The organism is Xanthomonas sp. WHRI 10204, from assembly GCF_040202875.1.
Classification (GTDB): domain Bacteria; phylum Pseudomonadota; class Gammaproteobacteria; order Xanthomonadales; family Xanthomonadaceae; genus Xanthomonas.
The window spans coordinates 2,360,535-2,418,205 of the sequence record NZ_JBEGDW010000001.1; the positions used below are offsets into that span (position 1 = coordinate 2,360,535).

Below are 57,671 nucleotides of genomic sequence, written 5' to 3' on the forward strand. Positions count from 1 at the left end.
GGACTGACCGGCGATAGCGCGCTGCAGTTGCAGCGCGGCCCAAGTGGCACGTTTGGCGCCGATAGCCCGATCGCGCATCTGCAGCGCGGTGCCGATGGCGTGGAGCGCATCGCAGCGGTCACCAGCACCGAGGACATCCGCCAGGCGTTGCAGCAAGTGCAGGCGCGGCAATCGCCAATCCCACCGGGGCAGCCGTTCGCCACCAATGCACGCGCCTCCGATGGCGCGACAGACACGGATACGTCGGCATCGTCCCCTTCCAACCAGCACGCACTCGACGGACACGCGCAGGTCCAGGCGGCCAGCGCAGCGCAGGCGCGTCAGGAACAGCAACAGCAGGACCGCCAAGCGCAAGACCAGCAGCTGGCACAGGCACGCGCGCACGCCGTGCAGGAGCAGGTGTCGCACGAGGACCGGACGCAGGCCACCCAGTCACTGCAGGCGCATGCATTGCAGGAGCTTCGCCAGCAAGAGTCGCAACAGCTGGAGCAGCAAGAACGCCAGGTACAGGACGCGCAACAACGCGAACAAGTCCAGCAGCAGGCGCACGACACCCAACAGCGCGAACAAGCGCAGCAGCAAGCCCAGAAAACACAGCAGCGCGAGCAGGAAACACGCCAGGCACAGGACGCCCAGCAGAGCCAGCAAGAACGCCTGCACGCGCAGGATGCGCAACATGCTGAGCAACAGCCGCTGCACGCCCAAGCGGCTCTACAACGCGAGCAGGAGCCGGCACAGGAAGCCGTCTCGCGCGAGCAGTCGTCGCTCCACGCGCAAGACACATCGCCACGCCAGCCCGAGCAGCGGTCTATCCCGGATGACGTCGCCCAACGGCCCCAGGAGCAGCTGGCAGAGCCTGCGCAAGCACATGCATCCGACGTAGCGCAGCAGCGGACGCAAAGCCAACAAGCGCAAGAAGAGCGCACGCAGGAAGTCCAGCAGCAGACAGCGCAAAGCGCGGCGATCGCGCAGGCAGCACCGGCAGATCAGCAGCAGGCTGCGGACCTGCACAGCGGCCAGCAGTCGATGACGGCGCAAGCCTCGGAAGCGCAGCAAGATGCACCTGCACAGCAGCCCGAGCAGCCGGCGGACGCGCGCCTGGCCCAGGCGGCGACCGTGCCTTCCGCGCCATCGCTCGCCACGCCAGTGGCCGCAGAACAGCACGACGATCAACAGGCGCGTACGCCACAGGCTCAAGCACCGGAAACACCAGATCCCCCTGTAGCGTTGCCCTTGTCCGCACACCTCGCGCAAGCGACAGGGCCATCGCTGGACATGCCGACCGCTGGCCGCTCCGCCGACGCACCCGAGGGCGCAGCCGATGCGCGCGAGCCGTTTTCTGCGTCCCTGGCAGATAAGCACGGCCGTCCTGCCGCTGTGCCCGCCGATCCGGACTCATGGGAGGAAATAGAGCGCTCCATGCGTGAGCTGCGCATCCAGCTCGAACAGGATCTCGAAACAGAAAACCGCGTTGCAGAATCGCGGCAGGCGCGCGTGGACCGTGGTGAGCGGCCGTTTACCGAGTTGGAATTGCGTGATGGGTACGATCCGGATGGCCCCTCTGGACTGAGACCACCACGCGCCCCGCCGGCAGACACCGCACCACAGCCTCTTGCCGCTGGCGAGCAGGAAGATCGGCCGCAGCACCAGCGTAAAAACATCACCGGCGATCCGGATGTGGACGAGTTGCTGTACGCCATCGACTGCAAGGACGAACTGGCGATCGAACAGGCCTTGAAACGTGTCGCCAACAGCCCTTACAGCCAGGCCCTTGCCAAGCAAGGGCATGAATTTCTGGATGCCCAGGCGATGCAGGAAGCTCAGGAACAGGCGAGCACGCGCCAGGCACTGAACATAGACGTCTCGACAGAGGTGCAGACCAGCCGTGGCCCGGTGATGGTGATGACACTGCCGCAGTTCGCCAACGGACCGGCGATGCAAGGTCCGCAGGGTGACGGTGGTGGTGGTGGAGACGGCGGCGGCGGCGGCGGCGGCGGTGGAGGCGGCGGCGGTGGCGGATAACCGGAATGCGTTCGGCGCGTTGAACCCTCAAGAGAACACGATGGACATGCAGAATTCCCCAGCGCTGCCCGAAGACAACGGGTCAGAGCGCGCGATGAAAGAATCGATCCAAGCCATGTCAGCACTGATCGGGCAGCTGCAACGGCGAGAACACGCTCTGGAAGATCTGGTGCGCCAGCAATTGCAGCTTCTGCAGAGCGCGGCCAACAGCGCCGATCAGCGTGTCACTCGGGTCGTGGAGAACGCGTTGCCACGGCTGACGCAACTGAGTCAACAAGCACTGACGCAGACGCTGGAACCTGCGGCAGCGCGCTTCACCAAGCAGATGGCCGATGCGGACCAGACGCTGCAGCAGGCCACCCAACGCTATGCAAAAGCGCAGCACTCCCTCGAAACGACAACCACACGACGCATGTGGATCGCCTCGATCGCCCTGCTGGTGTCGGGCGCCTTGGGCCTGGGTGCAGTGGCGTACTCGGTTGGCATCATCAACGAGAAGCGCAACGAGCTTGTGCAGCTTCGCGCGTCGATCGATTATTGGGAGCGAGTCGCACGCGCTGACCTGGCCCCTTGCGGAGAGGATCGGCTCTGCGCCACGTTCGAGAAGAACGGGCCGCGTTACGGCAACCAGAGGCAATACAGGGCGATCAATTCGCGCACAGCAGCTGCTTCGCGATGATGGCCACTGATCGCACAACTAGTGAGTCGTAGATCCGATTGACGCGTGCTCTCGCCCTTGATCGACCAGCTGCATTCGTTAGAGCTTTGCGCTAACGCACAGCATTTTTCAGTGCGACCCTTCGCGCACCGTGGCTAGGACCTGATCGTCCCTAAAAATCGCTTGAAGTACCCATGCGATCAATGCATTCGCACGCGCAAATTTGCGCTTGGCCCAGCTTGCGCTCGATGTCCCGCACGGCATGCCCCACCTCAGCACCACGCATCGATACCGCAGCACGCGCTATCCGCGCTTGAACGGATGCGTATACGCACCGCGGCCAGCTTTAAGACGTAAGTCAGGGCCTTATCGCGACTGACCAACGGCCGCGCGTGCCGCACAGCTGCGCGCAACGGGTGGCAAGCGTCCACCGGTAAGCGCATAGCGCAAATCGCGCCGCCCTCAGTGTCACCGGACATGACAAGTCAGGCCAGAGACAAACGCGAGACATCGCAGACAGCCTATACAAATCAACGGTCTAGTTCGCTTACAGCATGGGACGCGGGCATTTATCACAGATAAAAATGTCTCTAATTGGATGAGACAGTCAAATAATGTCTCTTTTTTTCATCTACGTGACTGCGGTCATATTTTTTTTGCATAGCCGCCATTCAGACCTTAGATACCTGCGCCGTTATCTCGCATAGCGGCACGGGTATGGCGAGATCGTCATGGCTTGCGTCGCAAGCAACAACTCCCGCCACGCCTCGGAAACCCGTCAATGAACGCATTCTTGCAACGCTACAACGTCGGCCGCCGGTTGGGCGTGGCCTTTGGGATCCTGATTCTGCTGTCCGGCCTGCTGGTCGCCTCCGGCCTCAGCACGATGATCGAAGCACGCGCGCAACTAGATACAATCGTCAAGGAACGTCTGGTCAAGATTCAACTGAGCAACAACATGCGCTCGGCCAATGCCGACATCTTCATCGCCATGGGGACGCTGGCGATGGTCACCAGTCAGGAACTCAACGACCAAGCCGCAGAGACGGTCAAGCAGAAGCGCGTCCTGTATGCACACGAACGCAAGGCGCTGGAAGCTTTTCCAGCCTCCGTAGCCGGGCGCAAGTTGCGCGACGAGATTGACGCTGCGCGCGAAATTTCCAGGGCCCTGAACGACCAGGTCATGGCCCTGGCAATGCAAAACAAAAACGACGAAGCGCAGATGCTGATGAGCGAAAAAGCGCGCCCTGCCATGCTCGCTTGGCAGGCAAAGATCGACGACAACGTCGCACTGCAAGAAAAACAGACCCAACAGGGCTACGAGCAGGCCATCGCCGCGATGAGCCGCGGCAGGGCGCTTTTGATTGGCGGGGGCGTGGCGGTGCTGCTGATCAGCAGCCTGCTGGCGTTTACCATCACCCGCAGCCTGACCCAGCCGCTGAGCCGCGCCACTCGCGCCGCCGAATCCATCGCCGGCGGCAAGCTGGACAACGACGTCGATACACAGGCCAACGATGAGAGCGGCCGCTTGTTGAAGGCGATGAGCAAGATGCAGCAGCAGCTGCGCAACCTGATCGCCGCGCAGACCGACATGGCCAAGCGCCACGACGATGGGCAGATCAGCTTCCGTATCGATGCGACCGCATTCCCGGGCGACTACGGCCGCATGGCCAACGACACCAACCTGCTGGTGGCCTCGCACGTGGCCGTGCAGAACGATCTGGCGCGCATCATGGGGCGCTATGCCATCGGCGATCTCAGCGACGACATGAGCAGCCTGCCCGGGGAAAAGGCCGTGTTCACCGACACCATGTCGCAGGTCAAGGCCAACCTGGGCGCGATGAACGGCGAGATCAAACAGCTGGCGCAGTCCGCCGCCAATGGCGACTTCAGTGCCCGTGGCGACGCCGAGCGCTTCCAATACGACTTCCGTGTGATGGTGGACAGCCTCAACACCTTGATGTCCACTGCCGATGGCAACCTGCAATCACTGTCCGGCCTGCTGCAGTCGATTGCCGCCGGCGACCTCACCGCACGCATGAGTGGCGAGTTCCGCGGCGTGTTCGCGCAGATGCGCGACGACGCCAATGCCACCGCCACCCAGTTGGCCGAGATCGTCGGCAGCATCAAGACCTCGGCCATCTCGATCAAGGGCGCCGCCAGCGAAATCGCTGCCGGTAACCAGGATCTGTCGCAGCGTACCGAACAACAGGCCGCCAATCTGGAAGAAACCGCGGCCTCGATGGAAGAGCTCACCTCCACCGTCAAGCAGAACGCCGAGGGCGCGCGCCAGGCCAACCAGCTCGCCATCGGCGCCGCCAGCGTGGCGGTGCAAGGCGGCGAAGTGGTCGGCAAGGTGGTCCAGACCATGTCCGGCATCGAAGCCTCGTCCAAGAAGATCGCCGACATCATCAGTGTCATCGACGGCATCGCGTTCCAGACCAATATCCTGGCCTTGAATGCAGCGGTGGAAGCGGCACGTGCCGGTGAGCAGGGCCGCGGGTTTGCCGTGGTCGCCTCGGAAGTGCGCACGCTGGCCCAGCGTTCGTCGGGTGCGGCCAAGGAGATCAAGGACCTTATCGACGACTCCGTGCACCGCGTCGCCGAAGGCTCCGCGTTGGTGCACACCGCCGGCAAGACCATGAGCGAAGTGGTTGCCAGCGTGCAACGCGTCACCGACATCATGGGCGAAATCTCTGCGGCATCGCAGGAACAGTCGGCCGGCATCGAACAGGTCAACCAGACCATCACCCAGATGGACGAAACCACCCAGCAAAACGCCGCGCTGGTGGAAGAAGCCACTGCCGCCGCACGTGCACTGGAAGAACAGGCAGTCGGCCTGACAGAAGCGGTTGCCGTGTTCAAGACCGATGCGACCTACGCGGCCCCGGCCGTGCGTGCCGCGCCCTCACGGCCGGTGGTGAGTTCGGCGGTCAAGGCGAAGGTGGCTGCAGCCGGAAGGAATCCCGCCTCCAAGCCACGCGCGGTGGTCACCGCCTCCAGCAACGACACCAGCTGGCAGGAGTTCTAAGCCAGCGGCGGCAACGCTGGCAGCGTTGCCGCCCAGTCCGTCATGCAACCGCGCTCCTCAATGGGCGCGGCTTTTTTATGCCCGGCACTTCGCGGCCGGATCAAAACGTCTGGCTACGCAGTGTCCTGACGATACGTCGTAGAGCACATTCAATGATCGACAAGACAACTGCGAGCCATCCGCAGGACATCGCGCTTTTCAGCTGCATCAAGCATTCCGGCAGGGCTCGCTTGGTGATGACAGCCATCGGAGCTCGCCTGGATCCGTATCGGCGACTTGGCAAGACACGCATTGTCCTATCAGCTCACATTTGTGACCGTAGTTATGCTTTTTTCTGCATAGAGGCATTCAGCTCCGACGTTCCCGCGCCGCTACTGCCTTAGCAAGGTCATGGCAACTGTCACGGCCCGCTCTCGACGTAGCACCTTCGCTCACATTCCTGGGAATCGGTATGAACGCACTTCTGCAACGCTACAACGTCGGCCCACGCCTGGCGGCCGCATTCGCGGTGTTGATCGTGCTGTCCGGCATCATCGCCTTCATCGGCTATCGCGGCTTGAGTTCGGCGCAGACGTTGGTGGACGACATCGTGCACCAGAAGATGATCAAGATCCGATTATCGAACGATATGTTGAACGCCAACTACATCATCTCGATGCAGATGCGCAACCTGGTATTGCCTAACAGCGCCGAGCAGAGCAAGCGCTTTGCAGAGACCATCCTGCTCAACCGGGAGACCTACACAAAGGCCCGCGAGAAGCTGCGCGCAATGCATTCTTCGCCGCAGGAGCGCGCGCTTGGCAATGAAATCGATGCACGGCGTGGCGTAGCACGGCCAACTGTCGATCAGGTGATGCAGCTGCTCAAGGCCAATCAGATGCAGCAGGCGCAGGCACTGCTGCTCAGCAAGGCTGCACCACGCGTGCAGGCATGGCAGGACAAGATTACCGAGAACATCGCGCTGCAGGACAAACTTGCCACCGATGCCTCGGCGCTCGCGCTGCAGTCGATGGACGATTCGCGCAAGCTACTGGTGGCCGGCACCGTGTTGGTGGTGTTGCTCAGTGGCGCGCTGGGCCTGCTGATCACCCGTAGCTTGACCCAGCCGCTCAGCCGCGCCACTCGCGCCGCCGAATCGATTGCCGGCGGCAAGCTCGATAACGATGTGGACACGCAGGCCTCCGACGAAAGCGCTCGCCTGCTCAAGGCAATGAGCAAAATGCAACAGCAGCTGCGCAGCCTGATCGCCGCGCAAACCGACATGGCCAAGCGCCACGACGATGGGCAGATCAGCTTCCGCATCGATGCGTCCGCCTTCCCGGGCGACTACGGCCGCATGGCCAACGACACCAACACGCTGGTTGGCTCGCATATCGCGGTAAAGATGCGCCTGGCGCAGATCATGGGCCGCTACGCGATCGGCGATCTCAGCGACGACATGGACAAGCTGCCCGGCGAAAAAGCCGTGTTCACCGACGCCATGGCGCAGGTCAAGCTCAACCTGGGCGCGATGAACAGCGAGATCAAACAGCTGGCGCAGTCCGCCGCCAATGGCGACTTCAGTGCACGTGGCGACGCCGAGCGCTTCCAGTACGATTTCCGCGTGATGGTGGAGAGCCTCAACACCTTGATGTCCACCGCCGATGGCAACCTGCAATCGCTGTCCGGCCTGCTGCAGTCGATCGCCGCCGGCGACCTCACCGCACGCATGAGCGGCGAGTTCCGTGGCGTGTTCGCGCAGATGCGCGACGACGCCAATGCCACCGCTACGCAGTTGGCCGAAATCGTGGGCAGCATCAAGACCTCGGCGATCTCGATCAAGGGCGCCGCCAGCGAAATCGCCGCCGGCAACCAGGACTTGTCGCAGCGCACCGAACAACAGGCCGCCAATCTCGAAGAAACCGCCGCCTCGATGGAAGAGCTCACCTCCACCGTCAAGCAGAACGCCGAGGGCGCGCGCCAGGCCAACCAGCTCGCCATCGGCGCCGCCAGCGTGGCGGTGCAAGGTGGCGAAGTGGTCGGCAAGGTGGTCCAGACCATGTCTGGCATCGAAGCCTCGTCCAAGAAGATCGCCGACATCATCAGCGTCATCGACGGCATCGCCTTCCAGACCAATATCCTGGCGTTGAACGCAGCGGTGGAAGCGGCACGTGCCGGTGAGCAAGGCCGCGGGTTTGCGGTGGTGGCCTCGGAGGTGCGCACGCTGGCCCAGCGTTCCTCGGGTGCGGCCAAGGAGATCAAGGACCTCATCGACGACTCCGTGCACCGCGTCGCCGAAGGCTCCGCGCTGGTGCACACCGCCGGCAAGACCATGAGCGAAGTGGTTGCCAGCGTGCAACGCGTCACCGACATCATGGGCGAGATCTCCGCCGCCTCGCAGGAACAGTCGGCCGGCATCGAGCAGGTCAACCAGACCATCACCCAGATGGACGAAACCACCCAGCAAAACGCCGCGCTGGTGGAAGAAGCCACCGCTGCCGCACGTGCGCTGGAAGAACAGGCGATGGGCCTGACCGAAGCGGTTGCCGTGTTCAAGACCGATGCGACCTACGCGGCCCCGCCCGTGCGTGCCCTGCCCTCGCGGCCGGTGGTGAGTTCGGGGGTCAAGGCGAAGGTGGCTGCAGCCGGGCGGACTCCCGCCTCCAAGCCACGCGCAGTGGTCACCGCCTCCAGCAACGACACCAGCTGGCAGGAGTTCTGAGCCAGCGGCGGCAACGCTGCCAGCGTTGCCGCCCAGTCCGTCATGCAGCCGCGCCCCTCAAGGCGCGGCTTTTTTATGCCCGGCACTTCGCGGCCGGATCAAAACGTCTCGCCACGCAGAGCCCTGACGATGCGTCGTAAAGCACACTCAATGATCGACAAGACAACTGCGCGTCATCCGTAGGACATCGCGATTTCTCCGTCGCATCAGGTGCTCCGGCAGGGTCCGCTTGGTAATGATCAACATCGAAGCTTGCCCAGATCGGTATCGGCGACTTGGCAAGACACCTCCTGTCCTGTCAGCTCACATTCGTGACCGTAGTTATGCTTTTTCTATAAAGAGGTATTCAGCTTCGACGTCTCCGCGCCGCTACTGCGTTAGCAAGGTCATGGCAACTGACACGGCCGGTCTCGACGTAGCACCTTCGCTCACATTCCTGGGAATCGGTATGAACGCACTTCTGCAACGCTACAACGTCGGCCCTCGCCTGGCGGCCGCATTCGCGGTGCTGATCGTGCTGTCCGGCATCATCGCCTTCATCGGCTATCGCGGCCTGAGTTCGGCGCATGCGTTGGTGGACGACATCGTGCACCAGAACATGACCAAGATTCGCCTGTCCAACGACATGATGAACGCCAACTTCGTCATTGGCACGCAGGTGCGCAACCTGGCGCTTCCTTATGCCAATGAACGGAATAACGAGTTCGTCGCCGCAATCAAGTCGGCGCGCGTTGATTACAGCAAGGCCCGCGACGCCCTGTATGCCCTGCCCGCGTCGCCGCAGGACCAGGCAATACGTACGCAGATCGACAATCTCCGCATGGCGGCGAAGGCTCTGAATGAGCAGGTCATGCAATTATCGATTGCCGGAAAGGATAGCGATGCCATACCGCTTCTGTTCAACAAGGCGAGTCCAGCCACACAGCAATGGCAGAACAAGATTGCCGAAAACATCGCGCTGCAGGACAAGCTGGCCGCGGACGCTTCGACGATCGCGCTGAAATCGATGGACGATTCGCGCAAGATGCTGATCGGCGGCTCTCTGCTCGTCGTGTTGCTCAGCGGCGCGTTGGGCTTGCTGATCACCCGTAGCCTGACCCAGCCACTCAGCCGCGCCACTCGCGCCGCCGAGTCGATTGCCGGCGGCAAGCTGGATAACGACGTCGATACCCAGGCAAATGACGAAAGCGCTCGCCTGCTCAAGGCAATGAGCAAAATGCAACAGCAGTTGCGCAGCCTGATCGCCGCGCAAACCGACATGGCCAAGCGCCACGACGATGGCCAGATCAGCTTCCGCATCGATGCATCCGCCTTCCCGGGCGACTACGGCCGCATGGCACATGACACCAACACGTTGGTTGGCTCGCATATCGCGGTAAAGATGCGCCTGGCGCAGATCATGGGCCGCTACGCGATCGGCGATCTCAGCGACGACATGGACAAGCTGCCCGGCGAAAAAGCCGTGTTCACCGACGCCATGGCGCAGGTCAAGCTCAACCTGGGCGCAATGAACAGCGAGATCAAACAGCTGGCGCAGTCTGCCGCCAATGGCGACTTCAGTGCACGTGGCGACGCCGAGCGGTTCCAGTACGACTTCCGCGTGATGGTGGAAAGCCTCAACACCTTGATGTCCACCGCCGATGGCAACCTGCAATCGCTGTCCGGCCTGCTGCAGGCGATTGCCGCTGGCGACCTCACCGCACGCATGAGTGGCGAGTTCCGCGGCGTGTTCGCGCAGATGCGCGACGACGCCAATGCCACCGCTACGCAGTTGGCCGAAATCGTCGGCAGCATCAAGACCTCGGCCATCTCGATCAAGGGCGCCGCCAGCGAAATCGCCGCCGGCAACCAGGACCTGTCACAGCGTACCGAACAACAGGCCGCCAACCTGGAAGAAACCGCGGCCTCGATGGAAGAGCTCACCTCCACCGTCAAGCAAAACGCCGAGGGCGCACGCCAGGCCAACCAGCTCGCCATCGGTGCCGCCAGCGTGGCCGTGCAAGGTGGCGAAGTCGTCGGCAAGGTGGTCCAGACCATGTCCGGCATCGAAGCCTCGTCCAAGAAGATCGCCGACATCATCTCGGTCATCGACGGCATCGCCTTCCAGACCAATATTTTGGCGTTGAATGCAGCGGTGGAAGCGGCACGTGCCGGTGAGCAGGGCCGCGGATTTGCGGTGGTGGCCTCGGAAGTGCGCACGCTGGCCCAGCGTTCCTCGGGGGCGGCCAAGGAGATCAAGGACCTCATCGACGACTCCGTGCAGCGCGTCGCCGAAGGCTCCGCGTTGGTGCACACCGCCGGCAAGACCATGAGCGAAGTTGTCTCCAGCGTGCAACGCGTCACCGACATCATGGGAGAAATCTCCGCCGCCTCGCAGGAGCAGTCAGCCGGCATCGAGCAGGTCAACCAGACCATCACCCAGATGGACGAAACCACCCAGCAAAACGCAGCCCTGGTGGAAGAAGCCACCGCTGCCGCGCGTGCGCTGGAAGAACAGGCGGTGGGCCTGACCGAGGCGGTTGCGGTGTTCAAGACCGACGCGACCTACGCGGCCCCGCCCGTGCGTGCCGCGCCCTCGCGACCAGTGGTGAGTTCGGCGGTCAAGGCGAAAGTGGCTGCAGCCGGGCGGACTCCCGCCTCCAAGCCACGTGCGGTAGTCACCGCCTCCAGCAACGACAGTAGCTGGCAGGAGTTCTGAGCAAGCGGGCTGAACTGCCTGAACGGATCCGGTCGGCAGCGATGCCGGCCGGCTCAAGGCATAACAGGTATCGGCCGATAGCCTGCGTACGCCCATGAGACGCACCGATGACCACTGCTTCCGCGCTGTTGCCGCAGACCACTTCACCCGCCCCGCGTCGCTGGACCAGCCGCTGGGACGACTTGGCCATTGCCAAAAAACTCGGTGCGATCGGTGTGCTGGCATTGGTCGGCCTGGTGATCCCGGTGCTGCTCTATAGCGGCAAGCTCAATGAGAGCGTCACCATCAGCAACAACGAATTGCGCAGCTACGCTCCGCTTGGGCAGATGCTGGGCCTGATCACCGATCTGCACGCGGCACACGTCGATAGCGGCAGCGCCGCCGACGCCGCAGCACAACGCGCCGAACGCGATCTGCAGCAACTGCTCGCCTCCACTGCAGCCATGCCCGGCTTCGAACGCAGCCAGACACAACTGCTCGCTCTGCAGCAGCGCCATGTCGCCACCACTGCGGCCAGCGGCTATAGCGGCGTGAGCGAACAAGCCTTCGCTGCGCTGGATGCACTGCGCGACGACAGCCAACTGGTCTACACCCCGTATATCGAAAGCTACCACCTGGTGGTGGCGACCTTGATCTATAGCCCCGACGCCACCGAATCGCTGACCCGCCTGGATGCGGCCAACGATCCGTCGCAGGCAGGTGGCGAGCGCGCCATGCTGCGCGAACAGCTCAATCAGCTGCAGCGCAACCACGTGCGTTTCCGGCATGAGCTGGACAAGGCAATGGGCCTGCTGGAACAGCCCGACCCTGCCCTGGCCGATGCCGCCAACGCCGAAGCCACGCGTGCCAACGCCGCACTGCAAGCTCTTGGCGCGGCGCTGGAAGGCAGCGATACGCAGGCCGATACGCAGTGGAATGCCGCACTCGATACGCTTGGCCAGGCCATGCAGGACCTCAGCAGCACCTCGCTGCAGGCCTTGCAGCGGCAATCCGAACGCCACCTGGTGGATGCGCGCAACGCGATGTGGCAAGCCGTCGCCGGCCTGTCGCTGCTCGCGCTGCTGATCGCTGCGTTGGGCTGGTACACCTTGTCCAACCTCACCCGCAACGTGCGCCGCGCCGCGACGGTGGCTGCCAACATCGCGCAAGGCGAGCTGGACGAACGCATAGTGCCGCCCAGCCGCGATGAAACCGGCCAACTGCTCGACAACATGCGCCGGATGCAGGAGCAGGTGCAGCACGTGCTGGCCGCACAGAGCGAGATGGCGCAGCGCCACGACGCCGGCCAGATCAGTTACCGCATGGACGCAGACAGCTTCCCCGGCGCTTACGCCACCATGGTGCGCGATACCAACGCCCTGGTCGGTTCGCATATCGCGGTAAAGATGCAGCTGGCGCAGATCATGTCGCGCTACGCCATCGGCGACTTGAGCCAGGACATGCAACGGCTGCCCGGCGAAAAGGCCGTGCTCACCGACACCATGGACACGGTCAAGGCCAACCTGTCGGCGATGAACAACGAGATCAAGCTGCTGGCGCAGGCCGCAGCCAGCGGCGACTTCAGCGTGCGCGGCGATGCGCAGCGCTTCCAGTACGACTTCCGCGCCATGGTGGACAGCCTCAATCAGCTGATGGCCACCGCCGACGCCAACCTGCAATCGCTGTCCAAGGTGCTGCAGGCGATCGCTGCAGGCGATCTCACCGCGCGCATGCATGGCGATTTCCACGGTGTGTTCGCACGCATGCGCGACGATGCCAATGCCACGGTGACGCAGCTGGCCGATATCGTCGGGCGCATCCAGCGCTCCACCGATGCCATCAACGATGCGGCCAGCGAGATTGCGTCCGGCAATCAGGACCTGTCGCAACGTACCGAGCAGCAGGCTGCCAATCTGGAAGAAACCGCTGCCTCGATGGAAGAACTCACCTCCACCGTGCGCACCAACGCCGAGCATGCCAAGCGCGCCAGTCAGCTGGTGGTCGGCGCCGCCGCGGTTGCCTCGCAAGGCGGCGACGTGGTCGGCCAGGTGGTCGGCACCATGGCCGGCATCCAGGCGGCCTCCAGAAAAATCGCCGACATCATCGGCGTGATCGACGGCATCGCGTTCCAGACCAATATCCTGGCCTTGAACGCTGCGGTGGAAGCCGCGCGTGCCGGCGAACAGGGCCGCGGCTTTGCCGTGGTGGCCTCGGAAGTGCGCAGCCTCGCGCAGCGGTCTGCCGGCGCGGCGAAAGAGATCAAGCACTTGATCGACGATTCGGTCAGCCGGGTCGAACACGGCAACCAGCTGGTCGGCCAGGCCGGCCGCACCATGCAGGAGATCGTCGATTCGGTGCAGAACGTCACCACGATCATGCACGAGATCAGCGAAGCCTCGCTGCAGCAGTCGCAAGGCATCGAACAGGTCGGCCAGACCGTGGCGCAGATGGATCAGGCCACCCAGCAGAACGCCGCGCTGGTGGAAGAAGCCACTGCCGCCGCACGCGCGATGGAAGAACAGGCGCAGCAGTTGCGCGATGCGGTATCGGTGTTCCAGTTGCAGGTGGCGGTGTCGCCCCGCCTTGGGCGGGCCGCCTAAACGTTGCGGCGCGCGATGACTGCCGCGTGTGCAGCACGCTGCAGATGGCCGGTGATGGGACCGGCGACCTGATCGCCTGGCGATGGAACACACCCGCCATCGCCATCGTATCGATGCCCTGACAAGACGACCGGTGTCGCTACCCTGAGGGCACTGCGGCAACCGCGATGTCACCTTCCATCGTAGGGCGCGCCGTCATCCGCGCGTCCTGATCTGCGTCATGAGCGATGGCACACACCCGCCATCGCCGCCGTGTCAATGCTCTGACAAGACGACCGGTGTCGCTGCCCTGAGGGCACTGCGGCAACCGCGATGTCACCTTCGACTGTAGGGCGCGCCGTCATCCGCGCGTCCTGATCTGCGTCATGAGCGAATGCGGCATTGCGCCGACTTGCTTCCCAAAGCCGGTGCACTCACCCGGCAACCCACCCGCCTGCACACCGCCGTCACGCTTCAGCCCGTGATCGAACAGTGAAATCGCAGCGCACCGGTCGCGTGCTGGTAGCGCTCCCATCAGGGTTTCCAGATCACTTGTGCACACCAGCATCATCTTGGTGACGGCCGCCCATACACAACCAGCCAAGCGAGTTCAGCTGTCGCCACCAGCGCCGTTACCGAGCACAAGCATGCAGACCTGCCTTGCAATCGAGCGCAGCGTGACAACCGGTCACGCGCATCGATGGATCGGCCGGATGCATGCCCGCCCTGGCAGCGCTCGACGTACCGACGACGCGACCCTGCCGATGCGCATCTCCCCTTCCTGCCCATCGCCTTCGAGACTCAACATGATCGCTCTTCTTCAACGGTACAACGTCGGCAAGCGCCTGACCTTTGCGTTCGGCACGCTGATCCTGCTGTCGTGCGCACTGGTGGCCGCTGGTCTTTACACGCTAGCGCAAGCGCGTCAGAGCCTGGATACGCTCACCAATCGCAACATGGTCATCGTCCAGCATCTGCAAGAGATGAATGACGCCGTCTCGGTGATTGCCGTGCAGCTGCGCAATATCGTGCTGCCGACCACCGCTGAAGAAAATCGTCGCTTCGCCGCCATCATCGAAGAACAGCGCAGCACCTACGACAAAGTGCGCGAGCAGCTCTACGCCTTCTCGGCGACGCCGACGGCACAAGCCATCCGCGAGAAGATCGATCAGAACAACAAGACCGCCAGCGCGCTCAACCGCCAGGTGCTCGATCTTGGGTTAGCAGGCAAAACCGATGAAGCCTTGCCGTTGATGCTGCAACGTGCAGCGCCGGCCACACAGGCGTGGCAGGACACGTTGCTGGAGTACACGGCGCTGCAGCGCAAGCGCGCCCAGGAAGCCAACGAGGTGGCCACCACCGCGATGGCACGCGGCCGCACGATGTTGATCGGCGGCGGCCTGGCGGTGGTGTTCATCAGTGGCCTGCTGGGCTGGGCCATCACCCGCAGCCTGGTACGCCCGCTGTCGCAGGCCACCCGTGCCGCCGAAGCCATTGCCAACGGCAATCTCGACAACGATGTGCGCACCACCAGCAACGACGAAACCGGTCGCCTGTTGCAGGCGATGGACAAGATGCAGGACCAGGTACGCAAACTGATCAGCGCGCAGCTGGACATGGCCAAGCGCCACGATGCAGGCCAGATCAGTTTCCGCATGGATGCCGGCGCGTTCCCCGGCGACTTCGGCCGCATGGCCAAGGACACCAACGAACTGGTCGCCGCGCACATCAAGGTCAAGATGCAGACCATCCACCTGGTGGAGCGCTACGCCATCGGCGATCTGAGCGAAGACATGCCGCAATTGCCAGGCGAAAAAGCCGCGATCACCACGGCGATGAATCAGGTCAAGCACAACCTGTCCACGATGAATCACGAGATCAAGCACCTTGCGCAGGCGGCAGCCAACGGCGACTTCACCGCACGCGGCAATGCCGAGCAGTTCCAGTTCGACTTCCGCGTCATGGTGGAAAGCCTCAACACCTTGATGGCCACTGCCGATGGCAACCTGCAGTCGCTGTCCGGCCTGTTGCAGTCGATCGCCGCCGGCGACCTCACCGCACGCATGACCGGCCAGTACCAGGGCGTGTTCGCACAGATGCGCGACGACGCCAATGCCACCGCCGAACAGCTGGCCAACATCGTGGGCCGCATCCAGGAAGCAGCCGGCGCGATCGGCCTGGCCTCCGGCGAAATCGCCACCGGTAATCAGGATCTGTCGCAGCGCACCGAACAACAGGCCGCCAATCTCGAAGAAACCGCCGCCTCGATGGAAGAACTCACCTCCACCGTCAAGCAGAATGCCGAACACGCCAGCCAGGCCAATCAGCTCGCCATCGGTGCCGCTGCAGTGGCGTCCCAGGGTGGCGCTGTGGTGGCGAGCGTGGTCACCACCATGTCCGACATCCAGGCGTCTTCGAAGAAGATCGCCGAGATCATCAGCGTCATCGACGGCATCGCTTTCCAGACCAACATTCTTGCCTTGAATGCGGCGGTGGAAGCGGCACGTGCCGGCGAACAGGGCCGTGGTTTTGCGGTGGTCGCCTCCGAGGTGCGCACGCTGGCACAGCGGTCGGCCGGCGCAGCGAAAGAGATCAAGCACCTCATCGACGACTCGGTGGAAAAGGTGGCGCAAGGTGCAACGCTGGTCGACCAGGCCGGCACCACCATGGCCGACATCGTGGCCAGCGTGCAGCGCGTCACCAACATCATGAGCGAAATTTCGTCGGCCTCGCAGGAGCAGTACGCCGGCATCGAACAGGTCAACCAGACCGTGACCCAGATGGACGAAACCACCCAGCAGAATGCCGCACTGGTGGAAGAAGCCACCGCCGCCGCACGCGCCATGGAAGAACAGGCGCAGCAGCTCACCGAAGCCGTCGCAGTGTTCAAAGTGGCCGAACACGCGCCGATTGCACGCCGTCTGTCGGCTATTGCCAGCGCACCGGCCAATGCACGCACCGCGCCGCGTCCGGTTGTACGCCCCAATGCGGCAACAGCACCGCGACGTGGCGCGATGCAGACCACGGCATCGGCGTCGGCTAACGACACTGGTGATTGGCAGGAGTTCTAAGCGCAGTACGCGCGACCTGGGTAAACGAACTGGTCGCGCAACACTGGCGCATGTGCACAATCAACTCTGCGCGCACCGATAGCCATACGCACCAATAGCAGCAGACGAGACACCGCGCCGCATCAAACACAAGGCCGGCCCGCTTAGCGGGTCGGCTTTGCGCGTTTTGGCAGGCAGGCAACTTGCTCGCGTGCAGGAAGCTAGGCAGACACGCAGCAACAACTGGCAGATATCGCAGCAGCGCCCACGCGCCTCGCAGAATCGCTCCGCCCGTCACCAACGATCAGCCACACAGCGCACGCAACAACGAAGCCCCAGCGCCTAAGCCCCTCTCCCCTCGGGAGAGGGGTTGGGGTGAGGGTACGGCCAAGCGACCAAGTCAACACCACCATGACCGCCCCAACCGCACTCACTCCAACCAAGCCTACGTTGCCAAAACCCGTGCAGCGCACGTGAAACCCTACGATGACAGCCAGATGCCACTTCGCTGCACACGCGCATAAACAGCACATTCCGACGCCGAAATCGAACAACTCAGCACAGTTTTTCACCAGCGCCAACCCGACCCACACGTGCTGTTCACCAGTGTGATCCAGCGCTGTACAGGCACCGCGCATCCGGTCAATTCGAGGCAGTTGCAGCCGTTACCACTTGGCATGCCGCAAAGCGGACACGAGCGCACGGCGACGTGCCACCCGGTCGATGTCATGCACCCCATCCCTTCGAGCCGAGCGACTCCATGAACTCTTTTTTGCTGCGTTTCAATGTCGGACCACGCCTGGCGGGCGCCTTTGCCGTGTTGATTCTGCTATCGGGCTTCATCGCCTTTATCGGCTATCGCGGCCTGACCTCGGCACGTGGGTTGGTCGATGACCTGGTGAGCCAGAACATGACCAAGATCCGCCTGTCCAACGACATGATGAATGCGAACTACATCATCGCCGCGGAATTGCGCAACCTGGTGCTGCCCACCAGCGATGCCGACAATCTGAAGTTCATCGAAAAGATCAAACGCGCACGCGCCGACTACGCCAAAGCGCGCGACGCCTTGTACGCCATGCCCGTCTCGGAACAAGGCAAGGCCATTCGCGACGACATCGATCAGCTCACCCCCGCGGTGCGCGACTTGAACAACCACGTCATCGATCTGGTGACGTCCGGCCACAGCGACGAAGCGCTGCCGCTGCTGCTCACCAAGGCAGCGCCCGCGCTGCAGCAGTGGCAGGACAAGATCGGCGACAACATCGTTTTGCAGGACAAACTCGCCGCCGAAGCCGCTGCAGTTGCGCTGCAATCGATGAACGATTCGCGCAAGCTGCTGGTGGGCGGTTCGCTGCTGGTGGTGCTGCTCAGCAGCACGCTGGGCTTGCTGATCACCCGTAGCCTCACTCGGCCGCTGAGCCGTGCCACACGTGCTGCCGAAGCGATTGCAGACGGCAAGCTGGATAATGCCGTGCATACCGATGCGGGCGACGAAACCGGCCGCCTGTTGCAGGCGATGGACAAGATGCAAACGCAGGTGCGCAACCTGATCACCGCGCAGCTGGACATGGCCAAACGCCACGATGCCGGCCAGATCAGCTTCCGCATGGATGGCGGCGCATTTCCTGGCGATTTTGGCCGCATGGCAGGCGATACCAATGCGCTGGTCGACAGCCACATCCAGGTCACCACACGTCTGGCGCAGATCATGGGCCGCTATGCGATCGGTGACCTCAGCGAAGACATGCAGCAGCTCCCCGGCGAAAAGGCAGCACTCACCAACACCATGGCGCAGGTCAAGGCCAACCTGGCTGCGATGAACCAACAGATCAAGCACCTGGCAAACGCTGCTGCCAATGGCGACTTCAGTGCACGCGGCGATGCGGCGCAGTTTCAGTACGACTTCCGCATCATGGTCGAAAGCCTCAATCAATTGATGGCCACCGCCGATGGCAGCCTGCAATCGCTGTCGGGCATGTTGCAGGCCATTGCAGCGGGTGATCTCACCGCACGCATGGATGGCGACTTCAAGGGTGTGTTCTCACAGATGCGCGACGACGCAAATGCCACCGCCAGCCAGTTGGCCGACATCGTCGGGCGCATCCAGACCTCTGCGTTGTCGATCAACGCCGCGGCCAGCGAGATTGCCACCGGCAATAACGATCTATCGCAGCGCACCGAGCAACAGGCCGCCAATCTGGAAGAAACCGCCGCATCGATGGAAGAGCTCACCTCCACCGTCAAACAGAACGCGGAGGGCGCACGCCAGGCCAACCAGCTCGCCATCGGTGCCGCCAACGTGGCCTCGCAAGGTGGCGAAGTGGTCGGCAAAGTGGTCGACACCATGGCCGGCATCGAGGCCTCATCGAAAAAGATTTCCGACATCATCAGCGTGATCGACGGGATCGCGTTCCAGACCAATATCCTGGCCTTGAATGCGGCGGTGGAAGCGGCGCGCGCCGGCGATCAAGGCCGTGGTTTTGCGGTCGTCGCCTCTGAAGTGCGCACGCTGGCGCAGCGTTCGTCGGCGGCGGCCAAGGAGATCAAGGACCTGATTGGCGATTCGGTACAGCGCGTGGCCGATGGCTCGCAACTGGTGGATCAGGCCGGCAAGACCATGGCCGAGATCGTCTCCTCGGTGCAGCGCGTCACCGACATCATGGGCGAGATCTCCGCCGCTTCGCAGGAGCAGTCGGCCGGCATCGAGCAGGTCAACCTCACCGTGACGCAGATGGACCAAGCCACTCAGCAGAACGCAGCGTTGGTGGAAGAAGCCACCGCCGCTGCACGCGCCATGGAAGAACAAGCGCAGCAACTCACTGCAGCCGTGGCCGTGTTCAAGGTCGAGGCACAGGCGCCGGTCGCGCGTCACCTGACTGCCATCGCCAGCGCGCCACGTACTGCGCGCCTGCCAGCGCGTCCGGCGGCACGCACCACCGCCACGCCAGCGATGGTGCGCCGCCCTGCGGTGAGCGCGTCTGCGTCGACAGCCAACGCCAGCGGGTGGCAGGAGTTCTGAATTCACCCGCAGCAAGGAATGCGCTGATACCCGTCAGCGCATGCACCGACGCAGCCATCTACCACCGTTGCAGCAGGTAACGGCGCGGTGAGTGATCTACGCGTTGCGCACCACCACCATCAGCACTACAGAAAGTTCGAGAGTCGTTCGAGTCCGCGCTTCGCGGATCTTGTGGGCCGCATCCCGTGCAAGGGGACGCGGCCCTTCTTTATGTTCGCGTTTTTATGTCCGCGTCGTCGGCACGCGCAGATCGGGGTCGATGGTGTCCTTCACGCTCCCAACTTCACATAGTCCTTACATATGCCGATTGTCGGCGGCGCAGCTGGAAACGCTTCCAATGAGCAGAAACTGAATACAGCGCACCCTGTTGTGCTGATTTCTACAAAAACGATCAATTTCGCGCATAGACGGCCGTTATCGCATTCACGCATCCGTAACGCCCTCCCCCGGGCAAGGCACTCTCATGCATTTCTTCAACCGACTTTCCGTTGGTACGCGGTTGTCCGCATTGCTGACCCTGGTCATCGCGATGTCGCTGGGGCTGCTCGCCCTCACCATCTACCGGCAATCGGCCGGCGACATCGAATCGCAGGTCAAGGCCGAACTGCGTTCGAGCACGCGGCTGATGCAGCAGTCGGTGGCGATGTACGACGTCACCCTGACCGAAGGCACCGAGCGTCTGGGCAGCGTCTTTGACGACATGCTGCCGCGCGGCGCACGCGAGCTGGATACCGCCAGTACCGTGAGCATCGGCGAGCAGAACACGCCCACGCTGCGCTCCGGCAAGCAGGCCCTGAATCTCAACTTCGACGCGGTGGATCGCTTCGCGCAGACCACCGGCGGCGTTGCGACCATCTTCGCGCGCACCGGCGACGACTTCGTGCGCATCACCACCTCGCTGCGCAACAAACAGAACGAGCGCGTGATCGGCACCCTGCTCGATCGCAAGGGCAAAGCCTACGCCGCGCTGTCCGAAGGCAAGCCCTTCACCGGCCAGGCGCAGTTGTTCGGCGACCAGTACATGACGTACTACGCGCCACTGCGTAACGCTGCTGGCGAGGTGATCGGCGCGCTGTTCGTCGGTCGTAACTACACCCAGGGCCTGGCCGCGCTCAAGGCCCAGGTCAGCACGACCAAGCTGGGACAGGACGGCTATTTCGTCATCGCCGACATGGCGCCTGGCGAGCACCAGGGCCAGATCATCGCCGCACCGCCTGGTGCTCCGGCGACGTTGTCGGCACTGGTGCCGGCCGAGCAGCAAGCGGCATTGCAGTCGGTGCTGGACGGCAAGCAGCCCAGCGCCAACCTGCAGCTGCGCGATGCCAAGGGCAACGCGCAGGCATTCGAAGTCACCGCACAGCGCTATGCGCCGTGGCAGTGGGCGGTGATCGGCACCCAGCCGCGCAGCGCCATCGACGGCCCGCTCGACCAGCTGATGGGCAGCATGCTGTTGTTCTCGCTGGTGGTGCTGGCGCTGTGCATCGCGGTGGTGTTCATCGCCGCACGCAAGATGGTCACCCGCCCATTGATTGCAGTGGAACGCGTGCTCGGCGATGTCGCCGCCGGCCGTCTGGACAACCCCATCGAGATCGATCGGCACGATGAACTCGGCCGCCTGCTGCTCAGCGCCCGCACCATGCGTAACGACCTGCGCGCGCGGCTGGAGCGCGATCACCTGATCGCCAGCGAAGCACTGCGTGTGCGTACCGCGCTGGACGATGTCAGCACCAACGTGATGATCGCCGACATCCATCAGCGCATCATCTACGTCAACCGGCCGCTGCAACGCTTGCTCAAGGGCGTGCAGGAACAGCTGCGTGGCGTTGCGCCCGGCTTCGATGCGGACAAGCTGATCGACACCAGCATCAATCAATTCCATGCCGCGCCGAAGGAGCACGAGCGCATGCTCGAACAGCTCACCGGCACCAACGTCGCCCAGATCACCGTTGGCGACCGCATCGTGCGCCAGGTGGTCAGCCCGGTCTTAGACGCCAACGGCGAGCGCATGGGCTTTGTCATCGAGTGGGCCGACCGCACCCAGGAAGTGCAGGTGGAAGAAGAAGTCGCGCGCATCGTGCAGGCAGCCGCAGCTGGCGACCTGAGCGGCCGTGTGGACACCGCCGGCAAGCAGGGCTTCTTGCTGCAGCTCGCCCAGCAACTGAACATGCTGCTGGACAACAACGCCGATGGCCTCTCGCGTGTCTCCGCGCTGCTGTCGTCGTTGTCGCAGGGCGATCTCACTGCGCGCATGGACGGCGATCTGCAAGGCGTGTTCGCCACCATCCGCGACGACGCCAACGCCACCGCCGACCAACTGGCCGGCATCGTGCGTCGCATCAAGGATGCGTCGCTGGCGATCAACTCGGCCGCCAGCGAAATCGCCACCGGTAACGGCGACCTGTCGCGTCGCACCGAACAGCAAGCCGCCGCACTCGAAGAAACCGCCGCGTCGATGGAAGAACTCACCGCCACCGTCAAGCAGAACGCCGACAACGCCGACCAGGCCAACCGCCTGGTGCTGGATGCGGCCGGCGTGGCCGCCAAGGGCGGCGACGTGGTTTCCCGCGTGGTCACCACCATGTCCGATATCGACGCCTCGTCCAAGAAGATCGCCGACATCATCAGCGTCATCGACGGCATCGCCTTCCAGACCAATATCCTGGCCTTGAACGCTGCGGTGGAAGCCGCACGTGCTGGCGAACAGGGCCGCGGCTTTGCCGTGGTGGCCTCGGAAGTGCGCACGCTCGCCCAGCGCTCGGCCGGTGCGGCCAAGGAGATCAAGCACCTGATCGAAGACTCGGTGACCCGCATCGGCAACGGCGCCGCACTGGCGTCGGAAGCGGGCAGTACCATGCAGCAGGTCGTCAGCTCGGTGCAGCGCGTCACCGACATCATGGGCGAGATCACCAGCGCCTCGCGCGAGCAGGCCGCCGGCATCACCCAGGTCAACCAGACCGTTACCCAGATGGACGAAACCACCCAGCAGAACGCCGCCCTGGTGGAAGAAGCCACGGCAGCCGCGCGCTCGATGGAAGAACAGGCCACGCAGCTGGTGGACGCAGTGGCGGTGTTCCGCCTCGAACAGCAGGACAGCCTGAGCACCTTGCTGGCCAACGCACGCCACGCCTATCACTGATGCGACAAACGCTGTCTGAGGCAAACGCTGGGTGAGTCGGGAGATGTCCAGGCGTTGTTGGTTGCCGTGCTCAAACGCTGCACGCCGACCACCTTCACTGGCCCTTGCCCGCTCACCGTCGCAGGACCCTTGGCGGCATGGATGCCGCCACGGAGCTTACAAGAACGTACTTGCAGCGTGTCCTGCGATGGTGAGCGGGCAAGGGCCCTGCAGCAAACTCGCAGTATCGAGCCCGCGGCGCCCTCACCGCTCGCGGGACACGCCGTGAACCCGTCCCTGCGGGCTCGTTGGCGGTATCCATGCCACCAACGGTCCCGCAATCGGCAAGGGCCCCGCACCAGAACGTTGGTTGGCTGTTTGATGAAAGCAGCCAGTGATATGACGGCACCGCGGGCGAACGTCGCCTGTCGCTTGCACCAACGCGCCGACCACCTTCACTGGCCCTTGTCCGCTCACTGTCGCAGGACCCTTGGCGGCATGGTTGCTGCGTTAAAAGCTCTGCACACCGCCCATCGCGATGGGTCATGAGCAGCGCCAGGCGTACGAGTTTTATCAGCAGCACTTAAAGATTTCGCTTTGCCGCCGATATCAAGGCGACGCCGGGACAACCCTCCGGGCTTCTTCCCGCTACCACTGTGCTTGTGCCCATGTCCCAAGGCGATACCTCAGAGTCAGAGCTGGACCACGACGATCACCTTGCAGAAGGTGACGAACGCTATCTGCTGCGCAACAAACGGCAGATCCGTGGCTTGCTGCGCCAGCTGCTCGACCAACGCGCCGTAGTGACCATGCATGTGGCAGGCCGCGACATGGCCGTGCCCACCGCCGTGCTCGAAATCGATGAAGACGACGATTGCGTGATTCTGGACGGCAGCCACAACGACACCTCCAACCGCGCCATCGAAGATGCCAAGTACCTGCTCTGCTATGCGCAACTGGAGCGGGTCAACGTGCGTTTTCGGCTGGAAAAGGCCGAGCGCATCGAGCGCGACATCCACGTCGCCTTCCGCGCCGAGCTGCCGGACGCGATGTACCACATGCAACGCCGCGAATCGTACCGGCTGGAAACGCCGATCACCGACTCGCCCATGTGCATCATCCGCCAGGACGAAGCCCAGGGCGGCAACCTTAACCTGCAGCTGCGCGTGATCGATATCAGCAGCGGCGGCCTAGCGGTGTCGCTCACCGCCGGCATGCCCTTGCTGGAGCCGCAACGCACCTATCGCGACTGCACGCTGCACCTGCCCGACGTCGCACCGATCGCCCTGCCGCTCACGGTGTGCAGCCAACACAAGCAGACCCTGCCCAATGGCAGCGAAGGCTTCCGCGTCGGCCTGCAGTTCAGCGATCTGCCGCGTGGCGCCGACGAAACCATCCAGCGCTACATCTTTCGGGTCGACCGCCAGCGCAACGCGCGCAAGAGCGGCGTGTTCTGAACCCGCACGTACCACTTGGTCCACGCACCTAAAGTTGCCGAGCGCTGCGCCGATGTTGCTATGGCAGCCTTCTCAACCTAGTGCCGCAACCTGACACTCAGCCGCAACGCCCGGAGTTTTCATGAACGACAAAAGCACTGCCACCGGCACCGGTGGTGAATTCCTCAGCTTCGCATTGGGCGAAGAACACTACGGCGTGGACATCCTGAAAGTGCAGGAAATCCGTGGCTACGATTCGGTCACCCGTCTGCCTGACGCGCCCGACTACATCAAGGGTGTGATCAACCTGCGCGGCACCATCGTGCCGGTGATCGACCTGCGCCTGAAGCTGCGCCTCAAGGAAGCGCGCTACGACGCGTTCACCGTGATGATCGTGCTCAACGTCGAAGACCGCGTGGTCGGCATCGTGGTGGATAGCGTCTCCGACGTCATCCCGCTCAATGACGACCAGATCCGCCCGACGCCCGAGTTCGGCGCCGCAGTGGACACCCGCTTCATCTCCGGCATCGGTACCCAGGACGATCGCATGCTGATCCTGCTGGATATCGAAACCCTGCTGGACAGCACCGAGCTGGGTCAGCAGCAGCTGGCTGAAGAAGCCGCCTGATTCACGGTGGTTGAGTGCGGCGACCTGCGGTCGTCAGAGGGATGCAGTGGTTGGCAAGCGCGGCAATGCATCAGGTGTGCATCGCCGCGTTTGAACACCCGGCAGCCCTCTGACGGCCGCAGTGGTTTATGCCTAATGCGCATACCACCATCAGGTGTCGGGAGCTTCCCGACACGAGACGCACTGCTAGATAGAAGTGCGATTTGAATCACATTTTTTTACTTCAAGTTGAATCCCAGTTAGCCGATAGCTGAATAGAAGCCCGCGTTCATAAGCGGGTCACCGTTCGACTTTCGATTCTGGAGAATCCCCAATGAAGTTCCTGCTCTCGCTCCTCCCCGTCGCTGCTCTCGTGATCGTTGCCCCCACGCTGTCGGCTCAGTCGCAGGAAATGATTCCGCCGGAGATGGCCACCCGCTTCGTCGGCAAGGACGGCATGGTGTGCGGCAAGGTCGAAAAGGCCAAGTACGCACAGAGCTCGGAAGGCGAACCCACCTTCCTGTACATGGGCGGCATGTTCCCGCGTCACACCTTCTCGGCCCGCATCGACGGCGCCAACCGCGGCAAGTTCAGCTTTGCCCCGGAATCGTTGGAAGGCAAGGACGTCTGCGTCCTCGGCAAGATCCAGCGCGACAGCTCGCGCGCCGAAATCGAAGTCAGCTCCCCGGCCAGCCTGAAGCTCGCCACCATCAAGTAATCGCATCGCACATCGCCACGCCCATGCGTGGCGATGTGCTGTCTGGATTATGCGGACTGACTTCTACGGGGGAATCGTGTCAATGCAATGGATTAATAATCTGAAATTGATGCCGCGGCTGATGCTGGCGTTCGGCATCGTGCTGCTGATCATGCTGGTGCAGGGAATCATCGCGTATTCGGGCCTGGCATCGCTCAACAACGTGACGCGCGATCTGGCGGGCAACACCATGTCCAGCGTCCGCGAAGCCGGCGATCTGCGCGGCATGCTAGGCGAATACCGGAATGCGTCTTATCAAAATCTGGTGCGCGCCAGCGATGCGGTCAAGCAGGAAGCCAGGGTCCGCGCCAAGAAGCTCAACGGCGAAATCGAGGCAACGATCAAGGGCTATCCCCGCCTGATCGAAAGCCCGCAACAGAAAAAACTCTTCAACGTGTTCGTGGCCGACTGGAAGAAGGCCTCGGCCTCGTACGCCAGCGTCGATGAAATGATCGAGCTCAATCTTCCCGACGATGCCATCGACACCTTTGTCGGCGAGACCCGCACCCTGCACAACAAGGCCAAGGATTCGCTGGCTGCGTTGATCGCCGAGGACAATCTGCTGGCACAGGCGGCCAAGACCAAGGCCGAAAAGGTCCACGCAACCTCGGTCTCGCTGACCATGGTGGTGTTGCTGATCGGCATTGCCGGTGGCCTGGGTCTGGCATTTCTGTTTGCCCGCTCCATCGTGCGCAGCATGCGCGGCGCGGTGAGCACCGCCACCGAAATCGCCGGCGGCAAGCTGGATGGTCAGATCAATGCGCACGGCAAGGACGAAGTGGGCGAACTGATGCGCTCCATGCAGCGCATGCAGCGCGATCTGAAGGAGCGCATCGAACGCGATCAGAAAATCGCCGACGAGAACCTGCGCATCCGCACCGCGCTGGACAAGTCGTCCACCGGCACCTTCATCACCGATCCCGACCGCGTCATGATCTACGCCAACGATGCCTTCAAGAAGATCGTGACGCAGTACGAAAGCAGCATCCGTCTGGCATCGCCCGAGTTCGATGCGAGCAAGGTCATCGGTCAGCACATCAGCTACCTGGGCCTGTCGGACGCGACCGTGCGCAAGGCCGTTGCTGCGCTCGAACGCGATGGTGTCACCAGCTTCGAAGAGCGCTTCGGCGAAGTCGTGCTGGCGCAGACCGTCACCGGCATCAAGAACGAGCAAGGCGAAACCACCGGCGAAGTCTGCGAATGGCGCGACCGCACCATCGAAGTCCAGGTCGAAGAAGAAGTCGCCCGCATCGTGCGTGCCGCTGCCAGCGGCGACATGAGCGGCCGCGTCGAAACCGACGGCAAGCAGGGCTTCTTCCTGCAGTTGGCGCAGCAGCTCAACGGCTTGCTGGATGCCAATGCCGGCAGCCTGGAGCAGATCTCTGCGCTGTTGTCTGCGCTGTCGCGTGGCGACCTGACCGTGCGCATGCAAGGGCAGTTCAGCGGCGTGTTCGCGCAGATGCGTGACGATGCCAATGCCACCGCCGAGCAACTGGCCGATATCGTCGGTCGCATCAAGCTCTCCTCCAGTGCGATCAACTCGGCAGCCGGCGAAATCGCCTCGGGCAACAGCGATCTGTCGCACCGCACCGAACAGCAAGCCGCCAACCTGGAAGAAACCGCTGCCTCGATGGAAGAGCTCACCTCTACCGTCAAGCAGAACGCCGAAAGCGCACGTCAGGCTAATCAGCTGGCCATCGGCGCCACCGGTGTGGCCTCGCAGGGCGGCGAAGTGGTGTCGCAGGTGGTCACCACCATGTCCGGCATCGAAGCCTCGTCCAAGAAGATCGCCGACATCATCTCGGTCATCGACGGCATTGCGTTCCAGACCAATATTTTGGCCTTGAATGCAGCGGTGGAAGCGGCACGTGCCGGTGAGCAAGGCCGCGGGTTTGCGGTGGTCGCCTCGGAAGTGCGCACGCTGGCACAGCGTTCGGCCGGCGCCGCCAAGGAGATCAAGGGCCTGATCGACGACTCCGTGCACAAGGTCGCCGAAGGCTCTGCGCTGGTGCGCAAGGCCGGTGCGACGATGGCCGAGATCGTTGCCAGCGTGCAGCGTGTCACCGACATCATGGGCGAAATCTCCGCCGCCTCGCAGGAACAGTCGGCCGGCATCGAGCAGGTCAACCAGACCATCACCCAGATGGACGAAACCACCCAGCAGAACGCCGCCCTGGTGGAAGAAGCCACTGCCGCCGCCCGCTCGATGGAAGAGCAGGCCGGTCATCTGGCCGAAGCGGTGTCGGTGTTCAAGCTGGACGAATCGGCCGCGGTTGCACAAGCGCGCGTGCGCCCGGTGGCCTCGCGTCCGGTTGCGGTCAAGACGGCGGCCAAGCCGGCCGTGCGGACAGCCGCAGCGCCGTCGGCGCGATCTGCCAAGCCGCAGGCCGCACTGGCCGACGGTAACTGGCAAGAGTTCTAAGAGCAGCCAACAGAAGGGCTATGCAGGCGCCAGGCGGGCGCGGCGGATGCGTCAGGTACCTCGCGTACACTCCGCCTCCTCCGCGCCGTCCGCACCCACCTGACGACTGCTCGCTACGTTCTGGTAACCGCTCCAAGTCACCGCTGTCACCCACAACGCCCCGGCACTGCCGGGGCGTTGTGTTTCTGCCTCTCGCAACGACAGGCAGCCTTCACCCCGCCGCGCCGTCGCTGCACGCCGCCGCACCGCAGCGTTGCTGCGACACCGAGCCCAACCGCAGTCATTGATGGATTGGTGCTTCAGTTGCACGGCTACATGGCCGATACCACGTTATAGCTCCCGACGTGTATGGATATGACGACTACGACTCCCGCTTCAGACACGCGCGAATTCGATTTTGGCGACCGCGACTTCAAGCGCGTTTGCGACCTGATTTACCAACGCGTCGGTATCTCGCTGGCACCGGCCAAGCGCGACATGGTGTATGGCCGCCTGTCGCGCCGCCTGCGCGTGCTCGGGCTGCGCTCGTTTCGCGAGTACATCGACCAGCTGGAAGCCGGCAACGACGAAGAAGAATGGCAGGCGTTCACCAACGCCCTGACCACCAACCTGACCTCGTTCTTCCGCGAGCCGCATCACTTCGACAAATTGCGCGAAGAACTACAGAAGCGCGCCTCGCAGGCGCCACTGAAGATCTGGTCGTGCGCCGCATCCACCGGTGAGGAACCCTACTCCATCGCCATCACCGCCTGCGAGGCGTTCGGCACACTGACCCCGCCGGTGAGCATCGTCGCCACCGACGTCGACACCCAGGTGCTGGAAACCGCCTCGCGCGGCGTCTATGCCATCGACCGCGTCGCCTCGCTGGATGCGGCGATCAAGCGCAAGTATTTCCAGCGCGGCAGCGGCCCCAACGAAGGCAAGTGCCGGGTGATTCCTGCGCTGCGCCAACTCATCGAATACCGCCAGTTGAATCTGTTGTCGCCGCGTTACGACGTCGGCGGCCCGTATGCGGCGCTGTTTTGCCGCAACGTGATGATCTATTTCGACAAACCGACCCAGCGCGGCATCCTGTCGCGTCTGGTCAGCCACATGGGCGACGACGGTCTGCTCTACACCGGGCACTCGGAGAATTACCTGCACGCAGCCGATCTGATCCAGCCGTGCGGGCGCACGCTGTATCGGCGCGCTCCGCGTTCGGGAGCCTCTGCATGAGTACCGCTGTGCAAGTCGACGACGTGATGCGCTACCGCGATTCGCGGTTCCAGACCATTACCGCCAAGCTGCTGCCCACTCAATATCTGGTGGTGGACGACGACACCGCGTTGACGACCACCTTGGGATCGTGCGTTGCGGCCTGCTTGCGCGACCCGGTGCTCAAGATCGGCGGCATGAATCACTTCCTGCTGCCCGAAGGACAGGTCGGCGACGGTGCACCGGCGCGCTACGGCAGTTATGCGATGGAGTTGCTGATCAACGACATGCTCAAGCGCGGCGCGCATCGCAAACGCATCGAAGCCAAGGTCTTCGGCGGTGCCAACGTGCTCAAGGGCTTCACCAGCAATCCGGTCGGCACCCGCAACGCCGAGTTCGTGCGCCAGTACCTGCAAGCCGAACACATCCCCATCATTGCCGAAGATCTGTGCGGCATCCATCCGCGCAAGGTGTGGTTCTTTCCGACGACCGGCCGGGTAGTCGTGCAGCGTTTGCCGCATGCGCACGAAGCCGAAGTCGCCGCCACAGAATCGGCCGTGCGCGCCCGTCTGTCCAAAGCACCGGTCACCGGTGGAGTGGAGTTGTTCGAATGACGCTGGAAACTCCCGTACGTGTACTCATCGTCGACGACTCGGCGGTGGTCCGTCAGATGCTCACCGAAATCCTCTCGCGCGATCCGGGCATCGAAGTCATCGGCTCGGCCGCCGACCCGATCCTGGCGCGCGAAAAGATCAAACGCCTCAATCCGGACGTGATCACGCTGGACGTGGAAATGCCGCGCATGGACGGCCTGGTGTTTCTGGAAAACCTGATGCGCCTGCGCCCGACGCCGGTGGTGATGATTTCTTCGCTCACCGAGCGCGGTGCCGACACCACCTTGCAGGCCTTGTCGCTGGGTGCGGTGGACTTCGTGTCCAAGCCCAAGATCGACGTCGTGCGTGGACTGGAAGGCTATGCCGAAGAAATCGTCAGCAAGGTCAAGATGGCCGCCAAGGCCAAGGTCAGTGCACTGCATCGCCCCAGCACGCCCAAGCTCACCCTGGACATGCAATCGGCACCGGTGCCGGGCAGCGCGCTGCGCTTCCGCACCACCGACCGCCTGATCGCCATCGGCGCTTCTGCCGGCGGCACCGAAGCGCTGCGCGTGGTGCTCGAACACATGCCTGCCGATGCACCGGCGGTGGTGATGACCCAGCATCTGCCGGCCAGCTTCAGCACCGCATTCGCCGAGCGCCTCAATCGCCACTCGGCGATGTCGGTGCGCGAAGCCAGCGACGGCGAAGCCATTCTGCCTGGCCACGCTTATCTGCCGCCGGGCGGCCAGCACCTGCGCATCATTCGCGACGGTGCGCGTTGGCGCTGCCGTATCGACGACGGCCCACCGGTCAATCGCCACAAGCCGGCGGTGGACGTGCTGTTCCGCTCGGTCGCCGCCAACGCCGGGCCGAATGCGGTCGGCGCCATCCTCACCGGCATGGGCGACGACGGTGCGCGCGGCCTGCTGGAAATGCTGCAGGCCGGCGCCCCCACACTGGTACAGGACGAAGCCAGCAGCGTGGTGTGGGGCATGCCCGGCGCCGCCTACAAGCTGGGCGCCGCCCAGGAAGTGGTTCCGCTGGACCGTGTTGCCGAACGCCTGATCGCATTGTCGGCACAAGCGCGCTGATCGCCCATGCGCGCCCTGCCCCCGCATCCGACCGATCTGCCGCCGCACGACGGCGCACCGGACACCGACGCCAACACGGCGACGGATGCGTGGGCGACAGCCGAACTGGTCGGCGATACGTCGTCGGTTACCGCATTCGACCATGCGCGCACGCCGATCAAGCACGGCCCGCTCACGGCCGGCATGGCCAAGCCCGGCGAAGCGCCGGATGACCGTCGTTCGCGCTTGCTGGCCGAAGCGCTGGATGGCAGCAGCAGTGCCATCCTCATCTGCGATCTGCAATCGCGCCTGCTCTACGCCAACGATGGCTTCCAGCGCATGTTCGGCTACACCGAAGCCGAGCTGGTCGGCCAGCGCCCGTCGGATGTGTTGACCCGCGCGCAGAGCGACCAGGGCGAGGTTGCGCGCATCCGCGATCGCGCCGATGCCCTGCAGCAAACCCGTGCCGACTTGCTGGTCTATCGCAAGGACGGCTCGCCGTTGTGGATCTCGCTCAACTTCAATCCGATCTACGACGCCAAGCACAATCCGTCGCATTACGTGGCGGTGCTGACCGACATCACCGACACCAAGATGCACGAGGTGCTGCAGCACCGCGTGCTGGAAGCGCTGGTGCAGGAGCGCCCGCTGATCGAGGTGATGACGCTGATCTGCACCGAGGTCGAACGCATCGCACCGGAAGTGTTGGCGACCGTCATGAGCGCCGACAACCAGGGCTGCCTGCATTCGCTGGCCGCGCCGAGTCTGCCGCCCGAGTATGCCGACGCCGTCAACGGCCTGAAGATCGGCCCCGGTGCAGGTGCCTGCGGCACCGCTGCCTGGCGCGGCCGTGCGGTGATGGTGGAAGACATCGCCACCGACCCGTTGTTTACCGCCTATCGCGACCAGTTGATGCCGATGGGTCTGCGCGCCTGCTGGAGCACCCCGATCCGCGCCAATAGCTCGCGCGTGCTCGGCACCTTTGCGCTGTATTACCGCAAGCCGCAACGTGCCGATGCCTGGCACGTACGGCTGACCGAACTGTGCCAACAGCTGTGCACGCTGGCACTGGAGCGCGAGCAGATCCGTCAACGCGTGCATCAACTCGCGTTCTACGACGCGCTGACCGGCCTGCCCAACCGCATCATGTTCAGCGCACGCGCCGAGCAGGCGCTGACCCAGGCCGAATACGCTGCCGAACCGGTCGCGTTGATGTTCATCAACATCGACCGTTTCAAGCTGATCAACGACAGTCAGGGCCATTCTGCCGGCGATGGTCTGTTGCGCGACATCGCGCTGCGCGTCGGCGACCAACTTGCCGCCACCGCCATGCTGGCACGCGTGGCCGGCGACGAATTCGCACTGGCCCTGCCGCAATGCAGCGCCGAGCAGGCCAGCGCCGCGGCCGAACGCGTGTTGGGCACCATCGCCGGCCCGCTGTCGGTAGGCCACATGACCGTGCATCCCTCGGCCAGCATCGGCGTGGCGATGTTTCCCGAAGACGGGCGCGACATCAACATCCTGCTGCGGCATGCCGACCTGGCGATGAATCGCGCCAAGAAGGAAGGCGGCGGACGCTTCCGTTTCTTCAGCTCCGACATGAATCGCATGGCGCAGGAGCGCGTGGCGCTGGAAGCGGAACTGCGCCAGGCCATCGGTCGCGATCAATTGCAGCTGCATTACCAACCGCAACTGCATAGCGCCGCCCCGCACGCGCTGTATGGCGTTGAAGCCTTGCTGCGCTGGAATCATCCGCAACTCGGCGCCATTTCGCCGGCACGGTTTCTGCCGGTCGCCGAAGAGCAAGGCATGATGCCCCAGCTCAACGCCTGGGTCCTGCGGCGCGCCTGCGAACAAGTGGCCGACTGGCGTCTGCGCGGCGTGCCGGTCACGCGCGTGTCGGTGAATCTGTCGGCCAGCGGCTTCGAAAGCCCGCGCATGCTCCCCGACCTGCTTGGGCTGATCGCCGACACCGGCGTGCAAGCCTCCGACCTCACCCTTGAATTGACCGAAAGCGTGATGTTGTCCGGGCAACCGGGCGTGTTGGAGAACCTGCATGCCATCCGCGAAGCCGGCATCTCGTTATCGCTGGACGACTTCGGCACCGGCTATTCCAGCCTGAGCCATCTGCACCGCCTACCGATCGACGAACTCAAACTGGACATGAGCTTCGTACGCGATATCGAACACAGCGAAGACGCACGCGCGCTCACCACCTCGGTGCTGCGCATCGGCGAGCATCTGCGCAAGCACGTCGTCGCCGAAGGCGTCGAAAACGAAGCACAGCGCCTGTTCCTGGCCGACCTGGGCTGCGAAGTCCTGCAGGGCTACCTGTTCTCGCGGCCTCTCCCGGCCCCGGCACTGGAAGCCTGGCTAGGCGCGCAACCGTAACCACGCAACATCCAGACGAGTGCAGGCCTTAGACGACCGCAGCGCGTAGACGGCTGCAGCGTTTACAAACCCCTCTCCCCCCGGGAGAGGGGTTGGGGTGAGGGTACGGCCACACACAAATCCCGCCGAAACCCTCCCCTCATCCGCCCTACGGGCACCTTCTCCCGACGGGAGAAGGAAACACATCTGAAGCTCCCGACGGGAGACGCAAAGCAGCGATAAGCCATCTCACCCTATCGAAGAGCGCTTGGAGTAAGGGCACACGCGTCATTCCACGCGCACCCTCCCCGCTTCAACCTCACGACAAGGTGCGTTTGAACCACCCAAGCAACTGCGCATTGACGAACGCCGGATTCTCCAGCGATGCGATATGCCCGGCATCGGGCACCAGTTCGTAATCGCAGCAAATCGCTTCGGCCATCATCCACAACTCTTCCGGCGGCCGCGCAACATCCGCGTCGCCACCAAGCAGGAAGGTGTTGGCAGGATCCAGCGCAGACATGGCATCCAGTCGATCGGCACGTCCGAAGATCAGGCGGCCAAGCGGCACGATCGACGTCCGCAGCTGCTCGGCCGTCATCGCCGCCAGGCGCTGCGCGAACGCGGCCGGCAATGCCGAGGTCAGATCGATGCCGGGGCGGAAGAAGATCGGCACGATCGCCTCGATCAGCGCAGGCGTCACCTGCCCGGCCGCTTCGATCGTATCCAGCATGCCGAAATAACGCGCACGCGTGGCCGGCGGCTCGGCGCCCAGGAAGGTGTCCATCAACACCAGGCTGCGCACGCGCTCCGGCGCCATCAAAGCAAGCTCGGCGCCCCACATGCCGCCTACCGACAGGCCCACCACCGCGCACTGCGGCAGCTCCAGCGCGTCCAGCAGGCCAAGCATCTGCCGGGCAAGATCGTCGATTCCCTGCGTGCCTTGCGGCAGTTCGCCCGACTGCCCATGGCCCCACAGCTCAGGAACGATCACCTGGTAGTGCTGCGAAAGCGCCTGGATCTGCGGCTCCCACATCGCCGCGTCCCACAGGTAGCTATGGCCGAGCAGGATCGGAAAACCTTGACCGTGCTGGGTGTAATGGAGTGTTTGACCTGCGATCGTGCAAGAAGGCATCGGCATCGACATAAATGGGAGGGCGGCGGAACTCTAGACCTCTTCACATCAGAAATTTGTTGCAGTGCGGCAAGCGGTTTAACTGCGATTTGTTTTGACGCACGTCACGCTCTACGCGAAGCGAAGTCATTGCCCGATAAACGAAAAACGCCCGGCATTGCCGGGCGTTCTAAGCTCCATCCAATCCGCTGGATCAGGCAGCGACGGTATCCGCAACGTCCTGATATTCCTGGATCTGATCGAAGTTCATGTAGCGGTAGATCTGGTCGCCACTGGTCTTGATCACACCCACATCGGCCATGTACTCCTCCTTGGTCGGAATCCGGCCCAGGCGCGAGCAGATCGCCGCCAGTTCCGCCGAGCCCAGGTACACATTGGTGTTGCGGCCCAGACGGTTGGGGAAGTTACGCGTGGAGGTGGAGAACACCGTGGCGCCCTCGCGCGCCTGCGCCTGGTTACCCATGCACAGCGAGCAGCCTGGCATCTCCATGCGCGCGCCGGCTGCGCCGAAGGTGCCGTAATGGCCTTCCTTGGTCAGCTCGGAGGCGTCCATCTTGGTCGGCGGTGCCACCCACAGACGGGTCGGGATGTCGCGCTTGCCTTCCAGCAGCTTGGCCGCGGCACGGAAGTGGCCGATGTTGGTCATGCACGAACCGATGAACACTTCGTCGATCGCCGCACCGGCCACGTCGGACAGCGTCTTGACGTCGTCCGGGTCGTTCGGGCACGCCACGATCGGCTCGTGGATGTCGGCCAGGTCGATCTCGATGACCGCGGCATATTCGGCATCGGCATCGGGCTGCAGCAGCTGCGGGTCGGCCAGCCACTCTTCCATCTTCTTGATGCGGCGGCCCAGGGTGCGCGCGTCGGCATAGCCTTCGGCGATCATCCAGCGCAGCAGGGTGATGTTGCTGGTCAGGTATTCGATGATCGGCGCCTTGTCCAGGTGCACGCTGCAACCGGCCGCCGAACGCTCGGCCGAGGCGTCGGACAGTTCGAACGCCTGCTCCACCTTCAGATTCGGCAAGCCTTCGATTTCCAGGATGCGGCCGGAGAAGATGTTCTTCTTGCCCTGCTTGGCCACGGTCAGCAGACCGTCCTTGATCGCATACAGCGGGATCGCGTTGACCAGATCGCGCAGGGTCACGCCCGGCTGCATCTCACCCTTGAAACGCACCAGCACGCTCTCGGGCATGTCCAGCGGCATCACCCCGGTGGCGGCGGCGAACGCCACCAGGCCGGAGCCGGCCGGGAACGAAATGCCGATCGGGAAACGGGTATGCGAGTCGCCACCGGTGCCCACGGTGTCGGGCAGCAGCATGCGATTGAGCCAGCTGTGGATCACGCCATCGCCCGGACGCAGCGACACGCCGCCACGGGTGGAGATGAATTCCGGCAGCGTGTGGTGGGTCTTGACGTCCACCGGCTTCGGGTAAGCGGCGGTGTGGCAGAACGACTGCATCACCAGGTCGGCCGAAAAGCCCAGGCAGGCCAGGTCCTTCAGCTCGTCGCGGGTCATCGGGCCGGTAGTGTCCTGCGAACCCACCGAGGTCATCTTCGGCTCGCAATAGGTGCCCGGGCGCATGCCCTGGCCTTCCGGCAAGCCACAGGCGCGGCCGACCATCTTCTGTGCCAGCGAGAAACCCTTGCCGGTGTCCGGCGGGTCCATCGGCAGGCGGAACAGATCCGAGGCCGGCAGGCCCAGGAATTCACGCGCCTTGGCGGTGAGGCCACGGCCGACGATCAGCGGAATGCGGCCACCGGCGCGCACTTCGTCGAACAGCACGTCCGACTTCATCGCAAACTCGGCAATCACCTGCCCGTTCTTCAGCGCCTTGCCGTCATACGGACGCAGCTCGACCACGTCGCCGTGCTCCATCTGCGACACGTCCAGCTCGATCGGCAGCGCGCCAGCGTCTTCCATGGTGTTGTAGAAGATCGGGGCGATCTTGCTACCCAGGCACACGCCGCCGAAGCGCTTGTTGGGGATGTACGGAATGTCTTCGCCGGTCCACCACAGCACCGAGTTGGTCGCCGACTTGCGCGAAGAACCGGTACCGACCACGTCACCGACGTAGGCGACCAGATGACCTTTGTCCTTGAGGTCGGCAATGGCCTGGATCGGGCCACGCTTGCCGTCTTCTTCCGGCACGAACGCCGCGCCTTCGCGGGTGTTCTTCAGCATCGCCAGCGCGTGCAGCGGGATGTCCGGGCGGGTGGTCGCATCCGGCGCGGGCGACAGGTCGTCGGTATTGGTTTCGCCCGGCACCTTGAACACGGTGACGGTCATGCTCTGCGGCACTTCCGGCTTGCTGGTGAACCACTCGGCATCGGCCCAGCTCTGCAGCACGGACTTGGCGTGCGCGTTGCCGGCGTCGGCCTTTTCCTGCACGTCATGGAACGCATCGAACACCAGCAAGGTGTGCTTGAGCGCTTCGGCGGCGGTGGCGCCCAGCTCGGCGTTATCCAGCAGGTCGATCAGCGGCTGGATGTTGTAGCCGCCCAGCATGGTGCCCAGCAGCTCGGTCGCACGCGTGGGGCTGATCAGTGCGGTCTTCTCGGTACCGAAGGCCACGGCGGCCAGGTACGAGGCCTTGACCTTGGCGGCGTCGTCGACGCCGGCCGGCACGCGCTGGCTCAGCAGCTCGACCAAAAAGGCTTCTTCGCCGGCAGGCGGAGCCTTCAACAGTTCGATGACCTCGGCGGTCTGCTGCGCGGTCAGCGGCAGCGGCGGGATACCGAGCGCGGCGCGCTCTGCAACGTGGTGGCGATAGGCTTCCAACATGCGGGTTCTCCAAAAGGACAGCAGTGAATGTGTAAAAACGTCAGACGTGGATCAGAAGGCGTGGATCAGGCAACGGGCTTGGGGACGGTGATCTTCAAGCCCTTGAAGTAGTCGCGGAAGAAGCCCTCGTCGCGGGTAATCAACCCATCGCACTGGAGCATCGCGTGGGCGCCGATCAGAAAATCCGCCACCACCCGCTCGCGCTTGCCGCCGCGTGCACGGAAGCGCTTGTTCATATGGCCGGCGCGCACCGCCGCCGCTTCCTGGGTGGCTTCGTAACGCACCCCGATCGAGGCCAGGGTTTCCATCAGGTCGACCTGGGTGTCCAGCATGGCCAGCACTTCGGCCACCACCGCGTCGCAGACCACGACCTCGTCGCGCGCCAGTGCATCGCCGATGCAGATTTCCGACACCTCGCCGTACACCGGGTCGCCGATGAGGATGTCCAGCAGCACCGAGGAGTCCAGGGCGATCATGGGTCGAACGGATCCCCGGGCGCACGGCCACGGATGGCGCGCATGGCTTCGTCAGTGCTGGTCAGGCCGTCGACCAGCTTGAACTTGCCGCGCACCTTGCGCAGCGCTTCGCTGACATCTTTACGCAAGATGATGCGCCCACCATCGAGTTCGATCTTGAGGGTGGTGCCCTTGGTCAGGCCCAGGGCATCGCGCACGGCCTTGGGCAGCGTGATCTGTCCACGTTCGGCAACGGTGGCTTCCATGAGCATGCTCCAGAAAGTATGCGCACATGATACGTACTTGGGCGGTCGTACTCAAGCGAGCAGATCGACCCGGACACACCGTGCGTACACACTGAACTGCTCAGAATAGGCCCCTACCTAAAGCCTTTCGACGCCATAGGAGTGATGCATGAGCGATTCCTTTTCCACCCGCGCCTCATTTGAGGTCCACGGCAAGCGCTACGACTATTACAGCCTGCCCAAACTGGGCGAGCGATTCGATATTGCCCACCTGCCTTACTCAATGAAGATCCTGCTGGAGAATCTGCTCCGGCACGAGGACGGCGGTGTGACCGTCGGCAAGGACCACATTGAGGCAGTCGCCAAATGGGACCCCAAGGCCGAGCCGGAGATCGAAATCGCCTTCATGCCCGCGCGCGTGGTGCTGCAGGATTTCACCGGCGTGCCGTGCGTGGTCGACCTGGCCGCGATGCGCGATGCGGTGGTCAAGCTGGGCGGCGACGCCGACCAGATCAACCCGCAGATTCCCTCCGAACTGGTCATCGACCACTCGGTGCAGGTGGACGTGTTCGGCAAGCCCGACGCGCTCGACCTCAATGGCAAGATCGAATTCCAGCGTAACCAGGAACGCTACGGCTTCCTGCGCTGGGGCCAGAAAGCGTTCGAAAACTTCAAGGTGGTGCCGCCCAATACCGGCATCGTCCACCAGGTCAATCTGGAAAACCTCGCCCGCGTGGTGATGAGCGCGGACCAGGACGGCAGCCTGGTCGCTTATCCCGACACCGTGTTCGGTACCGACAGCCACACCACCATGATCAATGGCATCGGCGTGCTGGGCTGGGGCGTGGGTGGCATCGAAGCCGAGGCTGCGATGCTGGGCCAGCCGTCCTCGATGCTGATTCCGCAGGTGGTGGGCTTCAGGCTCACCGGCAAACTGCCCGAAGGCGCCACCGCCACCGATCTCGTGCTAACCGTCACCCAGATGCTGCGCAAGGCAGGTGTGGTGGGCAAGTTCGTCGAGTTCTTCGGCGAGGGCCTGCAGCACCTGCCGCTGGCCGACCGCGCCACCATCGGCAACATGGCGCCGGAATACGGCGCCACCTGCGGCATCTTCCCGGTCGACGAAGAATCGCTGACCTACCTGCGCCTGTCCGGCCGCAGCGAAGAGCAGATTGCGCTGGTGGAAGCCTACGCAAAGGCGCAGGGCCTGTGGCACGACGCCACCACCCCGCCGGCGCAGTACAGCGCCACGCTGGAACTGGACATGGGTGAGGTCAAGCCGTCGCTGGCCGGCCCCAAGCGACCGCAGGACCGCGTGCTGCTGGAAGACATGCAGGCCAATTACCGCGAAAGCCTCAAGCCGTTCGCCGAGGCGCGCAGCAAGCGGCTGGGCGACATCAAACAGGAAGATCGCCTCAAGAACGAAGGCGGCGGCGGCACCGCAGTCGGCGCCAAGGCGGCGCATGCCGAAGGCGCGGCCGACAGCGGCGCCGGCTGGCAGCTGCGCGACGGCTCGGTGGTGATCGCTGCCATCACGTCGTGCACCAACACCTCCAACCCGGCAGTGATGCTCGGTGCCGGCCTGCTGGCACGCAACGCGGCCGCCAAGGGCTTGAAGGCGCAGCCGTGGGTCAAGACCTCGCTCGGGCCGGGCTCGCGTGTGGTCACCGATTATCTGAGCAAGGCCGGCGTGCTGGCCGACCTGGAAACGCTCGGCTTCTACGTGGTTGGCTACGGCTGCACCACCTGCATCGGCAACTCCGGCCCGCTGCCGGAAGACGTGTCCGCCGCGATTGCCAAGGACGATCTGGTCGTGGCCTCGGTGCTGTCGGGCAACCGCAACTTCGAAGGCCGGGTGCATCCCGAAGTCAAAATGAATTACCTGGCCTCGCCGCCGTTGGTCGTCGCCTATGCGATCGCCGGCACCACCGACATCGACCTCACCACCGAGCCGCTGGGCACCGGTAGCGATGGTCAGCCGGTGTACCTGCGCGACATCTGGCCGAGCAACAAGGAAATCGGCGACACCATCGCCGCGACCGTCGGCCCGGAGATGTTCAAGCAGAACTACGCCGATGTGTTCAAGGGCGATTCGCGCTGGAACACCATCGCCTCCCCCGATGGCGCGTTGTACGAATGGGATGCCGCATCCACCTACATCAAGAACCCGCCCTACTTCGATGGCATGACCATGCAGGTCGGCCATGTGGAGGACGTGCACGGCGCGCGCATCATGGGCCTGTTCGGCGACTCGATCACCACCGACCACATCTCCCCGGCCGGCAACATCAAGAAGGATTCGCCGGCAGGACGCTTCCTGCAGGAACGCGGCGTACAACCGGCCGACTTCAACAGCTACGGCAGCCGCCGCGGCAACGACGATGTGATGGTGCGCGGCACCTTCGCCAACATCCGCATCAAGAACCTGATGTTCGGTGGCGAAGAAGGCGGCAACACGCTGTATTACCCAGCAGCTGGCGGTCAGCCGGAAAAGCTGGCGATCTACGACGCGGCGGTGAAGTACAAGGCCGATGGCGTGCCGCTGGTGGTGCTGGCCGGCAAGGAGTACGGCACCGGCTCCTCGCGCGACTGGGCGGCCAAGGGCACCAACCTGCTGGGGGTCAAGGCGGTGATCGCCGAAAGCTTCGAGCGCATCCATCGCTCCAACCTGGTCGGCATGGGCGTGCTGCCGCTGCAGTTCCTGGAAAACGAAAACGCGCAGACGCTGGGTCTGGATGGCTCCGAAGTCTTGGACATCACCGGCCTGCAGGACGGTGCCAGCCGTCGCGCCACCGTCGATGCCAAGAAGTCCGATGGCAGCGTCAAGCAGTTCCAGGTCAAGGTGCTGTTGCTGACGCCGAAGGAAGTGGAGTATTTCAAGCACGGCGGCTTGCTGCAGTACGTCCTGCGCCAGCTGGCTGCACGCAAGGCGGCCTGATCCTTAGCCGCTGACGCTGGACCGACATTCCCGCCGCTTGGCGGGAATGTCGTTTCTGGGTCCGGTGCGTTTGTAGCGGAGTGCGACACATGCTGCGGGCTGTCGATGCAGTGCACGCGCTTGGCAGGCAACAATGCGTTCGTCCGCCACGTCATCGTTTTACCCTGCGGTTCGCCCGTCACGGTGATGGCGTTAGGGCCGGCATACGCGGCACCCAACCGCCCTCACTGCCCTGCCGGTTCCCATTGCGCGTGGTACAGCGTCCAATCGCCGTCCTGCAGCCGCCAGCCAGTGACCACCTGATAGGTTTGCGCCTGCTCGGGCACCCAGCCACCGCTGCCACCGGTGAGCAAGGCCGTGAAGCGCACGGTCGCCGTCTGCCCGCGCAGCTCTACCTCCAACGGGCCCACGGTGACGCCAATCTGTCGGTTCCCCAGCATCTGCAGCTGCATCAAGCGCCGCAGCCCGGCCGCGTCCAGACCGTTTTCGCCTACGAAATCGGCGGACACCGGCGCCATCGCGTCGCCGATATCGCGCGCTTCGATCGCCTCATGCATGTGTTGCAAGGTCGCGCGCAGGCGTTGCTCCGGCGCATCGCGCGCGCAAGCGGCCAGGAGCACTGCACAAATCACCAACCACCACAGCCGCTTCCACTGCCGAATGCTGCCGTGCATCACGCTTCGCCTTTTCCATCCATGACGGTATGCTGCCAGGAGTTGTAGTGCCGTGGAACACACCGCGTCACGTACTAAACACCCTGGAGGGGGGCAGATGAATCAGGCACGTCCTTGGTTGCAAAGTTATCCGGCCGGCGTCGCCGCCGAGATCGATCTCGAGCAGTTCCGCACCATTGCCGAAGTGTTCGCGACATCCGTCGCGCGCTTTGCCGATCGTCCTGCGTATCACAGCTTCGGCAAGACCATCACCTATCGGGAAGCCGATCAGCTGGTCGAGCAATTCGCGGCCTATCTGCTCGGCGAGCTGCAGTTGAAGAAAGGCGACCGCGTCGCCTTGATGATGCCCAACTGCCTGCAGTATCCCATCGCCACCTTCGGCGTCCTGCGTGCTGGCCTGACCGTGGTCAACGTCAACCCGCTCTACACCCCGCGTGAGTTGAAGCACCAGCTGATCGATTCCGGCGCCAGCGTGCTGGTGGTCATCGACAACTTCGGCACCACCGTGCAGCAGGTCATCGCCGACACCCCGGTCAAGCAGGTGATCACCACCGGCCTGGGCGACATGCTCGGCTTTCCAAAAGCGGCGCTGGTCAATTTCGTCGTCAAATACGTCAAGAAGCTGGTGCCGGAATACCGCATCAACGGTGCCATCCGCTTCCGCGATGCATTGGCGCTGGGCCGCAAGCACAGCGTGCCGACGCTGCAGATCGAATCGGACGACATCGCGTTTTTGCAGTACACCGGCGGCACCACCGGCGTGGCCAAGGGCGCGATGCTGACCCACCGCAACCTGGTCGCCAACATGCAGCAGGCGCACCAGTGGCTGTCCGGCACCGGCAAGCTGGAAGAAGGCAACGAAGTGGTGATCACCGCGCTGCCGCTGTATCACATCTTCGCGCTGACGGCGAACGGCCTGGTCTTCATGAAGATTGGCGGCTGCAATCACCTGATCAGCAATCCGCGCGACATGCCCGGCTTCGTCAAGGAACTGAAGAAGACCCGCTTTACTGCGTTTACCGGCGTCAACACGCTGTTCAACGGCCTGCTCAACACGCCCGGTTTCGACCAGATCGACTTCTCCTCGCTCAAGATGACGCTGGGCGGCGGCATGGCCGTGCAGCGCTCGGTCGCCGAGCGGTGGAAGAAAGTCACCGGCCAAACTCTGGTGGAAGCCTACGGCCTGACCGAGACGTCGCCGGCCGCCTGCATCAACCCGATGGACCTGAAGGACTACAACGCCTCGATCGGCCTGCCGATTCCCTCCACCGATGCCTGCATCAAGGACGACGGCGGTGCGGAACTGGCGATCGGCGAGATTGGCGAGTTGTGCATCAAGGGCCCGCAGGTGATGAAGGGCTATTGGAAGCAGCCCGCCGAAACCGCCAAGGTGATGGACGCGGACGGCTGGCTGCACACCGGCGACATCGCGCGGATGGACGAGCTAGGCTTCGTCTACATCGTCGACCGTAAGAAGGACATGATTCTGGTGTCCGGTTTCAACGTCTACCCGAACGAGATCGAAGACGTCATCGCCACCATGCCCGGCGTGCTGGAAGTAGCGGCGGTCGGCGTACCGGACGAAAAATCGGGCGAAATCGTCAAAGTCGTGATCGTCAAGAAAGACCCTGCCCTGACCGCCGACGATGTGAAGGCGCATTGCCGGACCAATCTGACCGGCTACAAGCAGCCGCGCGTGATCGAATTCCGCAAGGAATTGCCGAAAACCAACGTCGGCAAGATCCTGAGGCGCGAACTGCGGGATGCGCCGAAGGCATAGTCCACCGCGCGACCGCAGAGTTGAAGACGTTCAGTCGTCATGACGCCCGCAACGCCGCAAGGCCTTGCGGGCGTCTACATTTCAGCCCAGGAACCATCAGAAAACGAATACATGCTCTACCTGTCGTACTTCACTGCATGCTTCATGCTAGACGGCCGCAGAGGTATCCAAGACGTCAAGAAGCATGAACGCGAAAGAAGAGATCGCGATGAAAGCTGGAAGCAAGCAAGAGAACACCACGCTGCATATACTCATCCTCACGTTCGCAGCGATGAGGGGAATTAGGAAGTTTGATAACGGAAAAACCGTGCGTTCCCATTTGATCAAAGCGAAGCATCGAAGCACGATCGCCACGACTCGGGTGATGGCCGAGAACAATCAGACGAACCGCTGGTTAGAGCGCCTTTGCACCGAGCGTACACCACCCGCCGGCGCGCTCCCCAAGGACTCAACTAACCACTAAAAGTGCAGAGCTAGCGAGAGCCAAATCCCCAACCCAATGATGCGAACGCTTGGCGACATCATCATAAAAACACTGGATTGCGACAGAGCACCATCTACCGCAGTGAAAGAACCGCCGACAGGAATTCAGAATAAGCCACAGACGGCTACGCGCAACATTGCGACACCGATTTTGAATACCACCATGTACTCGGGGCGCCAATCATCGACATTAAAAACGCTGCCTTACTTTGACTCTTAGCTTAGCGATAAAGGCTCGCCTCTGAAGCAACCGCAACCAGCACGCGCCCGATCTTCTACGACGCAATTCGCAATTCGGAAGAGCTCGCTCCTCTAACCACATCGCAATAAACCTCACCCAGTGAGGAGAAAATCGACCATCAAAACATAGCTAACGCCAAACTAGATAATTATGACAACCGGGCTCATTTTCGAAAGAATTGAGCTCACAACGCCACACGCCCTATAACGAAGGCTCACCGAAAGATTCGGTTCGTTGATCCTTCACACTTGGAAGAAACCCCTTGCCATTATGGAGATAGTGCCGGTGTAGCATCGATTTCGAGTGGATCGTGCGCGCCCGCCGACATCCACTCTCCCGAAGCGGGCACTTCCAGGATCAGCCCATGAACACGATTGAAAAGATTTCCCTCGGCCGCCCCCACTCCACCATTCGTGTCGACTGCTCAGCAGCTGACGGCACCCATTGGTTATATATGCATGCAAACGCGCACCTCGGTGTACGCCCTTGCTGCAACCCCCAGTTATTGGACGAGATATGGGATGTCATGGGTTCAATCACGCGTGCTCCGCACGAAAGGCGTAATGGCGAGCTGCGTCATTTCGTTCTTGCCTCTGACTCAAGCGCTTTCAATCTAGGCGGGGATCTGGATCTGTTTGCGCGCCTGATCCGCGAGCAAAATCGCGATCACTTGTTGCGCTATGCAAAACGGTGCGTGGAAGGTGTGCACCATCTGCACGTGGGCTTTGGTGGTGACGTCCGCAGCATCGCGCTACTGCAGGGCGATGCACTGGGCGGCGGACTGGAGATGGCCCTTGCCTGTCACACCATCGTCGCCGAGGAAGGCATCGGCATGGGACTTCCCGAGGTCTTGTTCGATCTATTCCCTGGAATGGGCGCATATTCCTTCCTATGCCGCCGCGTCGCGCCTCATTTGGCAGAAAAAATCATTCTTGACGGACGCATCTACAGCAGCGAAGAAATGCACGCGATGGGGATCGTGGACGTACTGGTCCCGAAGGGGCAAGGCGTGATGGCGACTGAAAATCTCATTCGTCAGCAAAAACGTATCCCCAGCTCCTACCTTGCGATGAATGCGGCGCGCAACGTGGCACAGTCGGTTCCGTATGAAGAATTGCTGCGCATCACCGAAATATGGGTGGATGCAGCACTGGCATTGAGCAACAAATCGTTGCGTACGATGGACCGGCTGGTCAAGGCACAGAATCGACGAATGGGCGTAGGTCCCGCCTGATTTTGGTAGATCCAATGCAGGGGGATCAGGCCCGGCCTATTGCCGGGCTTTCATCCAAGATCGCCATTTCCACTGGCGCCTTCCTGGGACTTCCGTTGTGCACGTTGAGCGAGCGCATCGCGTCCTTGCTGCAATCCATCCTTGAGTTGCTCCAGCCGCTGACGCCACTCGGCCCGCAGCTGCGCCTCTGACAGTCGCATCAACTCTCCGCCCTGTTCGGCCAAGATCACCAGTCCAAGATTGCTGGAGACACCCTTGACGGCATGTGCATGCTCACGCAACCGTGCCCAATCTTCATCGGCAGCGGATTTACCCAGTTGAACGACACACGCGCTGACATCGCTGAGACATTGTTGAATGAACTCGCGCTCGAATTCATTGCCCATCCCCAGCTCCGCCAGTTCGTCCAGCACGGCAGGATCCAGCACGGTGCCGGTCACAACCGGTCCGCGGATGCCAATCGTCAAATCCGTCTGGCGCAGTTTTTGATTGACGGCGATCTCGGCCAGCGTATCCAGCAGCTTGATTGCCGCCACCGGCTTTGCCAGGAAGGCGTAAGCCCCGGCCTGTTCACAACTACGGATTGACTCTGGGGTTACGTCAGCGCTCAGCACCACCACCGGAGTACCCGGTTGGCCTCCGGCCTGCATGACACGGAGCTGCTTCAGCATGTCCAGACCGCTGACGCCAGGCATGTGCAGATCCACGATCGCAAGGTCGAAATCCGTCGCAGCAAGCGCGTCGAGCACTGCTTCGCCACCGTCGACGCAGGTGACGCGATGCCCCGCCTTTTGCAGCAAACGTTGCAGCACAAGACGATTTGCCAGATGGTCGTCTGCCACCAGGATGTGCATGCTGCGCACGCGGGCACGGTGACGCAGAAATGGATCGGCAAACGCGATGACATTGCCCGGAATCGTTGTCGCGTCTGCATCCTGCAACACGGGCAGTGGCGCTAGCGCCGTTGCGGGCTTTTCTGCCACCAGACCAAATGGGAGCTCAAACCAGAACAGACTGCCGCCGGTCGGATTTTCCGCAAAACCAATCGCGCCGCCCATCGACTGCACCAGCCCCTTCGCAATCGTGGTCCCCAGACCGCTGCCTTCGAACCGACGCGCCAGCCCGGTATCCGCTTGCTCAAACGCATCGAACAGACGTGGCCGCATGTCGACCGGCACACCGATACCTGTGTCGAGCACTTCAAAGCGCAGCAACACCCCGGCATGGCCGCTAGGCAAGCCTGTCGACACCTTCAACTGCACACTGCCTTGATCGGTGAACTTGACTGCGTTACCGACCAGGTTGAGCAAGATTTGCTGCAAATGACCGGCATCCCCTTGAATCTGCGGGGGCACGTCCGCGGCGACGGTCATCTCGTAGCTCAAGCCCTTTGCCTTGGCTTGCGGTTTGAGGATGAGGCCAATCGCCTGCAATGTAGAGTGCAGCGCAAAATCCGAAATAGTGATCCGGAGCTTGCCGGCCTCGATGGCCGAGATGTCCAACACCTCTTCCACCAGCGCAAGCAGGCTACGTGTGGAGGCTTGAATCGTTTTAAGACATTCGCGCTGCTCGCTATCCAGACGCGTAGTCGCCAACACCTCGGTCATTCCGGACAACCCGTTGAGTGGCGTACGGAATTCGTGACTCATGTTCGCGAGAAAGCGGCTCTTGGCCTCACTGGCACGACGTGCCTCCGTCGTGGCGCGGGTCAGCTGCCGTAAAAGGCTAGAGAAATACAGCGGAACAGCAGCCAGGCCAATTGTCAGCCCGACCCCAAGGCGTTGGTTGAGACGCCAGTAGTCGGTCATTGCAACTGTCGTGGCAAAACTCGCAACAGCCATCACCACTGCAAGGTAAAGATAGCGGTTGCCGTATCGCAGGCCGTTGCCGACGGTGACCCACATGACCACCACATAGACCCAGGCCAAGGGTTCCCCCATCTGGATCATGCCGGCTGCCATCAAGCCGTAATCGGCCAGCATCCCCAGGATGCGACGCGCATCCGAGTGGCCGGGGCGCCATAGCAACCAGCCGAACAATGCAAGCCCGAGGCTTAAGCCTGTGAGGATAATGCCCAACACGCTGGCGTGTTGGGTCGGGGGCAAGCTGTGATGGACGCTTGGCAGCAGGACGTAACACAGGATCAAGGTGATCAAAACGATGCGAACAATCGCTTGACCATGTTCGCTGTCAGGTCGATTCGTCAGCCGCTGCCGGATCCATCCGAACGAGTTCATGGCCTATACCCCGGGCCGCGCCGATGCGGTGGAGAACTCACCGCAGATCTGGTCCAGCTGCGCGCGACCGCGCAATAGTGCATCCACGCAGCGCGGGTCGAACAGGCGGCCGCGTTGCGCGTAGAGATACGCCAGTGCGGCGTCCATCGTCCACGCTTCCTTGTACGGACGCGGCGACAGCAGGGCATCGAACACGTCGGCCACCGCCACGATGCGCGCTTCCAGCGGAATCGCCTCGCCGACCAGGCCGTCCGGATACCCGGTGCCGTCGTAGCGCTCGTGGTGGCGCAGCGCGATCAAGGCGCCCACCTGGATGAAGCGATTCTGGCTGCCGCTGAGCAACTCGTAGCCGATCCGCGGGTGGCGCTTCATCACGCTCATCTCGTCGTCGGTGAGCTTGCCTGGCTTGAGCAGCACCGAGTCGGGAATGGCGATCTTGCCCATGTCGTGCAGCGGTGCGGCCATCTCGATGATGCGCACTTCTTCTTCCGACAACCCCAGCTGTTCGGCGATCAGGCCGGCCACATGCGACATGCGCTCCAGAAACGCGCTGGTGCCCGAATCGCGGTATTCGATGGCGCGCGCCAGCCGCGACAAGGTTTCGCGCTCGCGCTCTTCGACCTCGTTCATGCTGGCCAGCAGGCGTTGTTCCAGCGACAGCGCGCGTTGCTTGACGCTCTCGCTCTGCTGACGCAGCTGCAACAGATTGGAGCAGCGTGCTCGCAGCTCGCGCGGGCGGATCGGCTTGACCAGAAAGTCGATCACCCCGGCTTCCAGCGCCGCCTGGCGGATCGGCTCGTCGCCGACGATGGTGATCAGGATGATCGGAATATCGCGATGGCTCGGCAGCCGGCGCAGGCGCCGCGCGAACTCCAGGCCATCCATCCCGGGCATGCGGTAGTCGAGCAGCAACAGATCCACGCGCCCGGCTTCGCACCAGGCCAACGCGTCGAGCGGGTCGCCGAAGTCGTAGACCTTCAGCTCCGGCGCGATGTCCTCGATGACATGGCGCAGCATCGTCCGCGCGGACATCTGATCATCGACAATGACGATGTTCAATCCCAGATCCGCCTTTTCCGCCCAGCTTCCCCATGTATCCGCCGACACCATGCCGTCCGGATTCCCTAAAACATCCTGCATAGCCGTTGCTCCTCTATCCCGAGAACGGAAAAGCGTGACGCCGACCCCTGTGTCGACTCCCCCGGACCTGACGCTGTCCGGAGCTGTGCCCTAGCATATGCAGTATCTGTGCCGTGAGCACGCGTTCGCACAAAAAAAATCAGGCTTCCGGGCGCATGTAAGGAAACAGCAGGACATCACGGATCGAGGTGCTCCCGGTCAGCAGCATCACCAGACGGTCGATGCCGATGCCCAGGCCGCCGGTCGGCGCCATTCCGTACTCCAACGCACGGATGTAATCGGCGTCGTAGTGCATCGCTTCGTCGTCGCCGCCGTCCTTGGCCTGCACCTGCGCCTGGAAGCGCGCGGCCTGGTCTTCGGGGTCGTTGAGCTCGGAGAAGCCATTGGCCAGCTCCTTGCCGTTGATGAACAGCTCGAAGCGGTCGGTGTACCCCGGCTCGGTGTCGCTGGAGCGCGCCAGCGGCGACACCTCCACCGGATGGTCGGTGATGAAGGTCGGTTGCACCAAGGTGTGCTCGACGGTGGCTTCGAAGATTTCCAGCAGCAGCTTGCCCCAGCCGTAAGACGGCTTGGTGCGGATCTTGAGCCGCTCGCAATGGCGCAGCAGCGCGGCGCGATCGGTGCAATCGGCCGCACTGATTTCCGGATTGTGGTGAAGAACGGCCTCATCCATGCGCCAGCGACGGAAAGCCGGCGCCAGATCGATGTCGGCGCCATCCCAGCTCACCTGGGTGGTGCCCAGCACCGTGTGCGCGGTATCGCGGATGACCTGCTCGGTCAGATCCATGATCTCGTGGTACGTGGCGTAGGCCTCGTAGAGCTCGAGCATGGTGAACTCGGGGTTGTGCCGGGTCGACACGCCTTCGTTGCGGAAGTTGCGGTTGATCTCGTAGACGCGTTCCAGGCCACCGACTACCAGCCGCTTGAGATACAGCTCCGGCGCCACGCGCAGGTACAGATCCAGATCCAGCGCATTGTGGTGGGTGGTGAACGGCTTGGCGGTGGCGCCGCCAGGGATGTAATGCATCATCGGCGTTTCCACTTCCAGGAAACGCCGCGCATCCAGCCACGCGCGCATCGCACGGATGATCTTGGAGCGCTTGATGAAGACCTCGCGCGCCTCCGGGGTGACGATCAGATCCACGTAACGCTGGCGGTAGCGCTGCTCCACGTCCGACAGGCCGTGCCACTTGTCCGGCAACGGGCGCAGCGACTTGGTCAGCAGCCGCAGCGTGCTGGCCTTGACCGACAACTCGCCGGTCTTGGTCCGGGTCAGGCCGCCCTCCACCGCCACGATGTCGCCGACATCCCAGCCCTTGAACGAGGTATAGGCATCGCCGAGCACATTGCCCTGCAAGAACAACTGCACGCGCCCGGACTCGTCCTGGATCTGCGCGAAGCTGGCCTTGCCCATCACCCGCTTGGCCATCAGGCGGCCAGCCATTTTGACGGTGCGACCGCTGGCTTCCAGCGCTTCGGGGGTCCAGCTGTCGGCATCGGCGAATTCGGCTTGCAGATCGCCGGCGAAATGCTCGCGCACGAAGTCGTTGGGATACGCGATGCCCTGGCCGCGCAACGCGCCCAGTTTCGCGCGACGCTCGGCGATGAGGCTGTTCTCGTCGACGGGAAGGTGTGGCGCGGGGGTCTGTTCGGTCATGGCGGGGTCGGTCTGCTAGAAGTCGGGCGCGTGCCCGGTGGGGAGTGAGCGCCCGGCAGCGCCGGGCTCTCTTACATTGACGGTGTCGCGCGTCGGTGGCCTGACGTCTGGCTGCCGCAACGCGGAGTGGCGCTGCGCTGCATGCAGCCTAGCGTCGTGCAAGGTCGTCGCATCCGCTGCGACCTCGCGCGGCGGTCAGGCATCCAGGCGTTTGGAGCCTGCCGCCAGACCTGCCTTCAGGCTGGCCTCGACGAATTCGTCCAGGTCGCCGTCCAGCACTTTTTGCGTGTCGCTGCGTTCGATGCCGGTGCGCAGATCCTTGATACGGCTCTGATCGAGCACGTAGTTGCGGATCTGGCTGCCCCAACCGATGTCGGACTTGGTGGCTTCCAGCGCGTCGCGTTCGACGTTGCGCTTTTGCACTTCCAGCTCGTACAACTTGGCGGCCAGCATCTTCATCGCGTTGTCGCGGTTCTGATGCTGGCTGCGGCCGGTCTGGCAGGCAACCACCGTATTGGTCGGGATATGCGTGATACGCACCGCCGATTCGGTCTTGTTGACGTGCTGACCACCGGCGCCGGACGAGCGGTACACGTCGGTACGCAGGTCGGCCGGATTGATGTCGATCTCGATGTTGTCGTCCACTTCCGGCGACACGAACACCGAGGTGAAGCTGGTATGCCGGCGGTTGTCGGAGTCGAACGGCGACTTGCGCACCAGCCGGTGCACGCCGATCTCGGTCTTCAACCAACCGTAAGCGTATTCGCCCTCGATGCGGATCGTGGCCGACTTGATGCCTGCCACTTCGCCGCCGGACACTTCCATCAGCTCGGTCTTCCAGCCACGCGACTCGGCCCAGCGCAGATACATGCGCAACAGGATTTCCGCCCAGTCCTGCGCCTCGGTACCACCGGCGCCGGCCTGGATATCGACGAACGCGTTGGAACCGTCCATCTCGCCGGAGAACATGCGCTGGAATTCCAGCTTCTCGACATGGATCTGGTACTTGTCCAGATCGGCGATCACCGCCACCGCGGTGTCCTCGTCCTGCTCGCTGTCGGCCAGTTCCAGCAGATCGCCGGCATCGGTGAGGCCGGCCAGCACATCGGCGATGCCGATGACGGTCTTTTCCAGCATGGAACGCTCACGTCCCAAAGCCTGGGCACGCTCGGCGTCGTTCCACACGTCCGGGCTTTCGAGCTCCCGGCTGACTTCCTCTAGACGCTCTTTCTTGGCGTCGTAGTCAAAGATACCCCCTGAGCGAGAGCACGCGATCGTTGAGATCGGTGATGCGCTGGCGGATCGGATTGGTTTCGATCATGACGGACTTCCGGCAAACAAGCGGGCTAGTTTAGCAAGCGGGCGCCGGTGGCGGAACGCGGTTGCGCCGGGGCTGCACACGCTTCAGAACCGGCAGTCTCGATGCCCGCCTTGCGGTTGCGCGCGACCGCAAGGGCTTGCGGGTCCCCCTCCCCCCAGCGCGCTGATGTCGCAGCGGCGGCGACATGGGCGCAGTGGCTGCGACAGATATGCAAGGCGCCGTGGGCAGCTGTGCCGCCCCGCAATGGCTCTAGCGGCCTCAGACCGTCACTGCATCTGTGCGGCGCGCAACGGCACCCTGCCCTGCCCGCGCGCGTACGTCGGCCAGATGACTGCGACTGCACGGCAGCACCGTGGCGTCGCGCAGATGCACGCGCGCATCGCCAGAGTCGACCGGTTCGATCGCCTGCACCTGGCCCAGATTCACCAGATAGCTGCGATGGATCCGCACGAACACTGCGGGGTCCAATTTGGCTTCGATCGCCGCCATCGTGCTGCGTAACGGATAGTCGTGGCCGCGCACGCGCAGGTTGACGTAGTTGCCGGAGGCCTGGACCCATTCGATATCGGCGGTAGCGACCAAAAAGTCGCGGCCGAGTTTGCGCACCAGAAAGCGCTCCGGGCGGTCCAACGGCTCCTCCGGCGCGCCTTCGTCCGGCGCCGCAAGCAGATGCGCCTCGCCCTGGCGCCGCCGCGCGTACCAGCCCAATGCGTGCTGCAACGCCACCAGCATCGCAAAGGTACGCAGATCCTTGGACAACTCATAAAACCACTGCAGCGGCCAGCCACCGAAGTCGTAATGGCTACCGGCCAGCGCGTAAACCAGCTTGCGCAACAGCACCATGCCGGCAACGTGCGCCAGCCACCAACCCAATGCAGCCGCCAGATACACCGGCACACGGCGACGCCAGACATCGGCATGCAGCGGCCAACGTGCGCAGAGCCAGAACACTGCGGGTAGCAACAACAGCGATGCGGTGGCGCTGGTCAGCTCCCAGCTCAGTACCTGCCACAGCACGATCGCCTCGCCATCGCGACGCCCCGCCAACCATGCGGTCAACGTGTTGCCCAGTGCGCTCAGGTAAAACACCAGCAACCAGATCGTCACTGCCCAGCGCGTGGCGAAGTGACGCGCACCGTCCTGAGGTGTCGGCGGGCGCGGCCCGATGGTTTCCATTGCAGAGGTCCGCAGTTGGCAGTTGCCAATGATAGAGGCCTGCGCAACGGGGCGGCACCGTCATCCCCGCCGCTCCCGTTCGTCCCTGGGAGGACGCAACTGGTCACTGCGCGCGGGCGTTTCCACCCCTGGCCCCTTTCTTCATGCGGGTCGGCGGGCAGGATGCGTGCACTTCCTCGACCAACCGCCCCCATGACCGAGCGCCGCCACGATATCGATGCCTTGCGCGTCTTCGCCTTTGCCCTGCTGATCCTCTATCACGTGGGCATGGCCTACGTGGCCGGCTGGGACTTTCATTTAAAGAGCGCGTATACCACCGACTGGCTGCAGGCGCCCATGATCGCGCTCAACCGCTGGCGGATGCCGTTGCTGTTCATGATCTCCGGCATCGCGATCGGTCTGGCGCGGGCAGAACGTGCGCCGTGGCAGTTCGCCTGGCGACGCTGCGGCCGGTTATTGGCGCCACTGCTGTTCGGCATGTTCGTGGTGGTGGCGGTGCAGGCGTACTGCCAGGGCGTCAGCAACGGCAAGGTCGTGCCCGGCTTTGGCAACTTCCTGCTGCGCTATTGGCAGGTCCGGCCGTGGCCGGCCGGCAGCTTCGATGGCTGGGAACACGGCATCACCTGGAACCATCTGTGGTATCTGGCCTATCTGCTGCCTTACACCTTGTTACTGATGGCCGTGGTCGCACTGGGCCACATGTTGCCCGTGTCGCTGCGAGCCTTGCCGGCCTCCATCGCGCTGCCGGCCCTGCTGCTGGCCCCGATCCTGTGGGAGGCCTTCTGCCTGCTGTGGGTGATGCCGCGCCACCCACCGACCCACGCCCTGGTTGGCGACTGGTTTGTGCATGCCGAGTCGTTTCCGTTGTTCGTGCTGGGATATGCGCTGGCCCATCACGCACGCTTCTGGACGTGGTCAGTGCAGCTGCGTTGGCCAACCCTGATCGCCGCACTGCTGGCGATCGCCACCGAGCTGAGCATCCGCCATCTGGGCCGCTCGCTCGATCCGATGCAGCTGCCCGCCCTGCTGGCGACAGTCCGCTGGGACGTGGTCGAACGGCTGGCGCGCGCCACCTACACCTGGCTGGCATTGCTGACCCTGTTCGGCTGGGCAAGGCATGGCTTGAACCGCCCCTTCGCGTGGCTGCCGTACTGCACCCAGGCCGTGTTCCCCTGGTACATCCTGCATCAGAGCCTGATCATCCTGGCGCTGTACTGGTTGGCGCCGTTGCACCTGGGCCCGTGGCTGGAACCGTCGCTGGTGTTGGCCTCCACCGTTGCCGGCTGCCTGCTATTGCACGAATACCTGATCCGCCGCGTGCGCTGGCTGCGTCCGCTGTTCGGGATGCCGATGCGGGAATCGCCGACCAGGGTGCGCGCCACGGCAACGCTGACGCAGGTGTGATCGCTGAAAGCGACAGCCCGGCAGACAAGACCGAACAGACGATGCCGTTGGCGCATCGTTGCCAGAACAACCCGGGCACCGCGCAAAGATCGCAGTCCATCTGCAGCGCGCAGTGTGGTCGATCGCGGGGACGCGCAGATGCACCGCAGCGAGTGGACACACTCGCCGTCATGAATTGCGTTCACTGCCTGCGGACGATTCGCCTGGACGCTCTGCGGCAGGCATCGCAAGATGCCGGCCCGGACCTGCGATGAAGGAACTTCGATGCGTTACGACCTGCTTGCCGCGGCCTTGCTGTGCAGCCCCGCACTCGCGCTTGCCGCGCCTGCCACCAGTGTCGATTTCAGTCATGACGACTGGACCATCGCCTGCGACAACACCCGCACCTGTCGCGCCGCCGGATACCAGCCGGACGAAGGCGAGCACCTGCCGGTATCGGTGCTGCTGACGCGTAAGGCCGGTGCCGGCCAGGCGGTGACGGCCGAGCTGATGCTGGGCCAGTACGACGAGATCAAGCTGCCGGCGTCGCTGAGCCTGCAGATCGATCAGCGCGATCTGGGCAAGCTGGCGCTGGATGGCAAGAGCGGCACCGCAGTCTTGAGCAGCACGCAGGTCACCGCGCTGCTGGCGGCACTGACCCGCAGCAGCAAGATCGTGGCGCTCGGCAACGATGGCCGCCGCTGGCAGCTCTCCGATCGCGGCGCGGCGGCAACGCTGCTGAAGATGGACGAATTTCAGGGCCGGCTGGGCACGCGCGGCGCGCTGGTACGCAAGGGCGATCGCGACGAGGCCACCGTGTTGCCGGCGTTGCCGGTACCGCAAGTCCGCGCGGCCAAGCTGGCCGCAGCGCAGGCCGGCGACGCACGTCTGGGCAGCTTGCCGGCGCTATACCAGGCGCTACGCGCCACGCTTCCGGCTGATGAAGAATGCAAGGGCCTGGATGCCAGCGATGCCGCCGAACCGCTGACCATCGCCCGCCTGAGCAGCGACAAGCTGCTGGTGTCGACCGATTGCTGGATGGGCGCCTACAACATCGGCACCGGCTTCTGGGTGGTCAACGCGCGTGCGCCGTTTGCACCGACGTTGATCACCACGCATGCCAGCGATCTGGATGGCTCCACCATCCTGTCCTCGCAAAAGGGTCGCGGCCTGGGCGATTGCTACAGCGAGGAGCACTGGACCTGGGACGGCCGTCGCTTCGTGCAGACCTCCAAATCCACGTCAGGCCTGTGTCGACTGGTGGCCGCCGGCGGCGCCTGGGAACTGCCAACGGTGGTGGCCGAGGTCAAGCAGTCACCTTGATCCAGGCAAGGGACAATGCGGCCGCCCGTAGCGGTGCGGCCGCGACCGCCGCAGAGAACAGCCGCCACCGGATTTCTGCTCAGCGATGTCGTTCGACCGAGCCGGCTCCAGCCTGAATCTCTGCACTGCAGATCGCATGAACGGACAAGATTTCGCAAGGCCGCAGCGGTAGCGCTGCCGGCCACGCGCGTCGAACTGAACGGCTCCACGGATCTACTAGGTAGCAGCGCGAGACCGTATAGACGGCGTTGGAAACGAGCGCTCAAGATGCCGGCTCGATCCACCCTGAAAGAAAAACATGCGCATCAACTTGATCGCCGCCGCACTGATACTCTCGCCTGGCGCAGCACTTGCCGCCGCCTCCGCAACCGGTATCGACTTCAGTCACAAGGACTGGACGATCGCCTGCGATAACACCCGCACCTGCCGTGCAGCCGGCTACCAGCCGGAGGACACCGAACCGGCGGTCTCCGTACTGCTCACCCGCAAGGCCGGAGCTGCACAACCGGTGACCGCGCAGCTCAAGATCGGTCAGCTCAAGCAGGCTACCGTTCCCTCGACACTGACACTGTCCATCGGCAAGCGCGATCTCGGCCCTCTGAATCTGCAAGGCGCGACAGGCAGCGCCACGCTGAGCGCCGCCCAGACCAGCGCACTGCTGACTGCACTGACCGGTGAGAGCGCAGCCATTGCGGCGGTGGGTAACGATGGCCGCCGTTGGCAGCTCTCCGATCAGGGCGCCAGCGCCGTGCTACTCAAGATGGATGAGTTCCAGGGCCGCCTGGGCACCCGCGGCGCCCTGGTCCGCAAGGGCAAGGGCACTGAATCGGCGGTCTTGCCGGCACTGCCGGCTCCACAGGTGCAAGTGGCCAAACTCGCTGCCGCGCAACCCGGCGATGCCAAGCTGGCGCGTCTGCCGGCGCTGTATGCCGCGCTGAAAACCGCTCTGCCTGCCAACGAGCAATGCCAGGCACTGGAGCCGGGCGGCGCGCAGGAGCCGCTGAACATCGCGCGCCTGAGCAACGACAAGCTGCTGGTGTCGGCTGCCTGCACGCTGGGTGCCTACAACCTCGGCATGGGGTATTGGGTGGTCAACGCCCGCGCGCCGTTTGCACCTGTGCTGGTGACCCTGCAGGGCACCGATCTGAGCGGGTCGACCATTCGCTCGTCGCAGAAGGGACGTGGGCTGGGCGATTGCTCGGTCGATGCCAGCTGGGGCTGGACTGGACAGCGCTTTGTGCAGACCGCCAAGTCCAATTCCGGTCTGTGCCGCGGAATCGCCGGCGGTGCCTGGCAGCTCCCCACGCTGGTGACCGCAGTCAAGAAGTAACAGCGTTGTTGTCTGACAGCTGCGGGCGCCATTGGGCGCCCGCAGTTATTTGCACTCATATCAAAACAGCGCCGGCAGGCAAGTCGACACGCGTTCGGCTCAGGCGGTGACCACGACCGGTTCGCAGTGCTCGACGATCAACTGCACCGCAGTGCCGCCGCGGTAATCGTCGCTGACCAACCGATACGCCAGCCGCACCTTGCGTGCCGGTTCGCTGCCGCGCCAACCGTTGAAATGGATGGCATTGAGCGGCTCGGCACGACCGGCGCACCGTAAGCTCAGCTTGAGATGGCGTTCCTTGAGCAGACGCCATTGCAATATTTCGAACTCGCCGTCGAATAGCGGCTCCGGAAAGCCCTGCCCCCACGGTCCGGCCACACGCAGCGCTTCGGCATGCACGTGATCGAGTTCGTGCGCAGACAGCTCGCCATCGCTATGCAACTCGGCATGCAGCAGCGACGCATCCACCATCGCGTGCACCTGCGCCTGAAACGCCTGCTCGAAGGTTTCCAGCGCGGCATGATCCATGCTCAAGCCCGCCGCCATCGCATGGCCGCCGAACTTCTGCAGCAAACCCGGATGACGCGCATCCACCGCCGCCAGCACGTCGCGGATATGCAGGCCGGGAATGGACCGCGCCGAACCGCGCAACTGGCTGCTGCCCGGCTCGGCCGGGGCCAACGCGATCACCGGACGGTGCAACCGGTCTTTCAATTTGGAGGCGACCAAGCCGATCACGCCGGGGTGCCATTCCGCATCGAACAGGCAGGCGGCGATCGGCAAGGCGCCATCGGCATCCAGCACCACCTTGGTCACCGCCTGCTCGG

At 63.4% G+C, this 57,671-nt stretch carries 34 protein-coding genes, 1 other RNA gene and 1 pseudogene (2 of these 36 cut by a window edge); 25 read left to right on the plus strand and 11 right to left on the minus strand.

Annotation, left to right across the window (positions count from 1 at the left end; genetic code table 11):
• The 18 genes and pseudogenes from ABQZ00_RS10275 to ABQZ00_RS10360 form a co-directional block, all read left to right on the plus strand.
• A pseudogene (locus tag ABQZ00_RS10275) lies at nucleotides 1-2,022 on the plus strand (hypothetical protein) (its annotated part extends 1,164 nt beyond the left edge of the window); the annotation flags it as partial.
• Nucleotides 1,952-2,701 (plus strand): hypothetical protein, encoded by a 750-nt coding sequence (locus tag ABQZ00_RS10280; protein ID WP_503064258.1) that lies wholly within the window; start codon nucleotides 1,952-1,954, stop codon nucleotides 2,699-2,701. The pseudogene ABQZ00_RS10275 and the gene ABQZ00_RS10280, both read left to right, overlap by 71 nt.
• 760 nt (nucleotides 2,702-3,461) lie before the next feature.
• Nucleotides 3,462-5,711 carry a methyl-accepting chemotaxis protein gene (locus ABQZ00_RS10285; protein ID WP_323539309.1) on the plus strand — a complete coding sequence of 750 codons (2,250 nt, stop codon included), beginning with the start codon at nucleotides 3,462-3,464 and terminating at the stop codon, nucleotides 5,709-5,711.
• A gap of 451 nt (nucleotides 5,712-6,162) precedes the next feature.
• Nucleotides 6,163-8,412 (plus strand): methyl-accepting chemotaxis protein, encoded by a 2,250-nt coding sequence (locus tag ABQZ00_RS10290; RefSeq protein WP_323539308.1) that lies wholly within the window; start codon nucleotides 6,163-6,165, stop codon nucleotides 8,410-8,412.
• Between the two features lie 448 nt (nucleotides 8,413-8,860).
• Nucleotides 8,861-11,110: a methyl-accepting chemotaxis protein gene (locus ABQZ00_RS10295; protein ID WP_323539307.1), complete on the plus strand. Its 2,250-nt coding sequence runs from the start codon at nucleotides 8,861-8,863 to the stop codon at nucleotides 11,108-11,110.
• A gap of 107 nt (nucleotides 11,111-11,217) precedes the next feature.
• Nucleotides 11,218-13,689 (plus strand): methyl-accepting chemotaxis protein, encoded by a 2,472-nt coding sequence (locus ABQZ00_RS10300; RefSeq protein ID WP_323539306.1) that lies wholly within the window; start codon nucleotides 11,218-11,220, stop codon nucleotides 13,687-13,689.
• A 785-nt stretch (nucleotides 13,690-14,474) separates the two neighbouring features.
• On the plus strand, nucleotides 14,475-16,739 hold the full coding sequence (locus ABQZ00_RS10305) for a methyl-accepting chemotaxis protein (protein WP_323539305.1): 2,265 nt from the start codon (nucleotides 14,475-14,477) through the stop codon (nucleotides 16,737-16,739).
• Between the two features lie 739 nt (nucleotides 16,740-17,478).
• On the plus strand, nucleotides 17,479-19,740 hold the full coding sequence (locus tag ABQZ00_RS10310; RefSeq protein WP_323539304.1) for a methyl-accepting chemotaxis protein: 2,262 nt from the start codon (nucleotides 17,479-17,481) through the stop codon (nucleotides 19,738-19,740).
• Nucleotides 19,741-20,203: 463 nt separating this feature from the next.
• A complete protein-coding gene (locus ABQZ00_RS10315) occupies nucleotides 20,204-22,876 on the plus strand; it encodes a methyl-accepting chemotaxis protein (protein ID WP_323539303.1) in 2,673 nt (890 codons plus the stop codon).
• A gap of 647 nt (nucleotides 22,877-23,523) precedes the next feature.
• On the plus strand, nucleotides 23,524-24,312 hold the full coding sequence (locus ABQZ00_RS10320) for a flagellar brake protein (RefSeq protein ID WP_323523031.1): 789 nt from the start codon (nucleotides 23,524-23,526) through the stop codon (nucleotides 24,310-24,312).
• 121 nt (nucleotides 24,313-24,433) lie between these two features.
• Nucleotides 24,434-24,919, plus strand: a complete 486-nt coding sequence (locus tag ABQZ00_RS10325) for a chemotaxis protein CheW (RefSeq protein WP_011037040.1) — start codon at nucleotides 24,434-24,436, stop codon at nucleotides 24,917-24,919.
• Between the two features lie 313 nt (nucleotides 24,920-25,232).
• The gene (locus tag ABQZ00_RS10330; protein WP_005993867.1) at nucleotides 25,233-25,616 is read left to right on the plus strand and encodes a hypothetical protein; all 384 of its coding nucleotides are present in this window, start codon (nucleotides 25,233-25,235) and stop codon (nucleotides 25,614-25,616) included.
• 82 nt (nucleotides 25,617-25,698) lie between these two features.
• Nucleotides 25,699-28,077, plus strand: a complete 2,379-nt coding sequence (locus ABQZ00_RS10335) for a methyl-accepting chemotaxis protein (RefSeq protein ID WP_323539302.1) — start codon at nucleotides 25,699-25,701, stop codon at nucleotides 28,075-28,077.
• 53 nt (nucleotides 28,078-28,130) lie between these two features.
• Nucleotides 28,131-28,206, plus strand: a non-coding RNA gene (locus ABQZ00_RS10340) — sX9 sRNA.
• 219 nt (nucleotides 28,207-28,425) lie between these two features.
• On the plus strand, nucleotides 28,426-29,292 hold the full coding sequence (locus ABQZ00_RS10345) for a CheR family methyltransferase (protein WP_055846534.1): 867 nt from the start codon (nucleotides 28,426-28,428) through the stop codon (nucleotides 29,290-29,292).
• Nucleotides 29,289-29,885, plus strand: a complete 597-nt coding sequence (cheD, locus tag ABQZ00_RS10350) for a chemoreceptor glutamine deamidase CheD (RefSeq protein WP_005993860.1) — start codon at nucleotides 29,289-29,291, stop codon at nucleotides 29,883-29,885. The genes ABQZ00_RS10345 and cheD overlap by 4 nt, the downstream gene beginning before the upstream one ends.
• Nucleotides 29,882-30,958 (plus strand): protein-glutamate methylesterase/protein-glutamine glutaminase, encoded by a 1,077-nt coding sequence (locus tag ABQZ00_RS10355; RefSeq protein ID WP_115553662.1) that lies wholly within the window; start codon nucleotides 29,882-29,884, stop codon nucleotides 30,956-30,958. The genes cheD and ABQZ00_RS10355 overlap by 4 nt, the downstream gene beginning before the upstream one ends.
• A gap of 183 nt (nucleotides 30,959-31,141) precedes the next feature.
• Complete coding sequence (locus ABQZ00_RS10360; RefSeq protein WP_428849118.1) at nucleotides 31,142-33,328, plus strand: sensor domain-containing protein; 2,187 nt, start codon at nucleotides 31,142-31,144, stop codon at nucleotides 33,326-33,328.
• A gap of 298 nt (nucleotides 33,329-33,626) precedes the next feature.
• Here ABQZ00_RS10360 and ABQZ00_RS10365 read toward each other — a convergent pair whose 3' ends face one another.
• From ABQZ00_RS10365 to ABQZ00_RS10380, 4 genes are all read right to left on the minus strand, one after another.
• Nucleotides 33,627-34,442, minus strand: a complete 816-nt coding sequence (locus ABQZ00_RS10365; RefSeq protein ID WP_323539301.1) for an alpha/beta fold hydrolase — start codon at nucleotides 34,440-34,442, stop codon at nucleotides 33,627-33,629.
• 193 nt (nucleotides 34,443-34,635) lie between these two features.
• Entirely contained in the window at nucleotides 34,636-37,227 is a 2,592-nt protein-coding gene (gene acnB / locus ABQZ00_RS10370; RefSeq protein WP_115561945.1) for a bifunctional aconitate hydratase 2/2-methylisocitrate dehydratase, read from the minus strand.
• A 65-nt stretch (nucleotides 37,228-37,292) separates the two neighbouring features.
• Nucleotides 37,293-37,703, minus strand: coding sequence for a type II toxin-antitoxin system VapC family toxin (locus ABQZ00_RS10375; RefSeq protein WP_011259444.1), 411 nt, complete (start codon nucleotides 37,701-37,703; stop codon nucleotides 37,293-37,295).
• A complete protein-coding gene (locus ABQZ00_RS10380; RefSeq protein ID WP_016903180.1) occupies nucleotides 37,700-37,948 on the minus strand; it encodes an AbrB/MazE/SpoVT family DNA-binding domain-containing protein in 249 nt (82 codons plus the stop codon). The genes ABQZ00_RS10375 and ABQZ00_RS10380 overlap by 4 nt, the downstream gene beginning before the upstream one ends.
• Before the next feature lie 148 nt (nucleotides 37,949-38,096).
• On the opposite strand from ABQZ00_RS10380, the gene acnA reads away from it, so the two are divergent.
• Complete coding sequence (acnA, locus tag ABQZ00_RS10385) at nucleotides 38,097-40,865, plus strand: aconitate hydratase AcnA (RefSeq protein ID WP_323539300.1); 2,769 nt, start codon at nucleotides 38,097-38,099, stop codon at nucleotides 40,863-40,865.
• Nucleotides 40,866-41,089: 224 nt separating this feature from the next.
• On the opposite strand, the gene ABQZ00_RS10390 is transcribed toward acnA, so the two are convergent.
• Nucleotides 41,090-41,539: a Cif family virulence factor gene (locus ABQZ00_RS10390; RefSeq protein WP_323539299.1), complete on the minus strand. Its 450-nt coding sequence runs from the start codon at nucleotides 41,537-41,539 to the stop codon at nucleotides 41,090-41,092.
• Between the two features lie 97 nt (nucleotides 41,540-41,636).
• Between ABQZ00_RS10390 and rpfB the strand changes: the two genes are divergently transcribed.
• From rpfB to ABQZ00_RS10405, 3 genes are all read left to right on the plus strand, one after another.
• A complete protein-coding gene (rpfB, locus tag ABQZ00_RS10395) occupies nucleotides 41,637-43,319 on the plus strand; it encodes a fatty acyl-CoA ligase RpfB (RefSeq protein WP_323539298.1) in 1,683 nt (560 codons plus the stop codon).
• Nucleotides 43,320-43,503: 184 nt separating this feature from the next.
• The gene (locus tag ABQZ00_RS10400) at nucleotides 43,504-43,782 is read left to right on the plus strand and encodes a hypothetical protein (RefSeq protein WP_323539297.1); all 279 of its coding nucleotides are present in this window, start codon (nucleotides 43,504-43,506) and stop codon (nucleotides 43,780-43,782) included.
• A gap of 625 nt (nucleotides 43,783-44,407) precedes the next feature.
• A complete protein-coding gene (locus tag ABQZ00_RS10405) occupies nucleotides 44,408-45,277 on the plus strand; it encodes a crotonase/enoyl-CoA hydratase family protein (protein WP_323526050.1) in 870 nt (289 codons plus the stop codon).
• A 50-nt stretch (nucleotides 45,278-45,327) separates the two neighbouring features.
• On the opposite strand, the gene ABQZ00_RS10410 is transcribed toward ABQZ00_RS10405, so the two are convergent.
• The 5 genes from ABQZ00_RS10410 to ABQZ00_RS10430 form a co-directional block, all read right to left on the minus strand.
• Nucleotides 45,328-47,514 (minus strand): ATP-binding protein, encoded by a 2,187-nt coding sequence (locus tag ABQZ00_RS10410; protein WP_323539296.1) that lies wholly within the window; start codon nucleotides 47,512-47,514, stop codon nucleotides 45,328-45,330.
• 3 nt (nucleotides 47,515-47,517) lie between these two features.
• On the minus strand, nucleotides 47,518-48,654 hold the full coding sequence (rpfG, locus tag ABQZ00_RS10415) for a cyclic di-GMP phosphodiesterase response regulator RpfG (protein WP_055846510.1): 1,137 nt from the start codon (nucleotides 48,652-48,654) through the stop codon (nucleotides 47,518-47,520).
• 139 nt (nucleotides 48,655-48,793) lie between these two features.
• Complete coding sequence (gene lysS, locus ABQZ00_RS10420) at nucleotides 48,794-50,311, minus strand: lysine--tRNA ligase (RefSeq protein WP_323539295.1); 1,518 nt, start codon at nucleotides 50,309-50,311, stop codon at nucleotides 48,794-48,796.
• Nucleotides 50,312-50,506: 195 nt separating this feature from the next.
• Nucleotides 50,507-51,632, minus strand: a protein-coding gene (prfB, locus tag ABQZ00_RS10425) for a peptide chain release factor 2 (protein ID WP_311239807.1) whose coding sequence is annotated in 2 segments (ribosomal slippage) — nucleotides 50,507-51,556 and nucleotides 51,558-51,632 — 1,125 coding nt in all. Because the reading frame shifts where the segments join, the coding sequence is not laid out codon by codon here.
• Nucleotides 51,633-51,890: 258 nt separating this feature from the next.
• Entirely contained in the window at nucleotides 51,891-52,841 is a 951-nt protein-coding gene (locus ABQZ00_RS10430; protein ID WP_323539334.1) for a LytTR family DNA-binding domain-containing protein, read from the minus strand.
• A gap of 159 nt (nucleotides 52,842-53,000) precedes the next feature.
• Here ABQZ00_RS10430 and ABQZ00_RS10435 point away from each other — a divergent pair, with 159 nt between their 5' ends.
• The 3 genes from ABQZ00_RS10435 to ABQZ00_RS10445 all read left to right on the plus strand — a co-directional run bounded on the left by ABQZ00_RS10435 (nucleotide 53,001) and on the right by ABQZ00_RS10445 (nucleotide 56,844).
• Nucleotides 53,001-54,212 carry an acyltransferase family protein gene (locus ABQZ00_RS10435; RefSeq protein ID WP_323539294.1) on the plus strand — a complete coding sequence of 404 codons (1,212 nt, stop codon included), beginning with the start codon at nucleotides 53,001-53,003 and terminating at the stop codon, nucleotides 54,210-54,212.
• A 264-nt stretch (nucleotides 54,213-54,476) separates the two neighbouring features.
• Nucleotides 54,477-55,514 carry a DUF1176 domain-containing protein gene (locus ABQZ00_RS10440; protein WP_323539293.1) on the plus strand — a complete coding sequence of 346 codons (1,038 nt, stop codon included), beginning with the start codon at nucleotides 54,477-54,479 and terminating at the stop codon, nucleotides 55,512-55,514.
• 298 nt (nucleotides 55,515-55,812) lie between these two features.
• Nucleotides 55,813-56,844 carry a DUF1176 domain-containing protein gene (locus tag ABQZ00_RS10445; protein ID WP_323539292.1) on the plus strand — a complete coding sequence of 344 codons (1,032 nt, stop codon included), beginning with the start codon at nucleotides 55,813-55,815 and terminating at the stop codon, nucleotides 56,842-56,844.
• A 99-nt stretch (nucleotides 56,845-56,943) separates the two neighbouring features.
• On the opposite strand, the gene recJ is transcribed toward ABQZ00_RS10445, so the two are convergent.
• Nucleotides 56,944-57,671 carry the 3' end of a single-stranded-DNA-specific exonuclease RecJ gene (gene recJ, locus ABQZ00_RS10450; RefSeq protein WP_323539291.1) on the minus strand. It continues 1,012 nt past the right edge of the window, so the window shows 728 of its 1,740 coding nt (coding positions 1,013-1,740); its start codon lies off the right edge, out of view; it ends in the stop codon at nucleotides 56,944-56,946.

Excerpts from the sequence above, each read along its gene's own strand:
- ABQZ00_RS10285 (WP_323539309.1), top strand. The coding sequence starts at position 3,462 with ATGAACGCATTCTTGCAACGCTACAACGTCGGCCGCCGGTTGGGCGTG.
- ABQZ00_RS10290 (WP_323539308.1), top strand. The coding sequence starts at position 6,163 with ATGAACGCACTTCTGCAACGCTACAACGTCGGCCCACGCCTGGCGGCC.
- ABQZ00_RS10295 (WP_323539307.1), top strand. The coding sequence starts at position 8,861 with ATGAACGCACTTCTGCAACGCTACAACGTCGGCCCTCGCCTGGCGGCC.
- ABQZ00_RS10300 (WP_323539306.1), top strand. The coding sequence starts at position 11,218 with ATGACCACTGCTTCCGCGCTGTTGCCGCAGACCACTTCACCCGCCCCG.
- ABQZ00_RS10305 (WP_323539305.1), top strand. The coding sequence starts at position 14,475 with ATGATCGCTCTTCTTCAACGGTACAACGTCGGCAAGCGCCTGACCTTT.
- ABQZ00_RS10310 (WP_323539304.1), top strand. The coding sequence starts at position 17,479 with ATGAACTCTTTTTTGCTGCGTTTCAATGTCGGACCACGCCTGGCGGGC.
- ABQZ00_RS10315 (WP_323539303.1), top strand. The coding sequence starts at position 20,204 with ATGCATTTCTTCAACCGACTTTCCGTTGGTACGCGGTTGTCCGCATTG.
- ABQZ00_RS10320 (WP_323523031.1), top strand. The coding sequence starts at position 23,524 with ATGTCCCAAGGCGATACCTCAGAGTCAGAGCTGGACCACGACGATCAC.
- ABQZ00_RS10325 (WP_011037040.1), top strand. The coding sequence starts at position 24,434 with ATGAACGACAAAAGCACTGCCACCGGCACCGGTGGTGAATTCCTCAGC.
- ABQZ00_RS10330 (WP_005993867.1), top strand. The coding sequence starts at position 25,233 with ATGAAGTTCCTGCTCTCGCTCCTCCCCGTCGCTGCTCTCGTGATCGTT.
- ABQZ00_RS10335 (WP_323539302.1), top strand. The coding sequence starts at position 25,699 with ATGCAATGGATTAATAATCTGAAATTGATGCCGCGGCTGATGCTGGCG.
- ABQZ00_RS10345 (WP_055846534.1), top strand. The coding sequence starts at position 28,426 with ATGGATATGACGACTACGACTCCCGCTTCAGACACGCGCGAATTCGAT.
- cheD (WP_005993860.1), top strand. The coding sequence starts at position 29,289 with ATGAGTACCGCTGTGCAAGTCGACGACGTGATGCGCTACCGCGATTCG.
- ABQZ00_RS10355 (WP_115553662.1), top strand. The coding sequence starts at position 29,882 with ATGACGCTGGAAACTCCCGTACGTGTACTCATCGTCGACGACTCGGCG.
- ABQZ00_RS10360 (WP_428849118.1), top strand. The coding sequence starts at position 31,142 with ATGGCCAAGCCCGGCGAAGCGCCGGATGACCGTCGTTCGCGCTTGCTG.
- ABQZ00_RS10365 (WP_323539301.1), bottom strand. The coding sequence starts at position 34,442 with ATGCCTTCTTGCACGATCGCAGGTCAAACACTCCATTACACCCAGCAC.
- acnB (WP_115561945.1), bottom strand. The coding sequence starts at position 37,227 with ATGTTGGAAGCCTATCGCCACCACGTTGCAGAGCGCGCCGCGCTCGGT.
- ABQZ00_RS10375 (WP_011259444.1), bottom strand. The coding sequence starts at position 37,703 with ATGATCGCCCTGGACTCCTCGGTGCTGCTGGACATCCTCATCGGCGAC.
- ABQZ00_RS10380 (WP_016903180.1), bottom strand. The coding sequence starts at position 37,948 with ATGGAAGCCACCGTTGCCGAACGTGGACAGATCACGCTGCCCAAGGCC.
- acnA (WP_323539300.1), top strand. The coding sequence starts at position 38,097 with ATGAGCGATTCCTTTTCCACCCGCGCCTCATTTGAGGTCCACGGCAAG.
- ABQZ00_RS10390 (WP_323539299.1), bottom strand. The coding sequence starts at position 41,539 with ATGCACGGCAGCATTCGGCAGTGGAAGCGGCTGTGGTGGTTGGTGATT.
- rpfB (WP_323539298.1), top strand. The coding sequence starts at position 41,637 with ATGAATCAGGCACGTCCTTGGTTGCAAAGTTATCCGGCCGGCGTCGCC.
- ABQZ00_RS10400 (WP_323539297.1), top strand. The coding sequence starts at position 43,504 with ATGAACGCGAAAGAAGAGATCGCGATGAAAGCTGGAAGCAAGCAAGAG.
- ABQZ00_RS10405 (WP_323526050.1), top strand. The coding sequence starts at position 44,408 with ATGAACACGATTGAAAAGATTTCCCTCGGCCGCCCCCACTCCACCATT.
- ABQZ00_RS10410 (WP_323539296.1), bottom strand. The coding sequence starts at position 47,514 with ATGAACTCGTTCGGATGGATCCGGCAGCGGCTGACGAATCGACCTGAC.
- rpfG (WP_055846510.1), bottom strand. The coding sequence starts at position 48,654 with ATGCAGGATGTTTTAGGGAATCCGGACGGCATGGTGTCGGCGGATACA.
- lysS (WP_323539295.1), bottom strand. The coding sequence starts at position 50,311 with ATGACCGAACAGACCCCCGCGCCACACCTTCCCGTCGACGAGAACAGC.
- ABQZ00_RS10435 (WP_323539294.1), top strand. The coding sequence starts at position 53,001 with ATGACCGAGCGCCGCCACGATATCGATGCCTTGCGCGTCTTCGCCTTT.
- ABQZ00_RS10440 (WP_323539293.1), top strand. The coding sequence starts at position 54,477 with ATGCGTTACGACCTGCTTGCCGCGGCCTTGCTGTGCAGCCCCGCACTC.
- ABQZ00_RS10445 (WP_323539292.1), top strand. The coding sequence starts at position 55,813 with ATGCGCATCAACTTGATCGCCGCCGCACTGATACTCTCGCCTGGCGCA.